At 71.0% G+C, this 50,104-nt stretch carries 45 protein-coding genes (1 of these 45 cut by a window edge); 26 read left to right on the top strand and 19 right to left on the bottom strand.

The genetic code is table 11. From position 1 onward, the window contains the following. Positions 1 to 196: 196 nt before the first annotated feature. Positions 197 to 1,705 carry an FUSC family protein gene (locus ACFWU3_RS20210; protein ID WP_384439125.1) on the bottom strand — a complete coding sequence of 503 codons (1,509 nt, stop codon included), beginning with the start codon at positions 1,703 to 1,705 and terminating at the stop codon, positions 197 to 199. Positions 1,706 to 1,950: 245 nt separating this feature from the next. On the opposite strand from ACFWU3_RS20210, the gene ACFWU3_RS20205 reads away from it, so the two are divergent. The 3 genes from ACFWU3_RS20205 (at position 1,951) to ACFWU3_RS20195 (ending at position 5,063) form a co-directional block, all read left to right on the top strand. After that, positions 1,951 to 2,433 (top strand): Lrp/AsnC family transcriptional regulator, encoded by a 483-nt coding sequence (locus ACFWU3_RS20205; RefSeq protein ID WP_327685415.1) that lies wholly within the window; start codon positions 1,951 to 1,953, stop codon positions 2,431 to 2,433. A 24-nt stretch (positions 2,434 to 2,457) separates the two neighbouring features. Beyond that, a complete protein-coding gene (locus ACFWU3_RS20200; RefSeq protein WP_384439105.1) occupies positions 2,458 to 3,141 on the top strand; it encodes an HAD family hydrolase in 684 nt (227 codons plus the stop codon). A gap of 236 nt (positions 3,142 to 3,377) precedes the next feature. Further along, entirely contained in the window at positions 3,378 to 5,063 is a 1,686-nt protein-coding gene (locus ACFWU3_RS20195) for a ribonuclease J (protein WP_327685413.1), read from the top strand. A gap of 33 nt (positions 5,064 to 5,096) precedes the next feature. Here the strand turns inward: ACFWU3_RS20195 and ACFWU3_RS20190 are convergent, their stop codons facing one another. Next, positions 5,097 to 5,648 carry a DoxX family protein gene (locus ACFWU3_RS20190; RefSeq protein WP_384439102.1) on the bottom strand — a complete coding sequence of 184 codons (552 nt, stop codon included), beginning with the start codon at positions 5,646 to 5,648 and terminating at the stop codon, positions 5,097 to 5,099. 158 nt (positions 5,649 to 5,806) lie between these two features. On the opposite strand from ACFWU3_RS20190, the gene ACFWU3_RS20185 reads away from it, so the two are divergent. The 3 genes from ACFWU3_RS20185 to ACFWU3_RS20175 all read left to right on the top strand — a co-directional run bounded on the left by ACFWU3_RS20185 (position 5,807) and on the right by ACFWU3_RS20175 (position 10,383). Then, positions 5,807 to 7,528 (top strand): alpha-glucosidase, encoded by a 1,722-nt coding sequence (locus ACFWU3_RS20185; RefSeq protein ID WP_384439122.1) that lies wholly within the window; start codon positions 5,807 to 5,809, stop codon positions 7,526 to 7,528. Positions 7,529 to 7,693: 165 nt separating this feature from the next. Continuing rightward, positions 7,694 to 8,692, top strand: a complete 999-nt coding sequence (locus tag ACFWU3_RS20180) for a TIGR03885 family FMN-dependent LLM class oxidoreductase (protein WP_384439099.1) — start codon at positions 7,694 to 7,696, stop codon at positions 8,690 to 8,692. Continuing rightward, positions 8,689 to 10,383: an alpha-amylase family protein gene (locus ACFWU3_RS20175; protein WP_384439096.1), complete on the top strand. Its 1,695-nt coding sequence runs from the start codon at positions 8,689 to 8,691 to the stop codon at positions 10,381 to 10,383. The genes ACFWU3_RS20180 and ACFWU3_RS20175 overlap by 4 nt, the downstream gene beginning before the upstream one ends. Before the next feature lie 27 nt (positions 10,384 to 10,410). Here ACFWU3_RS20175 and ACFWU3_RS20170 read toward each other — a convergent pair whose 3' ends face one another. Next, a complete protein-coding gene (locus ACFWU3_RS20170) occupies positions 10,411 to 10,833 on the bottom strand; it encodes a secondary thiamine-phosphate synthase enzyme YjbQ (RefSeq protein WP_384439093.1) in 423 nt (140 codons plus the stop codon). A gap of 223 nt (positions 10,834 to 11,056) precedes the next feature. On the opposite strand from ACFWU3_RS20170, the gene ACFWU3_RS20165 reads away from it, so the two are divergent. The 4 genes from ACFWU3_RS20165 (at position 11,057) to ACFWU3_RS20150 (ending at position 16,452) form a co-directional block, all read left to right on the top strand. Further along, entirely contained in the window at positions 11,057 to 12,247 is a 1,191-nt protein-coding gene (locus ACFWU3_RS20165) for an NAD(P)/FAD-dependent oxidoreductase (RefSeq protein WP_384439090.1), read from the top strand. Between the two features lie 96 nt (positions 12,248 to 12,343). Further along, positions 12,344 to 13,684, top strand: a complete 1,341-nt coding sequence (locus tag ACFWU3_RS20160; protein ID WP_384439087.1) for a 2-oxoadipate dioxygenase/decarboxylase family protein — start codon at positions 12,344 to 12,346, stop codon at positions 13,682 to 13,684. Next, positions 13,681 to 15,234, top strand: coding sequence for an aldehyde dehydrogenase family protein (locus ACFWU3_RS20155; protein ID WP_384439084.1), 1,554 nt, complete (start codon positions 13,681 to 13,683; stop codon positions 15,232 to 15,234). The genes ACFWU3_RS20160 and ACFWU3_RS20155 overlap by 4 nt, the downstream gene beginning before the upstream one ends. Positions 15,235 to 15,357: 123 nt before the next feature. Then, positions 15,358 to 16,452 (top strand): NAD(P)-binding domain-containing protein, encoded by a 1,095-nt coding sequence (locus tag ACFWU3_RS20150; RefSeq protein ID WP_384439081.1) that lies wholly within the window; start codon positions 15,358 to 15,360, stop codon positions 16,450 to 16,452. Positions 16,453 to 16,511: 59 nt separating this feature from the next. On the opposite strand, the gene mltG is transcribed toward ACFWU3_RS20150, so the two are convergent. From mltG to ACFWU3_RS20135, 3 genes are all read right to left on the bottom strand, one after another. After that, a complete protein-coding gene (gene mltG, locus ACFWU3_RS20145; protein WP_384439078.1) occupies positions 16,512 to 17,357 on the bottom strand; it encodes an endolytic transglycosylase MltG in 846 nt (281 codons plus the stop codon). Positions 17,358 to 17,478: 121 nt separating this feature from the next. Further along, entirely contained in the window at positions 17,479 to 18,072 is a 594-nt protein-coding gene (locus ACFWU3_RS20140) for a hypothetical protein (protein ID WP_384439075.1), read from the bottom strand. 39 nt (positions 18,073 to 18,111) lie between these two features. Then, positions 18,112 to 19,926, bottom strand: a complete 1,815-nt coding sequence (locus ACFWU3_RS20135) for an ABC transporter ATP-binding protein (protein ID WP_384439072.1) — start codon at positions 19,924 to 19,926, stop codon at positions 18,112 to 18,114. Between the two features lie 209 nt (positions 19,927 to 20,135). On the opposite strand from ACFWU3_RS20135, the gene ACFWU3_RS20130 reads away from it, so the two are divergent. Together ACFWU3_RS20130 and ACFWU3_RS20125 are read left to right on the top strand one after the other, a co-directional pair. Then, positions 20,136 to 20,582 carry a MarR family winged helix-turn-helix transcriptional regulator gene (locus ACFWU3_RS20130; protein WP_384439069.1) on the top strand — a complete coding sequence of 149 codons (447 nt, stop codon included), beginning with the start codon at positions 20,136 to 20,138 and terminating at the stop codon, positions 20,580 to 20,582. Between the two features lie 144 nt (positions 20,583 to 20,726). Next, positions 20,727 to 22,166 carry a Gfo/Idh/MocA family protein gene (locus ACFWU3_RS20125; RefSeq protein WP_384439066.1) on the top strand — a complete coding sequence of 480 codons (1,440 nt, stop codon included), beginning with the start codon at positions 20,727 to 20,729 and terminating at the stop codon, positions 22,164 to 22,166. A gap of 86 nt (positions 22,167 to 22,252) precedes the next feature. Here the strand turns inward: ACFWU3_RS20125 and ACFWU3_RS20120 are convergent, their stop codons facing one another. Then, positions 22,253 to 23,947 (bottom strand): peptide-N4-asparagine amidase, encoded by a 1,695-nt coding sequence (locus ACFWU3_RS20120; RefSeq protein WP_384439063.1) that lies wholly within the window; start codon positions 23,945 to 23,947, stop codon positions 22,253 to 22,255. Positions 23,948 to 24,105: 158 nt separating this feature from the next. On the opposite strand from ACFWU3_RS20120, the gene ACFWU3_RS20115 reads away from it, so the two are divergent. Together ACFWU3_RS20115 and ACFWU3_RS20110 are read left to right on the top strand one after the other, a co-directional pair. Then, a complete protein-coding gene (locus tag ACFWU3_RS20115) occupies positions 24,106 to 25,917 on the top strand; it encodes an ABC transporter transmembrane domain-containing protein (RefSeq protein WP_384439060.1) in 1,812 nt (603 codons plus the stop codon). Next, a complete protein-coding gene (locus tag ACFWU3_RS20110) occupies positions 25,914 to 27,695 on the top strand; it encodes an ABC transporter ATP-binding protein (RefSeq protein ID WP_384439057.1) in 1,782 nt (593 codons plus the stop codon). The genes ACFWU3_RS20115 and ACFWU3_RS20110 overlap by 4 nt, the downstream gene beginning before the upstream one ends. A 41-nt stretch (positions 27,696 to 27,736) precedes the next feature. Here the strand turns inward: ACFWU3_RS20110 and ACFWU3_RS20105 are convergent, their stop codons facing one another. Beyond that, the gene (locus ACFWU3_RS20105; protein ID WP_384439119.1) at positions 27,737 to 28,528 is read right to left on the bottom strand and encodes a metal-dependent hydrolase; all 792 of its coding nucleotides are present in this window, start codon (positions 28,526 to 28,528) and stop codon (positions 27,737 to 27,739) included. A gap of 82 nt (positions 28,529 to 28,610) precedes the next feature. Here ACFWU3_RS20105 and ACFWU3_RS20100 point away from each other — a divergent pair, with 82 nt between their 5' ends. From ACFWU3_RS20100 to ACFWU3_RS20090, 3 genes are read left to right on the top strand one after another with little or no spacing between them, the layout of a single operon-like run. After that, positions 28,611 to 31,184, top strand: a complete 2,574-nt coding sequence (locus ACFWU3_RS20100; protein WP_384439054.1) for a DEAD/DEAH box helicase — start codon at positions 28,611 to 28,613, stop codon at positions 31,182 to 31,184. Between the two features lie 55 nt (positions 31,185 to 31,239). After that, positions 31,240 to 32,118, top strand: a complete 879-nt coding sequence (locus tag ACFWU3_RS20095) for an acyl-CoA thioesterase II (RefSeq protein WP_313947691.1) — start codon at positions 31,240 to 31,242, stop codon at positions 32,116 to 32,118. A gap of 52 nt (positions 32,119 to 32,170) precedes the next feature. After that, positions 32,171 to 32,656: a glutathione peroxidase gene (locus ACFWU3_RS20090; RefSeq protein ID WP_313947690.1), complete on the top strand. Its 486-nt coding sequence runs from the start codon at positions 32,171 to 32,173 to the stop codon at positions 32,654 to 32,656. A 44-nt stretch (positions 32,657 to 32,700) separates the two neighbouring features. Here ACFWU3_RS20090 and ACFWU3_RS20085 read toward each other — a convergent pair whose 3' ends face one another. Beyond that, the gene (locus ACFWU3_RS20085; protein WP_384439051.1) at positions 32,701 to 33,927 is read right to left on the bottom strand and encodes an acyl-CoA dehydrogenase family protein; all 1,227 of its coding nucleotides are present in this window, start codon (positions 33,925 to 33,927) and stop codon (positions 32,701 to 32,703) included. Positions 33,928 to 34,093: 166 nt separating this feature from the next. Here ACFWU3_RS20085 and ACFWU3_RS20080 point away from each other — a divergent pair, with 166 nt between their 5' ends. Continuing rightward, the gene (locus ACFWU3_RS20080) at positions 34,094 to 34,744 is read left to right on the top strand and encodes a TetR family transcriptional regulator (protein WP_384439048.1); all 651 of its coding nucleotides are present in this window, start codon (positions 34,094 to 34,096) and stop codon (positions 34,742 to 34,744) included. Between the two features lie 118 nt (positions 34,745 to 34,862). Here the strand turns inward: ACFWU3_RS20080 and def are convergent, their stop codons facing one another. Then, the gene (gene def, locus ACFWU3_RS20075; protein WP_384439045.1) at positions 34,863 to 35,402 is read right to left on the bottom strand and encodes a peptide deformylase; all 540 of its coding nucleotides are present in this window, start codon (positions 35,400 to 35,402) and stop codon (positions 34,863 to 34,865) included. Positions 35,403 to 35,516: 114 nt separating this feature from the next. Here def and ACFWU3_RS20070 point away from each other — a divergent pair, with 114 nt between their 5' ends. From ACFWU3_RS20070 to ACFWU3_RS20050, 5 genes are all read left to right on the top strand, one after another. Beyond that, positions 35,517 to 36,755, top strand: a complete 1,239-nt coding sequence (locus tag ACFWU3_RS20070) for a MurT ligase domain-containing protein (RefSeq protein ID WP_313947686.1) — start codon at positions 35,517 to 35,519, stop codon at positions 36,753 to 36,755. A gap of 26 nt (positions 36,756 to 36,781) precedes the next feature. Next, positions 36,782 to 37,510 carry a glutamine amidotransferase gene (locus ACFWU3_RS20065; RefSeq protein WP_313947685.1) on the top strand — a complete coding sequence of 243 codons (729 nt, stop codon included), beginning with the start codon at positions 36,782 to 36,784 and terminating at the stop codon, positions 37,508 to 37,510. Between the two features lie 212 nt (positions 37,511 to 37,722). Then, positions 37,723 to 38,748, top strand: a complete 1,026-nt coding sequence (locus ACFWU3_RS20060; RefSeq protein ID WP_384439041.1) for a 6-phosphofructokinase — start codon at positions 37,723 to 37,725, stop codon at positions 38,746 to 38,748. A gap of 104 nt (positions 38,749 to 38,852) precedes the next feature. Next, the gene (locus tag ACFWU3_RS20055) at positions 38,853 to 39,803 is read left to right on the top strand and encodes a cytochrome c oxidase assembly protein (protein ID WP_384439038.1); all 951 of its coding nucleotides are present in this window, start codon (positions 38,853 to 38,855) and stop codon (positions 39,801 to 39,803) included. 88 nt (positions 39,804 to 39,891) lie between these two features. Further along, positions 39,892 to 40,053, top strand: coding sequence for a hypothetical protein (locus ACFWU3_RS20050; protein WP_327685392.1), 162 nt, complete (start codon positions 39,892 to 39,894; stop codon positions 40,051 to 40,053). 161 nt (positions 40,054 to 40,214) lie between these two features. Here the strand turns inward: ACFWU3_RS20050 and ACFWU3_RS20045 are convergent, their stop codons facing one another. Then, positions 40,215 to 40,607 carry an SSI family serine proteinase inhibitor gene (locus ACFWU3_RS20045; protein ID WP_313947681.1) on the bottom strand — a complete coding sequence of 131 codons (393 nt, stop codon included), beginning with the start codon at positions 40,605 to 40,607 and terminating at the stop codon, positions 40,215 to 40,217. 165 nt (positions 40,608 to 40,772) lie between these two features. After that, complete coding sequence (locus ACFWU3_RS20040) at positions 40,773 to 41,309, bottom strand: ATP-binding protein (protein WP_384439034.1); 537 nt, start codon at positions 41,307 to 41,309, stop codon at positions 40,773 to 40,775. A 272-nt stretch (positions 41,310 to 41,581) separates the two neighbouring features. Here ACFWU3_RS20040 and ACFWU3_RS20035 point away from each other — a divergent pair, with 272 nt between their 5' ends. The 3 genes from ACFWU3_RS20035 (at position 41,582) to ACFWU3_RS20025 (ending at position 43,896) form a co-directional block, all read left to right on the top strand. Further along, positions 41,582 to 42,289 carry a lysophospholipid acyltransferase family protein gene (locus tag ACFWU3_RS20035; RefSeq protein ID WP_384439031.1) on the top strand — a complete coding sequence of 236 codons (708 nt, stop codon included), beginning with the start codon at positions 41,582 to 41,584 and terminating at the stop codon, positions 42,287 to 42,289. A 63-nt stretch (positions 42,290 to 42,352) separates the two neighbouring features. Beyond that, on the top strand, positions 42,353 to 43,411 hold the full coding sequence (locus ACFWU3_RS20030) for an NAD-dependent epimerase/dehydratase family protein (RefSeq protein ID WP_384439028.1): 1,059 nt from the start codon (positions 42,353 to 42,355) through the stop codon (positions 43,409 to 43,411). 14 nt (positions 43,412 to 43,425) lie between these two features. After that, entirely contained in the window at positions 43,426 to 43,896 is a 471-nt protein-coding gene (locus tag ACFWU3_RS20025; RefSeq protein ID WP_384439116.1) for a YbaK/EbsC family protein, read from the top strand. Between the two features lie 92 nt (positions 43,897 to 43,988). Here ACFWU3_RS20025 and ACFWU3_RS20020 read toward each other — a convergent pair whose 3' ends face one another. The 7 genes from ACFWU3_RS20020 to ACFWU3_RS19990 all read right to left on the bottom strand — a co-directional run. Further along, positions 43,989 to 45,521: an alpha/beta hydrolase gene (locus tag ACFWU3_RS20020; RefSeq protein WP_313949103.1), complete on the bottom strand. Its 1,533-nt coding sequence runs from the start codon at positions 45,519 to 45,521 to the stop codon at positions 43,989 to 43,991. 199 nt (positions 45,522 to 45,720) lie between these two features. Next, positions 45,721 to 46,473, bottom strand: coding sequence for an urease accessory protein UreD (locus ACFWU3_RS20015; protein ID WP_384439025.1), 753 nt, complete (start codon positions 46,471 to 46,473; stop codon positions 45,721 to 45,723). Then, the gene (gene ureG, locus ACFWU3_RS20010) at positions 46,470 to 47,147 is read right to left on the bottom strand and encodes an urease accessory protein UreG (RefSeq protein ID WP_384439021.1); all 678 of its coding nucleotides are present in this window, start codon (positions 47,145 to 47,147) and stop codon (positions 46,470 to 46,472) included. The genes ACFWU3_RS20015 and ureG overlap by 4 nt, the downstream gene beginning before the upstream one ends. A 19-nt stretch (positions 47,148 to 47,166) precedes the next feature. Beyond that, the gene (locus ACFWU3_RS20005; RefSeq protein ID WP_384439018.1) at positions 47,167 to 47,829 is read right to left on the bottom strand and encodes an urease accessory protein UreF; all 663 of its coding nucleotides are present in this window, start codon (positions 47,827 to 47,829) and stop codon (positions 47,167 to 47,169) included. 104 nt (positions 47,830 to 47,933) lie between these two features. Then, entirely contained in the window at positions 47,934 to 49,655 is a 1,722-nt protein-coding gene (locus ACFWU3_RS20000) for an urease subunit alpha (RefSeq protein ID WP_384439015.1), read from the bottom strand. Then, positions 49,648 to 49,959 (bottom strand): urease subunit beta, encoded by a 312-nt coding sequence (locus tag ACFWU3_RS19995; RefSeq protein WP_313947674.1) that lies wholly within the window; start codon positions 49,957 to 49,959, stop codon positions 49,648 to 49,650. The genes ACFWU3_RS20000 and ACFWU3_RS19995 overlap by 8 nt, the downstream gene beginning before the upstream one ends. A gap of 13 nt (positions 49,960 to 49,972) precedes the next feature. After that, a protein-coding gene (locus ACFWU3_RS19990) for an urease subunit gamma (RefSeq protein ID WP_352204907.1) crosses the window boundary here: on the bottom strand, positions 49,973 to 50,104 show its end. Its footprint extends 171 nt past the window's final position; only the last 132 of its 303 coding nucleotides appear in the window; the start codon falls outside the window, past its right edge; its stop codon occupies positions 49,973 to 49,975.

Here is a 50,104-nt window from a genome sequence, read left to right as displayed (position 1 = left end):
GCCCGGTGCCGGTGCCCCCTCCGGGACGAGGGCTCTCCGCAGCGATCTGAGCAGTGACTTCCGCATGGCGCGTACCCCCGGGGTCCTGGAAGGACGTACGTGGATGCCGCACTGGTTACCCAGTGAACACGCTGATCCACCCTCTGTGTCCAGGGAGAAAATGCCTCATTCACGTGCTCCCTGTCCATGCCCCTGGTCAGGCGGGCACGAGCGGGGCGCGCGGGGATGTGTGCAGGGGCGCGGCGAGGTCTCCGAGCGCCTGCTCCAGTGCATGGAGGTGCGTGAGCGCCGCGTCGGACGCGGGGTGAGCGTGGAGCGCGAGTGCCCCGGCAGCGGCGTCGACCCGGCCCGCCGGAGGAGCCACGAGCGCGTGGACGGCGCTCTCGACGCGACGGCAGGCGGTGGCCAGGCGGGCGTCGTGCGAGGCCGTGCGGCCGGCCGGTTCCGCGGCGACGGCGGCGAGCCCGCGCACCTCGCGTGCGCAGTCATCGAGCAGCAGGATGACCTGCCGGGCGCGTGCCTTGCGGGCCCGGAGCGGGCTCAGCGGGTGGACGAGCGGGGCCAGGGATAGCCGTACCCGGCCGAGCAGCAGCTCCAGCTCGGCCGCGAGGGGCGCGGGATCGGCCGTGCTGTCGCCGGCCAGCCGGCGGGCGGCCGCGGTGGTGCAGCCGTGGACGCAGGTCAGCGCGCGGCGGATCCAGGCGTCGGTCGCGGCGTGGGTGGTGACGGGCAGGATCAGGGCGACACCGAGGGCCGCGCCGAGCGCTCCGACCGCCGTCTCCTGGAAGCGGAGCAGAAGCAGGCCCGGGTGGAGGACGCCGAGGAGCCCGTAGAGCAGGCCCGCCATGACGGTGACGAAGAACATCATCCAGCTGTAGGAGGGCGCGGCGGTGTAGAAGATCCCGAAGACGCAGACGGCGACGAGCGCGGCGGTCGGCAGCGGGGCACCGGCGATGGGGATCGCGATCAGCAGTCCTGCGGCGATGCCGGTGACCGTTCCGACGACGCGGCGGAAGCCGCGGACGAGGGTCTCGCCGCGGGAGGCGGTGTTGACGAAGATCCACCAGGCGGTTCCCACGGCCCAGTAGAAGCGGTCGGGCGAGACGACCTCGCCCACGGCGAGTGCCACGGCGCAGGCGAAGGTCGCCTGGAAGGCCTGGCGGGTGGTGGGACGGGCGAGTCCGGTGCCGGGGAGCGGCGTCGGGGCGGCGGGCGGCGGGGTGCGCCGTTCGATGCACCACAGGCCGAAGCGGACCGCCGAGGAGGCGGCGAGGGCCAGTCCCACCGCCGCGTACAGCTCCGGCAGCTGGGCCGGGAGCGCGTGCAGGAACTGGGTGACGAAGAACATCATGAACGCGAAGATGCCGAGCGCGTGTCCGCGCAGCCCCCAGCGCCGGGCGTAGACCCCGCAGAAGACCACGGCGAGCCAGGCGGCGGCCCGCAGCAGCGGCGCACCGTGCAGGGTGGTCGCGAGGGCGAGTACGGGGAAGCCCGCGGCGGGCAGCAGCGCGGTGGTGACCGCCTGGCGGCGCACGGTCGCGTCGCCGACGGTGAACAGTGCGAGGAGGGCGGCGAGACCGCCGGTGATGGAGGCGACGAGGGAGAGCCCGGCGGCTTCGGCGGCGGCGACCGCGAGGCCGATGCCGAGCACGGCGCGCAGGGAGACACGCAGCCGCAGGCGCCCCGGGTCGGGGGCGCTGAACATCCTCTTCACGCCGGTCACGCTCCTCACGGCTGTCGTCCCGCCCCCTCGCTGTTCGGCACACCCTGCAGACACGGCAAAGGCGCCGCGGGTCCGGAACGGCGGCGTCGCCGGTCCGGCGCTGCGCAGCGCCCTCTCTCACCAGAGGAAAGCATTCCGGATGCCGGTGGCTCAACTCGATCGGTCCGGGGTGGGCCATTGGTACAGTCGACGGTGGATCATCCGGACCAGCAGGAGGCCAACGGACCATGGCCGTGGACGCGCTCGACACCCGCATCCTGCGACTCCTGATGGAGCAGCCGCGCACCAGCGCGCGGGAGTACGCCCGCCTGCTGGGCATCGCGCGGGGCACCCTGCAGGCCCGGATCGACCGCCTCGAACGGGACGGCGTGATCACCGGCACGGGGCCGTACCTCTCCCCCGCCGCCCTCGGTCATCCGGTGCTGGCCTTCGTCCACATCGAGGTCACCCAGGGGCATCTGGACGAGGTCGGCGACGCGCTGGCGGCCATCCCCGAGATCATCGAGGCCTTCTCCATCACCGGCGGCGGGGATCTGCTGACCCGGGTCGCCGCCCGCGACAACGGCCATCTGGAGGACGTCATCCAGCGCCTGATCCAGCTGCCCGGTGTGGTGCGCACCCGCACCGAGATGGCGCTGCGCGAACGCGTGGCTCATCGGCTGCTGCCGCTGGTCGAGTCGGTCGGGCGGGCAGCCGGCAGCGGCCGCTGAACCCCGCCTTGGCATGCTGGGGGCATGAGCCAGCCGCGCACCCCTTCGGTCATCTTCGACCTCGACGGAACACTCGTGGACAGCGAGCCGAACTACTACGAGGCGGGGCGCAGACTGCTCGCCGAGTACGGCGTGACCGACTTCGGCTGGGAGCGCCACACCGACTTCATCGGCATCGGGACGCGCGAGACCCTGGAGGCGCTGCGCGAGGAGTACACGATCTCCGCACCCGTCGAGGAGCTGCTGGCCGGCAAGAACCGGCACTACCTCGCGCTCGCCGCCGCGTCGACGGACGTGTATCCGCAGATGCGGGGGCTCGTGGAGCTGCTGCACGGCGAGGGGGTGCCGATGGCCGTGGCGTCCGGCTCGTCCCGGGCCGCCATCGAGGCGGTGCTCGCCGCCACCGGCCTGGACGCCTTCCTCAGCACCCTCGTCTCGGCCGAGGAGGTCGGGCGCGGCAAGCCGGAACCCGATGTCTTCCTGGAGGCGGCCCGCCGGCTCGGCGCCGAGCCCGCCGACTGCGTCGTGCTGGAGGACGCCCCGCCGGGCGCGGCGGCCGCCCACGCCGCGGGGATGCGGTGCATCGCGATCCCGTACGTGGCGGCGACGGCCGACGATCCTGCGTTCCGCGCGGCGGGACTGCTGTACGCGGGCGGCCAGAGCGAGTTCACCGCGCGGGCGGCGTACGACTGGATCACCGCTCCGTAGCGCCGCGCCACCTCTCCATGACTCCGCGGGTACCGGTCCGCGCCACCGGGCGGCGGCACCGCGTCGCGCCAAGGTCCGCGGCTCCGGGCGGTGCCGGTCCGCGCCACCGCTCCGGCTCGCGGTCCTGCCGAGGCATGTGGTTTCCCCCGGACGGTCCGGAGGACCTGGGCGGACCGGCGCCACGGGAGGGGTATGCCAAAGGATCACCCCAGGGGCCTCTCCGGTAACGTCGAGGCATGAGCCACCCGCACCCAGAGCTGAAAGCCGCCCCGCCGCTGCCCAAGGGAGGGCTGAGGGTCGTCGCCCTGGGCGGCCTGGGCGAGATCGGCCGCAACATGACGGTCTTCGAGCACAACGGCAAACTGCTCGTCGTCGACTGCGGTGTGCTGTTCCCCGAAGAGCACCAGCCGGGTGTGGACGTGATCCTCCCCGACTTCACCTCGATCCGGGACCGCCTGGACGACATCGTGGCGATCGTGCTGACCCACGGCCACGAGGACCACATCGGCGCGGTGCCGTATCTGCTGCGCGAGCGGCGCGACATTCCCGTCGTCGGCTCGAAGCTCACGCTCGCGTTCCTGGAGGCCAAGCTCAAGGAGCACGGCATCAAGCCGCGTTCGGTGCGGGTCAAGGAGGGCGACCGCCGCGGGTTCGGTCCCTTCGACTGCGAGTTCGTCGCGGTCAACCACTCCATCCCGGACAGCCTCGCGATCGCGATCCGCACCGGCGCGGGGATGGTGCTGCACACCGGCGACTTCAAGATGGACCAGTTCCCGCTGGACCAGCGGATCACCGACCTGCGTGCCTTCGCCCGCCTCGGCGAGGAGGGTGTGGACCTGTTCCTCACCGACTCCACCAACGCCGAGGTGCCCGGCTTCACCACCTCGGAACGGGATCTGAACCCCGCCATCGAGCAGGTGATGCGCACGGCGCCGCGGCGCGTCATCGTCTCCAGCTTCGCCAGCCATGTGCACCGCATCCAGCAGGTGCTGGACGCCGCCCACCAGTACGGCCGCAAGGTCGCCTTCGTGGGCCGGTCGATGGTCCGCAACATGGGCATCGCCCGTGATCTCGGCTATCTGAAGGTGCCTCAGGGCCTGATCGTGGGTCTGAAGGAACTGGAGAAGCTGCCGGACCACCAGATCACGCTGGTGTGCACCGGGTCCCAGGGCGAGCCGATGGCCGCGCTCTCGCGGATGGCCAACCGCGACCACATGATCCGTATCGGTGAGGGCGACACCGTTCTCCTCGCCAGCTCCCTGATCCCGGGCAACGAGAACGCGATCTACCGCGTGATCAACGGCCTGACCCGGTGGGGCGCCAACGTCGTCCACAAGGGCAACGCCAAGGTCCATGTCTCCGGACACGCGAGCGCCGGCGAACTCGTCTACTGCTACAACATCGTGAAGCCCCGTCACGTCATGCCGGTCCACGGCGAATGGCGTCATCTGCGCGCCAACGGTGACCTGGCCATCCGTACCGGCGTCGAGCCGGACCGCGTGATCATCGCCGAGGACGGCGTCGTCGTGGACCTCGTCGACGGACGCGCCTCCATCACCGGCAAGGTCCCCGCGGGCAACGTCTATGTGGACGGCATGGCCGTCGGCGGCGCCACCGAGGCCTCCCTCAAGGACCGCGTGACCCTCGCCGAGGAAGGCGTGGTCACCGTCGTCGCCATCGTGGACGCCGACACCGGGGCGCTGGCGGAGGCACCGGACTTCCTGGCCCGTGGATTCGTCCATGACGATTCGACCTTCGAGACGGTCGTCCCGGTGATCGAGAAGGTCCTGGCGAAGGCCGCGCTCGAAGGCGTCGGCGACGCCCTCCAGCTGGAGCAGCTCATCAGCCGCGCGGTGGCGTCCTGGGCGTTCCGGACCCACCGCCGCAAGCCGCTCGTCATCCCGGTGATCATCGACGCCTGACGGCCGCGGGGCGGTGCGCGGCGCCGGTGCGGCTCAGCCCACCGGCAGACGGTCGCGCACCGTGCCCGCCGCCGACCGTACGTCGTGCGCCGCGCCGGAGACCGCCGCACCCAGATCGCGTCCGGCGCGACGGGTGCGGCGCCGGCCGGCGGAGGCGGCGGTGCGCGAGCGGTAGGCAAGCGACGGCTTCCCGTGCGTGTCCGCCGCCGCGATCAGCAGACCGCCGAAGAGGGACACGTTCTTGGTGAACTGGGTGCGCAGACGCGCCCGTTCCTCGGGGTCCTCGGACTTCCACCAGGCGTGCCCGGCGAGCGTGGTCGGGACGAGCGAGACGGCCAGGGCGAGGGCGGAGGCACGCGGGAAGCGGCCGGCCGCGAGCAGCACGCCCGCTCCCAGCTGAACCGCGCCGTTGATCCTGACCAGTCGCTCGGTGTCCTCCGGCAGCCGTGGCACCCGCTCGGCGACGGGCAGCGCCACGGGCGCGGCGGCCGGAGCGACGGAGCGCGGGTCGAGCAGTGTACGGAATCCTCCCGAGACGAAGACGGAGGCGAGCAGGGGGCGTGCGGCTGTCCTGAGAATGGCCATGATGAGCGCCTGCCCCCGGCACGGGCCGGCACGCCCGCGCATCGGCCGTCCGGCCTACGGCCCCTTCCGCGACGACCGCCAGTAGGACCGCCGTCGCGGGGGAAGGAGCGGGGGAAGGAGACCCGCGATCGGATACGTACCGGACCAGGGAGGAAGCCATCGCAGCCGACGGCGTACCGCAGGAGGGCGACGCGTGGTGGAAGTCCGCGGTCGTCTACCAGATCTATCCGCGCAGCTTCGCGGACTCCGACGGGGACGGCATCGGCGACCTCGCCGGCATCGCACAGCGCCTGGACCATCTCGCGGATCTGGGCGTCGACGTCATCTGGCTGTCGCCCGTCTATCCCTCGCCGCAGGACGACAACGGCTACGACATCAGCGACTACCAGGACATCGACCCGGTCTTCGGCGACCTGGCGGCGTTCGACCGGCTGCTGGCTGCCGTGCACGAGCGCGGCATGAAGCTGGTGATGGACCTGGTGGTCAACCACACCTCCGACGAGCACCCCTGGTTCCGGGAGTCCCGCGATCCTCGGAGCCCCCGGCGCGACTGGTACTGGTGGCGGCCTCCGCGTGACGGCGGCGAGCCGAACAACTGGGGTTCCTTCTTCTCCGGGCCCGCCTGGACGCACGACTCCGCGAGCGACGCGTACTACCTCCATCTCTTCTCGCCCAAGCAGCCGGACCTCAACTGGGAGCACCCGCGGCTGCGGCAGGCCGTGTACGCGATGATGCGCTGGTGGCTCGACCGCGGTGTCGACGGCTTCCGGATGGACGTCGTCAACTTCATCTCCAAGGACCCCGCGCTGCCGGACGGCGCCGTGACCGGTGAGGGCCCCCTCGGCGACGGCTCGCCCCACTTCGTCTGCGGTCCCCGTGTCCACGACCACCTCCAGGAGATGCACCGCGAGGTCTTCGCCCGGTACCCGGGGCGGCTGCTGACCGTGGGCGAGATGCCGGGCGTGACCGTGGAGCAGGCCCGGCTGTTCACCGATCCGGCGCGGGCCGAGGTCGACATGGTGTTCCAGTTCGAGCATGTCGGACTTGACCACGGCCGCCACAAGTTCGATCTGAAGCCCCTGCGTCTGACCGATCTCAAGGCCTCGCTCGGCCGCTGGCAGACGGAGCTCGCGGACACCGGCTGGAACAGCCTGTACTGGAACAACCACGACCAGCCCCGCGCGGTCTCCCGCTTCGGCGACGACAGCCCCCGGCATCGGGTGCGCTCCGCGACCGCGCTGGCCACCGTGCTGCATCTGCACCGGGGGACGCCCTACATCTACCAGGGCGAGGAACTGGGCATGGCCAACGCGCCGTTCCGCTCGATCGAGGACTTCCGGGACATCGAGACGCTCAACCACTACGCGCAGTCGCTCCGGGCCGGGGAGAAGCCGGAGGACGTCCTGCAGGGCCTGCGGGCGATGGGCCGGGACAACGCCCGTACCCCCATGCAGTGGGACGCGTCGCAGCACGCCGGTTTCACCACCGGCACCCCGTGGCTGCCGGTCAATCCCGATCACACCGAGGTCAACGCGGCAGCCGCCCGCGCGAACCCCGACTCCGTCTACCACCACTACCGCCGGCTGATCGGCCTGCGACACGATGAACCCGCCGTCGTGCACGGCGACTTCACGATGCTGCTGCCGGACGACGAACGGGTCTACGCCTTCACGCGGCAGTACGGCGACACCGTGCTGCTCGTGGTCGCCAACCTCAGCTCCGGGAGCGCTGCCGTGCCGCTGCCGGACGGCTGGCAGGACGCCGAACTCGTGCTCGGCAATGTCCCGTGCGGCGAGGCGGCCGACTCGGTGGATCCCGCACCGTCGGGCCACGCGGTGCTCGGCCCCTGGGAGGCCCGGATCCACCGCCGCACCATCTGAGGTCGGAGGGTGAAGGCCGCCTCGACGAGCAGCGCGGCTCCGGCCGCCGCTGCCGCCGTCACGGCGAGGACCAGGAGGGCGCGCACGAGCCGAGGCCCCCGGTCCGCCGCCGTCAGGTGGGAGCGGTGTCCCGATGATCCCGGCATCGTCGGGTAGGCGTCCTTCATGACCGTCTACGGATTTCATGCCTCTCACGAGCAGATCCCGCCCGCCGATCTCTTGAGCGCGGTGGTCCACGCGGAGCAGGCGGGTTTCACGGCCGCCATGTGCTCGGACCACTTCTCGCCCTGGAGCGCCCGGCAGGGTGAATCCGGATTCGCCTGGTCGTGGCTCGGCGCCGCGCTGCAGGCGACCGACCGCATACCGTTCGGCGTCGTCAACGCGCCGGGCCAGCGCTACCACCCGGCGATCGTCGCGCAGGCGGTGGGCAGTCTCGCCGCCATGTACCCGGGGCGCTTCTGGGCCGCGCTCGGCAGCGGTGAGGCGTCCAACGAGCACATCACCGGTGACCGGTGGCCCCGCAAGGACGTCCGCAACGCGCGGCTGCGCGAGTGTGTCGACGTCATCCGCGCCCTGCTGCGCGGCGAGGAGGTCAGCCACGAGGGCCTGGTGACGGTGGACCGGGCCAAGCTGTGGACCCGTCCCCCCACCCCTCCGCCGCTGATCGGCGCCGCGTGCAGCGAGGCGACGGCGCGCTGGTGCGCGGGCTGGGCCGACGGCCTGATCACCGTGAACGCCCCGCACGAACAGCTGAGGCGGATCATCGACGCCTACCGCTCCGCCGGCGGGACCGGCCCGCTGCACCTCCAGGTCCATCTCAGCTGGGACCCCGACCCCGACACGGCCCTCTCCGTCGCCCACGACCAGTGGCGTACCAACGTCCACGGTCCGCCCGCCAGTTGGGACCTGGAGTCGGCGGAGCTGTTCGACAGTGTCAGCGAGCACGTCACCCCCGAGCAGGTCGCGGACTGCGTCGACGTCTCCTCCGACCTGGGCCGGCACGCGGCGTGGCTCCAGGAGTACGCCGACCTCGGCTTCGACGCGGTGATGCTGCACCACGTCGGGCAGCAACAGGCCGCCTTCATCGAGGCGTTCGGCGCCAAGGTGCTGCCGCAGCTCGATGTGACCCGTCCGCGGGCATACACCGCGGAGCGTGCCCGATGAGGCTGACCCGGACCTCCGACCTGTGGTGGAAGAACGCGGTGGTGTACTGCCTGGACGTCGAGACGTACCAGGACAGCAACGGGGACGGCACCGGCGACTTCGCGGGCCTCACCCAGCGGATCGACCATCTGGTGCGTCTCGGTGTCACCTGTGTGTGGCTGATGCCCTTCTATCCGACATGCGAACGCGACGACGGCTACGACATCACCGACTTCTACGGGGTCGACCCCCGCCTCGGCACGCTCGGCGACTTCACCGAGTTCGTCCGCACCGCCCGTGACCGCGGCATCCGGGTCATCGCCGACCTGGTGGTCAACCACACGTCCGAGCACCATCCCTGGTTCGAGGACGCCCGCTCGGGCCGTGACGCGGCGCACCGCGACTGGTACGTGTGGCGCGACGCGCCCCCCGAGGACGGACCGTCCGGCGTGGTCTTCCCGGACGCGGAGAAGAGCCTGTGGGAGTACGACCGGACGTCCGGCCAGTACTACCTGCACCGGTTCTACAAGCAGCAGCCCGACCTCAACATCACCAACCCGGCCGTGCGGGACGAGATAGCCCGCATCATGGGGTTCTGGACCCAGCTCGGTCTCTCCGGCTTCCGGGTCGACGCGGTGCCGTTCCTGCTGGAGACCGACGGCCAGGACGACGCCGGCCGGCTGCCCGACCCGCATGAGTACCTCGCGGATCTGCGCGCCTTCCTCGGCCGCCGCTGCGGCGACGCGGTGCTGCTGGGCGAGGTCAATCTCCCCTACGACGAGACGGCGTTGTTCTTCGGCGAACCGAGCTCCGGCCGCGGCGACGAGCTGACGATGTGCTTCGACTTCATCGGCATGCAGCGGATGTACCTCTCGATGGCCCGCGGCGACGCGTCCCCGCTCGCCGACGCCCTCCGCACGCGGCCCGCCGCTCCCCGCGATGCCCACTGGGCCACCTTCGTCCGCAACCACGACGAGCTCACCCTCGACAAACTCGGCGACGACGAACGCGCCGAGGTCTTCGAGGCGTTCGGCCCCGAGAAGGACATGCAGCTCTACGACCGCGGTCTGCGCCGCAGGCTGCCCCCGATGGTCGGCGGTGACAGGCGGCGGCTGGAACTGGCCTACAGCCTGCTGTTCACCCTGCCCGGTACGCCCGTCCTCTTCTACGGGGAGGAGATCGGGATGGGCGAGAACCTCGCCGCGGAGGGCCGGCAGGCCGTGCGCGGGCCGATGCAGTGGACCGGCGACGACGACGCCGGCTTCTCGACCGCGGACGCCGGAGCGTTCCCGAACCCGCTGTGCGAGGGCGAGTTCGGCCCCGGGCGGGTCAACGTGCACGACCAGTCCCACGACGCCGGATCGCTGCTCGCGCACATGCGTCTGCTGATCGAGCGCTACCGCGGGGCGCCCGAACTGGCCTGGGGGACGTATGAGGTCCTCGACACCCCTGCGCCCGCCGTCCTCGCCCACATCAGCTCACTGCCCGAGGGCGCCGTGCTGGCCCTGCACAATTTCGCGGACCGTACGGTCACCGCGGAGATGAAGGCGCCCGAGCTGAAGCCGGGCACGGTGCTCACCGACGTGCTGACCGGCGCCGCCGTCACCGTCCCGCGCGACGGCCGCCTGCACACGGAGCTGGAGCCGTACGGCTACCGGTGGCTGCGTGTCGACACGACGGCGGACGACCCGGAGCGTACGACGCTGAGCTGACCGGGGCGGCTGTCCGTGCGGTGCGGCTCAGCCGAGGAAGCTGAGCCGCACCGTGCGGCGGGGGTTGTCCTTGTTCGTGTCCACCAGGCAGACCGACTGCCAGGTGCCCAGTTCGAGACGGCCGCCGATCACCGGCAGCGTCGCGTGCGGAGGGACGAACGCGGGCAGGACGTGATCGCGGCCGTGGCCCGGGCTGCCGTGGCGGTGCTGCCAGCGGTCGTCGGCCGGGAGGAGGGTGTGCAGCGTGGCCAGCAGGTCGTCGTCGCTGCCCGCGCCCGTCTCGATCACGGCGATTCCGGCCGTGGCGTGCGGGACGAAGATGTTGAGCAGTCCGTCCCGGCCGTTCGCCGCCTCCTGGAGAAACTGTTCGCAGGCGTGGGTCAGATCGGTCACCGTCTCGTCGGAGCCGGTGGTGAGGTTCAGGACCTTGGTGGTGAAGGGTGCGGGCATGGGGCCATTTTCCCCCTCCGCCGGTCGCCGGCCCGTGAAGGCCCCGGCCGGGAAGGCCGCCGAGCCGGTCGTTCCGCGGGCGATCCGCGGTGGGAAACCGGCCCGGTGGCAGCCCGCGGTGAGACGGGCGATGGACGCGGGGAGCCGGGTGTGTCCACCATGGATGCACCCCTGACACGGCTTTCCGGCGCGGCGGCGTCACGAGCGGACGGGACGGTGCTCCATGATCCACAGCGCTCCGGGTGCGGACTCCCCGCCCCTGCCCGCGGCCGCGGACGTCGTGATCGTGGGCGGCGGTGTCATCGGAGCGAGCATCGCCTTTCATCTGGCCGAGGCCGGTGTCCGGAACGTCCTGGTGGTGGAGCGCGACGAGCCGGCGTCGGGGTCGTCGGGGAAGCCGATCGGCGGGATCCGCGCCCAGTTCTCGGACCCGCTGAACATCGGGCTGGGGCAGCGCAGCCTGGAGGCATGGCGACACTTCGCCACCCGTCCCGGCGCCGACATCGGGCTGCGGACCATCGGGTATCTCTTCCTCCTGGGCACGGAGAAGGAGGTGGCGACGTTCGAGCGCGCTGTCGCGGTGCAGAACGATCTGGGGGTCCGCAGCCGGATCATCACGCCACGCGAGGCGCACGAGCTGTGCCCGTACATCGATCCGTCCTCGATCGTCGCCGCCGCCCACTCCCCGGACGACGGCTGTGCGCTCCCCGGTGCCGCGGTCGGCGGGTACCTCCGTGCGGCCCGCAGGCTCGGTGCCAGGGTCCGTACGCACTGCGCGGTCACCGGCATCGCCACCGACGACGGCCGGGTGCGGGCGGTGCACACCTCGTCGGGGACCGTGCGCACCGGCACCGTCGTCTGTGCCGCGGGCGCCTGGTCCGGGGCCGTCGGTGCGATGGCCGGGGTGCCGCTGCCGGTGGTCCCGCTGCGCCGCCAGATCGCGCTGACGGGCCCGCTCAGGCCCGGGCCGCCGAGGATCCCGTTCACCCTCGACTTCGCGTCGTCGCTGTACTTCCACGACGACGGCGCGGGCGGACTGGTGCTCGGGCTGTCCGACCCGCGTCAGAAGCCGGGCTTCGGACGGGAGTTCAGCGTCGAGTGGCTGGAGCCGTTCCGGGAGGCGGCCCTGCGGCGGGCGCCGGCGCTCGCCTCGCTGGGGGTCCGCGGTGGCTGGGCGGGGCTGTACGAGGTGACGCCCGACCGCAACGCCCTGATCGGCCGGTCCCGCGAGGTGGACGGGTTCCTGTATGCCACCGGCTTCTCCGGGCACGGCTTTCTCCAGGCTCCCGCGGTCGGCGAGATCATGCGGGATCTGTATCTGGAGGCGATGCCGTTCATCGATGTCGGCCCGTTGTCCGCGAACCGCTTCGAAGGGAGCGCAGCCGCTGCCCGGCCCGAGGCCCACATCATCTGACGCGCCCCACGAGAGCACTCGGCCGGACAGCCCGGGTAGCCGTGAATCCGAGACACCGTTGTTCCGAGAAGGCGTACTTCGGAGAAGGAGGACCGCATGATCCCGACCTGGCGGCTGCGGGCGGCGTTCGCCCGACGGCTCTCCGACATGTACGGGGCCGAAGTGCCCGCGTACACCACGCTCCTGGAGGTGTCGGCACAGGTCAACGACGAGGTGATCGGCAAGGACGGCGACGCGGGACGCCTCGGCGGGATCGAGCGGGTGACGGCCGAGCGGCACGGCGCGATCCGCGTCGGCACCCCGCGTGAGATGCGCCAGGCCGCCCAGATCTTCGCCGCTCTCGGTATGCGTCCCGTCGGCTTCTACGATCTGCGCGAGGCGGCGGCCAGCTCGGTGCCGGTCGTCTCCACCGCCTTTCGTCCCGTCGAGGCTAAGGAGTTGGAGCGCAATCCCTTCCGCGTCTTCACCTCCATGCTCACCACGGCCGACCGGCGGTTCTTCGACGCGGACCTCGAAGGCCGGCTGGAGTCGTTCCTCGACCGGCGTGCGCTCTTCCCCCCTGAGCTACTGCATCTGGCGGCACAGGCCGAGCGGGAGGAAGAGCTCGACGAGGCAGCGGCGGAGCGTTTCCTCACGCTGGCGGTGGCCGCCTTCGAACTGTCCCCGGAACCCGTGGACCGGTCCTGGTACGCGGAACTGGAGCGGATCTCGGCCGTCGCCGCCGACATCGGGGGCGTCGCGAGCACGCACATCAACCACCTCACACCGCGCGTCCTCGACATCGACGAGCTCTACCGGCGCATGGGCGAGCGGGGCATCACGATGATCGACCGGATCCAGGGGCCGCCGCGGTGGGACGGTCCCGACGTCCTGCTGCGCCAGACGTCGTTCCGTGCGCTCTCGGAGGCACGGCGCTTCCGGGAGCCGGACGGCAGCGTCGGCGAGGGCGACCTGCGGGTGCGATTCGGCGAGGTCGAGGCCCGCGGCATCGCCCTCACGCGGAAGGGCCGGGCGCTCTACGACGAACTGATCGGCGGGCCGGCCGAGGACTGGCCGCTGCGCTTCCCCCGTACGGAACGTCAGTTGGCCGCCCGGGAGATGGGGTTCTTCCGCTACGAACCGGCAGCCGGCCGGGCACTTGACGGGCAGCGGCCGCCGCAGGACCTGCCCGGTCTGCTCCACGGCGGCTGGCTCACCGCCCTCCCCATCGTCTACGAGGACTTCCTGCCCGCGTCGGCCGCCGGGATCTTCCAGTCGAACCTCACTGAGGAGGGCATCTGGGACCGCACCGCCGTCGGCACGCACTACGACCAGCGGTGGCTCTCTCAGGTGCTGGAGCGCCCGGTCCACGACCCCTTCGATCTCTACGCCGCTCAGCAGGACCGTTCCCTACAGCAGGCCCGCGAGGCCATCGGACTCCCCAAGGACGCGCTGTGACAGGACACGCTGTGACCAGCAACGACATTCCCCTGCCCGCCCTCGACTCGCTGCGTTCGCTCGCCCGGGAGAGCCTGCGGCGCTGCGGCGCCGAGCTGCCCGCCGACGGCGGCGACGTCGTCGCGCGATCGCCGTTGACCGGCGGCACGCTCTTCACCCTCCCCGCCGTCGGGCCCGAAGAGGTGGACGCGGCGATCGGCGCGGCCGCGGACGCCTTTCTCGAATGGCGCACCGTGCCCGCGCCCCGGCGCGGCGCGCTGGTCAAGCGACTGGGCGAACTGCTCGGCAAGCACAAGGAGCACCTCGCCGACCTGGTCACCGTCGAAGCGGGAAAGATCCGCTCCGAGGCGCTGGGCGAGGTGCAGGAGATGATCGACATCTGCGAGTTCGCCGTGGGTCTGTCCCGGCAGCTCTACGGGCGGACCATGGCCTCCGAGCGCCCCGGCCACCGGCTCTCGGAGAGCTGGCATCCGCTGGGCGTCGTCGGGGTGATCTCCGCCTTCAACTTCCCGGTCGCCGTCTGGTCCTGGAACACCGCCGTCGCCCTGGTCTGCGGTGACCCGGTGGTGTGGAAGCCGTCCGAACTCACCCCGCTCACCGCCCTGGCCTGTGACGCCCTCCTGGCGCGGGCCGCGGCAGACACGGGAGCACCTGCCGGCCTGCACCGGCTCCTGCTCGGCGGCCGCGACATCGGCGAGCGGCTCGTCGACGACGAGCGGGTGGCACTGGTGAGCGCGACCGGTTCGGTGCGGATGGGCAAGGAGGTGGCACCGCGCGTGGCCGCCCGTTTCGGCCGCTGCCTGCTGGAGCTCGGCGGCAACAACGGGGCCGTCGTCACCCCGTCCGCCGACCTCGACCTCTCGGTCCGCGGCATCGTCTTCTCCGCGGCCGGCACAGCGGGGCAGCGCTGCACCTCGCTGCGCCGCCTCATCGTCCACGAGGACATCGCGGACCGGCTGGTCGAGAAGATCGTCCACGCGTACGGACAACTGCCGGTCGGTGATCCGTTCGCGGACGGCACGCTGGTGGGCCCGCTGATCTCCTCCGCCGCGCACGACGCCATGAGGCAGGCGCTCGCCGATGCGGAGGCGGACGGCGGCAAGGTCCTCACCGGTGGCGAGCGGCTGACGGCGCGGTCGGCACCGGACGCGGTCTATGTGCGGCCCGCGGTCGTCCGGATGCCCGCGCAGACCGAGGTCGTACGACGGGAGACCTTCGCCCCGATCCTCTATGTGCTGACCTACCGGACGATGGAGGAGGCGGTCGCGCTGCACAACGGCGTGCCGCAGGGTCTGTCGTCGAGCATCTTCACGCGGGACCAGCGGGAGGCGGAGCGCTTCCTGGGCGCCGACGGGTCCGACTGCGGTATCGCCAACGTCAACATCGGTACGTCGGGTGCCGAGATCGGCGGGGCGTTCGGCGGCGAGAAGGAGACGGGCGGCGGGCGTGAGTCCGGCTCGGACGCCTGGCGGGCGTACATGCGCCGGGCGACCAACACGGTGAACTACTCCGACAGCCTGCCGCTGGCGCAGGGGGTCAATTTCCTCTAGGCCCTCCCGGGAGCTCCGGGCGGCCTCACCGCGCCCGTACGCGCCCGGGAGCTCCGGGCGGCATCACCGCGCCCGTACGGCCCGGGCGGGAAGATCCGCGGGCCGTCCGCAGTTGGTAGAAGCGTGAACAACTTCGGGGCGCGTGACACGACGCGGAACAAGGACGTGGTCGTCATCGGCGCCGGGCAGGCGGGACTGTCCGGCGCCTACCATCTGCGCCGGGTCGGGCTGGTCCCCGACCGCGACTTCGTCGTCCTCGACCACTCCCCGCAACCGGGTGGCGCCTGGCAGTTCCGCTGGCCGACGCTGACCTACGGCAAGGTCCACGGCATGCACTCCCTGCCCGGTATGGAGCTGACCGGCGCGGATGACGACCGGCCCTCGTCGGAGGTGATCGGGGCCTACTTCGCCGCCTACGAGGAGCGCTTCGACCTGCGCGTGCACCGGCCCGTCGACGTCATGGCGGTGCGCGAAGGAGAAGACGGCCGACTGCACGTCGAGACCTCGGAGGGGACCTGGTCGGCGCGCGCGCTGATCAGTGCGACCGGCACCTGGGACCGGCCCTTCTTGCCGCGGTACCCGGGCCAGGAGACCTTCCGCGGCCGGCAGTTGCACACCGCCGGATACCGGGGGCCCGAGGAGTTCGCCGGGCAGCGGGTGGTCGTCGTGGGCGGCGGGGCCTCGGGGACCCAGCATCTGATGGAGATGGCCCCGTACGCGGCGGCCACCACCTGGGTCACCCGGCGGCCGCCGGTCTTCCGTGAGGGGCCCTTCGACGAGAACGTCGGCCGGGCGGTCGTGGCCAAGGTGGACGAGCGCGTACGCCTCGGGCTGCCGCCGCAGAGCGTCGTCTCGGTGACCGGGCTGCCGCTCAACGACGCGATCAGGCGCGCTCGCGAGGACGGGGTGCTCGACCGGCTGCCGATGTTCGACCGGATCACACCGGACGGTGTCGCCTGGGACGACGGACGCGTGGTGGAGGCGGACGTGATCCTCTGGGCGACCGGGTTCCGCGCGGTGATCGACCACCTCGCGCCTCTGAAGCTGCGCGAGCCGGGCGGTGGCATCCGGATGGACGGCACGCGGGCCGTCCGGGACCCGCGTGTCCATCTCGTGGGGTACGGGCCGTCGGCGTCGACGATCGGCGCCAACCGGGCGGGGCGGGCGGCCGTGCACGAGATCATGCGGCTGCTGGAGCGGGAGCCGGCACTGGTCTGAGGACGTGCCCCGCCAGCCGGACGACGGCACGCCTCGGCTTGCGGGCCGCCCCTCACCCGTCAGCCGGAGCGATCCTTCGCACGGTTGGCGTTGAACTCCCGCACATTGCGCTGGTGTTCCTCGTAGTTCGCCGTGAAGCGGGTGTCGCCGGGGGCCACGGTCACGAAGTAGAGCCACTCGCCCGGCGCCGGTTCGACAGCGGCGCGCAGAGCGTGCTCCCCCGCGTTGCCGATGGGCGTCGGGGGCAGCCCCTCACGCCGATAGGTGTTGTACGGGTTGTCGATCCTGGTGTCGTCGGCCGTGGTGTCCAGCGTGCTGCGGTTCAGCGCGTAGTTCAGCGTCGAATCCATCTGGAGGGGCATCTGCCGTGCGAGCCGGTTGTGCACGACGCGCGCGACCTTGGCCATGTCCTCGGGTGTGTCGGCCTCGGCCTGCACCATGCTGGCGATGTTGACGGTCTGATAGTCCGTCAACCCATTGCGCTGCGCACCGGCCGGTACGCCGGCGGCGCCGAACCGCTTGTTCGCCGTGTCGACCATGTAGGCGAGCAGGCTCGCCGGCGTCGTGTCGGAGTCGATCGGATACGTCGCGGGGAAGAGGTAGCCCTCGGGGTTGCCCCGGGCTTCGGGGGGCAGGTCGAGCGGAGCGGTGGCGACGGCCTTGCGGGTGGTGCCGGGCGCCTTCCCGAGTGCCTCGTCGACCGCCGCGTAGATCTGCGCGGTGCGTCGGCCCTCGGGGACGAGCAGGGTGTTCTGCTCGTCCTCGGGCTCGCCGGACAGCATCAGCGCGACCACCACCGCGGCCGCCGCCACGGCGAGGGAGGCGGTCACGGTCAGGACCCACCGGCCGCGGCGGGACAGCCGGGGCACGCGCTTGGACGGCGGCGGCGAAGGCTCGTCGTTCATACGCGCACGCTAACCCGGACCGCCCACCGACCCTGCGCACCGCCGCGGTCCGCACACCGGATCGACACCTGTCGTTTCCCGTCGCCGCGTATCGGCGGGCGGGGGCGCGACAGCCGCCGCCTCAGCGGGTGAAGGGCGGCAGAGCCGCGAACTCCGGTGCCACCTGGACCGCTTCGGCGAGCGCGTCGAGCACCCGTCGCACCCGCGTCAGCGGGTGGTCCGGGAACTGCTGGTCCCACCGGGCGTGGTCGGCGGCGTGGAAGGGCAGTCCGCCCTGCACCTCCGGGGCGTAGGGGTGCGGCCTGAAGTAGTTGTCGTGGCCGACCTGGGCCATCACCATGGCCTCGCGCATCCCGGTCATCCCGCGCTCGGGCGCCTGGACCTTCACCACGGTGCTGCACGTGGCCCGCGGCACGGTGTAGCTGCCGATGAAGGCCTGCCCGCTGGGCTGTCCGGGCAGCGGCAGTTTCAGTATCTGCTTGAGTGCCGGCAGCCCGCCGAGCGACTTCACGGAGGCTTCTATCAGCCCTCCACCCGCCTCGGCGGTGAGCCGGGTCAACGCCGCACGCAGAGCGGGCCCGTCGTCGAGCGACGCGGGGAGGTCCGGGGTCAGTCCGAAGAAGTGCACCGACAGCAGGTCGCCGTCGTCGTTCGCCCAGACGTCCTGGTCGACGGGCCGGTAGCCGGGCAGTTCCACGCCGAGGAGAGCTCTCATGGGCGGCGATCATGCCGTACCCCCCGAGCTCCTCGGCACTCAGGGGGCGATGACGGGGACGGTCAACTGCGTGTCCCTGCGCACCAATGCGGCATAGCGGCCGTCCAGAGCGAGCAGCTTGTCGTGGCTGCCGCGCTCGGCCACGCGTCCGGCTTCCAGGACGACGATCTCGTCCGCGTCCCGGACGGTGGAGAGGCGATGCGCGATGGTGATGGTCGTGCGGCCCGCGGACAGCGCGTCGATGGCCTCCTGCACCGCGTACTCGGTCCGGGTGTCCAGGGCGCTGGTCGCCTCGTCGAGGATGAGCACGGGCGGGTCGCGCAGGATCGTGCGCGCGATGGCGAGGCGCTGCTTCTCACCTCCGGAGAACCGGTATCCCCGTTCGCCGACCAGGGTGTCGTACCCATCGGGCAGGGAGGCGATGTGATCGTGGATCTGCGCGGCCCGGGCGGCCGCCTCGATCTCCGCGTCCGTGGCGTCCGGCTTGGCGAAGCGCAGGTTCTCGGCCACGGAGGCATGGAAGAGATAGGTCTCCTGGGAGACCACACCGACGGCGCGCGCGAGGGTGTCGAAGTCCAGGTCGCGGACGTCGACTCCGTCGATCGTGACCCGGCCTCCGGTGACGTCGTACAGCCGGGGCACCAGATAGCTCAGGGTGGACTTGCCGGAGCCGGTGGGTCCGACGACGGCGAGCCGCCCCCCGGCCGGGACGGTCACGTCGACACCGTCGATGGTGAGCTCGGCCTGGGTGGCGTCGTAGGCGAAGTCGATGTCCTCGAAGCGCACTTCTCCCCGGATCGTGTCGAGCCGCACCGGCTTCTCCGGTTCGGTGATCTCCACGGGCAGGTCGAGGTACTCGAAGATGCGCTGGAAGAGCGCGAGGGACGCCTGCATCTGCACACCGGTGGAGAGCAGGCTCACGGCCGGACGGAACAGGCCCTGCTGGAGGGAGACGAAGGCGACGAGGGTGCCGATGGAGATCGTGGGCCCGCCGCTCTGGAGGGCGAACCCGGCGGCCCAGTAGATGAGGGCCGGCATCGCGGCCATGACGATGCCGATGGTCGACATGCGCCAGCGTCCGGCCATGCTGGAGCGCACTTCGAGGTCGACGAGCCGCTCGGACTCCTCGGCGAAGGACTTGGTGAGAGAGTCGGCCCGGCCCATGGTGCGGCCGAGCAGGATGCCACTGACCGAGAGCGACTCGGTGACGGTCGCGGCCATCACCGCCATCTGTTTCTGGCGCTGGGTGGTGATGCGCTTGCGTTCGTTGCCCACGCGGCGGCTGATCCAGACGAACAGCGGCAGCAGGAGCAGCGAGACGACGGTGAGCCGCCAGTCCAGCGCGAGCATCGCCACGACGGTGGCGACGACGGCGGTGAGGTTGGAGACCAGGGAGGTGGCGGTCGAGGTCACGGTCGCCTGCATGCCGCCGATGTCATTGGCGATCCGTGACTGGACCTCGCCGGTGCGCGTCCTGGTGAAGAAGGCGAGCGGCATCCGCTGGAGCTGGGCGTAGACCGCGGTGCGCAGGTCGTGCATCACGCGCTGGCCGACGGTGGTGGAGATCAGTGTCTGCAGGACGCCGAAGACGCTGGTCATCACCGCGGTGAGGATCATGCCGAGGGCGAGCAGGCTCAGCAGGCCGGTGCGGCCCTGCGGAATGGCGGTGTCGAGAATCTCGCGCAGCATGAAGGGCGAGGCGACGGAGACGGCCGACGCGGCGCCGACGAGCAGTCCGACGATCGCGAGACGGCCGCGGTAGGGACGGAAGAGCCGGAGGATCCGGCGGACCTCGGCCCTCGGTTGTTCCGGTTCTTTGGCGTGGGCGTTCCACGGGGTGGCTTCGGGGTGCATGGGCTCCTTCGAGGGTTCCGCCGGAGTGTCCGGGCTCGACGACTGCCGACGAGGGTCGACAGTCGACGACTCCTCATTCGTACGTACCGCAGGTGCGGCCGCACGTACCGCACGTACGGGATGAGTCCGGACGTACAGGATGAGATTTTGAGAGCCTAGCTCACTGTTACCTGTATTCACAATGAGCCTGGTCCTGATATTGTTCCCGTATGAGCACACCCGACCCCGACGGCCTGCTGGCCGAGCAGTTGCTGCGGCTGACCCGGAGACTGCATCGCAGCCAGAAGCGGCAGCTGGAGTCGGCCGACATCGCGATCACCCCCGCCCAGTCCCGTCTGCTGCGCACCCTCGCCCACTACGACGACCCGCCACGCATGGCCGACATCGCGTCCCGCCTCGAAGTGGTCCCGCGGGCCGTGACGAGCCTGGTGGACGGGCTGGAGGCGAGCGGCTGCGTCCGCCGCGCCCCCGACCCCAGCAACCGCCGGGTGATCCGGATCGAGCTCACCGACACCGGCCGCGCCACGCTCCGGGCCCTGCGGGCGGCGCGGCGCGCGGCGGCGGAGGACATCCTGGCTCCGCTCACCGCCGAGCAGCGCGAGGTGTTCGGCGGGCTGCTCTCCACCCTGGTCGACGGCCCCGGAGTCCGCTGCTGACACCTCCGTCCGGCCGCGCGACGAAGAGTCCATGCGTTCACACCCAAGAGTCCAAACGCGGCTCTTGCTCATCACCAGCCTCAACACCCATGGTCCTAGCCGAGGTTCATGACCCGGCCGCGCACCAGCTTTCGTGGAGGCTCGATGAACGACGCAGCGATACCGGACCAGCGCAGTGACGACGGCGACGACGACGGCTCGATGAGCCGTCGTTCCGTTCTACGGACCACGGCGGGCGTGGCGGGAGCGGGGCTCGGCCTCAGCGCCCTGGGGACGGGCACCGCGGCCGCGGCCCAGACCGCGAGATCCGCCGCCGCACCGCAGGCCCCGTCCCCCGCACGGCAGGGCCGCACCATGGCCGGGGTGCCCTTCGAGCGCCGCGGGACGGTGCGCGTCGGCATCATCGGCCTCGGCAACCGCGGTGGCAGCATGATCGATCTCTTCCTCGCCGTCCCCGGCGTCCGGGTGATGGCCGTCTGCGACCCGGTGAAGGCCAAGACCGAGAGCGCCGCCGCCAAGGTCGTGGCCGCCGGGCAGCCCGCGCCGGCCGTCTACACCAAGGGCGACGACGACTACGAGAATCTCTGCAAGCGCGGCGACATCGACTTCGTCTATGTCGCGACGCCGTGGGACCTCCACTTCGAGATGGCGAAGACCGCGCTGCTCAACGGCAAGCACGTCGGCGTGGAGTGTCCGATCGCCATGAGGCTGGACGAACTGTGGGCGCTGGTGGATCTCTCCGAGCGCACCCGCCGGCACTGCATGCAGCTGGAGAACTGCTGCTACGGCCGCAACGAGATGCGCGTGCTGCGGATGGCGCACGCGGGCAAGTTCGGTGAACTCCTGCACGGGGCAGGGGCGTACAACCACGATCTGCGCGGTCTGATGTTCGATCCCGACTACTACGAGGGCCCGTGGCGCAGGCTGTGGCACACCAGGCTGCGCGGGGATCTGTATCCCAACCACGGCTTCGGCCCCGTCGCCAACTACCTGGACGTCAACCGCGGCGACCGCGTGGTGAGCATCTCCAGTTTCGGCACCCCGGCGCTGGGCCTGGCGGAGTACCGCAAGGCGCACATGCCGCCGGGCGATCCGAGCTGGAAGGAGACGTACATCGAGAGCGACCGGACGATCAGCATGCTCCGCACCGCGAAGGGGCGGGTCATCCGGCTGGAGCACGATGTGTCGACTCCGCACCCCTACAGCCGGATCAACAGTCTGGGCGGCACGAAGGGCGTCTTCGAGGACTACCCCGCGCGCATCTACATCGAGCCCGACCACTCCGACGACTCCTGGGGCGACTTCGAGGCGTACACGGAGTGGGACCACTGGCTCTGGAAGGAGCACTCCGACCCGCCGGGCGGGCATGGCGGCATGGACTACATCATGATCTTCCGGGTGATGCAGTGCATGCAGCTGGGGCTGGTTCCGGACTTCGACGTCTACGACGCGGCGACCTGGACTGCTCCCGTCCCGCTCAGCCACGCGTCGGTGAAGGCGAAGGGTGCGCCGATGGAGATGCCCGACTTCACCCGCGGCGAGTGGCGCAAGGAGCGCTCCGGCGTGGACTCGGACAAGCCGTAGGCGGCCCGCGCGGGGCCCGGTCGGCACAGACCGGGCCCGGCGCTCCGATCGGCACCCTCAGCGCCGGGCCCGGCAGTTGGGGGTGCTCAGCAGCGCCGGCGGTCCTCTGTGAGCGCACCCTGAACCGTCGTCAGGCTCCGGTCGTAGCAGCCCTCCGAGCCGTGGAACCGGTACCGCTCCGCGGTGCGGCCCACCGCGTGCCGCTGATCGCGCGGCACATTGACCGTGTAGGTGGCGTCGCCGGTGTACCGGTCGTCCAGCCGCGACCACACGAGCCGCCGGCCGTCGCGCACCTCGGCCGTATCGGCCCTGTCTCCCAGCGTGAGCACGGTTCGCAGCCGGTCGCCGGCGCCGAGCGTGGTGGTGCCGTCCATCGTGAAGACGCGGTGGGTGGCGGTGGCCCGGCCACCGGACGTGACCGTCTCGTCGTCCGTCCAGGTCCCCTTGAGCGCGTCGAGCTTCTCGTCCTCGGTCCAGCGGTGGACGGACACGTTCCCGACCGCGCGGCTGACGGTGGTCGTGACCCGCCCGTGCGAGGTGTCGAGATACCCGCTCACGGTGAGGCCGTGGCCGCCCTTCGTGTCGAGGCGGTGCTCCGGACCGGGCGTGTGCCGCACCGAGTCGGCCGGGGTGCTCTCGTGATGGCGGGTCAGTCCGCCGGTGACCACCGTGCTGCCCTCGTCCTGCCACACGAGCACGTTGGTGGGGGTGCTCCATCCGGGCCGGCCCTGCGGGACCCCGGCGACGGACACCTCGACACGGTGCTCCCGGCCGTCGTTGAGCAGGCCGGCGAAGGGGGTGAGGTCGTACTGGACCGGCTTGATGTCGAGCGCCCGCGGCCCCGGGATCACATACCAGAGAAAGGGGTTGGACCAGCCACCGGTCCACACCGTCGGGAAGGGCGCGGCGATGCCCGCGAGCCGGCCGTCGACCCTGATCTGCACCTCGCGGTAGGGGCCGTCGCCGGCCTTGCAGGAGTACGGGGCGGTGTCCGGGACGGTCAGGTACCAGTACTCCTCGCAGCCGCCGCCGGAACCCGTGGCATACACCTCGGCGACGATGCGCTCGGAGTTGCGGGGCGTGGTGAGCGACGTGCCGTTCAGGGCGAGCACCCGGTCGGGGACGGCGGCGGAGCGGGCCGCGCCGTGGGCGGCGTAGAAGGTGAGCGTGACCTTGACGTCGATGATCCCGGTGTACATCTCGTCGACGACGTTGCCGATCAGCATCTCGACCGGCTGCGCGCCGCGCAGGAGTTCGCTGTAGCGCGTGACGTCCTTCTCCACCGACCAGGCGATTCCGTCGGGCGAGGGCTGCGGTGTCGAGGTGCGCAGGATCTCCACTCCCCCGACGGCCAGATGGCCCAGACGGTCGTACTGGCGGCCCTTCACGTTCCCGTCGAGCCGCAGCACCACCGTGCTCCAGCGGTCACCGCAGCCCTTCGGAGGCGTGTAACTCCCCCGGTACGGCGTGAAGTCGCGGAACTGCGCCTGTGCCACCGTCACTTCGCAGGACCGGGTGTCCGGGCGGGTCACGGGCGGCGCGGCGGTGACGGGGTCGTGCCAGTCGCTGCCGAACTCGGCCGGCGGTTCGGATGCCCGTGGTTCGGCAGCCGCTGAGCCGGATTCCGGCGGTTCGGATGTCCGTGGTTCGGCAGCCGATGATCCGGATTCCGGCGGTTCGGCGGCCGACGGTCCGACGGCTGCCGCGACGGGCCCCGCGCCGAGCAGTGGTCCGGTCACCAGAACCAGCCCGGCGAGCATGGACATGATCTGTCGTCTCATGCCCCAGGAGTGAACCGGCGACCGCCCCGGCACGCCAGGCCCACGGACCGGGGATTGGCGCGTTCTGCCTTGTCACGCGCGAAAACCGATTGCGGAAGGGGCCTTCGAAAGGCGAACCTTGCACGGTTTGCGCCACCCGTTTCGAGCTCTGGGACGTCATGCAGATTCGCGATCTTCCGTACACCGACCCCGGCTCGCCGGATGCCAGGTCGGGGCCGCGGTTCCTGCTCTGGCTCGGTCGCAATCAGCTGGACGGCCAGCTCAAGGCGCTGGCCTGGGGACTGCTGCACTTCTGCGGTGTGGCGGGCCTGCCACTGGGCGTCGGCCGGGCCGTGCAGGCGGTCGTGGACCGCTCCGGCAGCGGGCTCGCGCTCTCCGGCGCGGTGATCGTCCTGTGCGGTGTGGCGATCACCGTGGGCGACACCATGCTGCACCGCGCGGCCGTCACCAACTGGATCACCGCCGCCGCCCGGGTCCAGCAGCTGCTGGCCCGCAAGGCCGCGGAACTCGGCTCGGCGCTGACCCGCCGGGTCGCGGCCGGCGAAGTGGTCGCGGTCTCCACCGGCGATGTCGAGAAGATCGGCTGGTTCGTCGAAGCCGTCTCCCGTTTCGCCGCGGCCGCCCTCACCGTGGTCCTGGTCTGCGTCGGTCTGCTGCTCTACGAGCCGGAGCTCGGCGTGATCGTCGCCATCGGTGTGCCGGTGCTGGCGCTGGCGGTGCTGCCGCTGCTCCCCCGTGCCACCCGGCGCGCCGACATCCAGCGGGAGAAGGCCGGCAGGGCCACCGAGCTGGCCTCGGACACCGTCGCAGGACTGCGCGTCCTGCGCGGCATCGGCGGCGAGGAGCTGTTCCTCGGCCGCTACCGCGATGCCTCCCAGGAGGTCCGCAGGGCGGCGGTCCGCAGCGCCCGGATGTGGGCGCTGATCTCGGCGATCCAGGTCCTGCTGCCTGGTCTGCTGCTGATCGCGGTGGTCTGGTACGGGGCGGGGCTCGTCCGGGACGGCCGGATCGGCGTAGGTGAGCTGGTCACCGCGTTCAGCGCGGTGACGCTCCTGATGTACCCGCTGCGGCACTTCGAGGAGATCGCGATGGCGTACTCCTTCTCGCGGCCCTCCGCGAAGCGTGCCGCCCGGGTGCTGGCACTGCGCCGTACGACGGAGCCGTCCGGCGTGGAGTACGGCAGCCCGAGCGGCGACCTGTACGACCCGGCGACCGGCGTCCTCGCACCGGCCGGCCGGTTCACGGCCGTCGTGTGCGGGGACCCGGACGCGGCCGGCGTGCTGGCGGAACGGCTCGGCGGGCACGCGGCCGGCGGCACGGACGGCGCGCCGTCCGTGCTGCTGGGCGGTGTGCCGCTGGACGAACTGGTGCTGGACGCCTCACGTACCGCCGTCCTGGTCCAGGACAAGGACCCGGTGCTGCTCTCCGGCACGCTGCGGGAGCTGCTCGACGTACCGGCCTCCGGTCAGGTGGCCGCCGAGGACGCGCTCGCGGCCGCGCAGTGCGCCGACGTCCTGGACGCGCTCGCGCAGGCGTCCGTGGAGGACGACGGCGATCCGATGGAGACGCGCATCACCGAACGCGGCCGGTCGCTCTCGGGCGGGCAGCGCCAGCGGCTCGCCCTGGCCCGGTCGCTGGTCACCGACCCCGAGGTGCTCGTCCTGGACGAGCCGACGTCCGCCGTGGACTCGCACACGGAGGCGCGGATCGCCGAGGGCATCCGCACGCTGCGCACCGGCCGCACCACGGTGGTGTTCGCCTCGTCGCCGCTGCTGCTGGACCGCGCCGACCGGGTGGTGTTCGTGCACGACGGCAAGGTCGCTGCGGTCGGCACCCACCGCGAACTGCTGCACGGCGTCGAGTACCGGGGGGTCGTGACCCGTGAGACCGAGGAGGAGCAACTCGGTGGCCCACAGGCCGCCGACGAGCTCGTGGACGTGGAACTGGAAGAGATGGAGGAGTCGGCGTGATCGGCGTGGCACCACCGGCATACGATCCGGCGGCCCCGGAGTCGACGGCGACCCTGCCCGTCGGCACCCCGGCGACGGTGCGGACCTACGTCCGCGAACTGCTGCGGCGACATCGCGGGGCCTTCGTCCTGCTGGTCTCCGTCAACGCCGTCGCGGTCATCGCCTCGATGGTCGGCCCCTACCTGCTCGGCGGGCTGGTCGAGGACCTCGCCGACGGAGCACGCGATCTGCACCTGGAGCGCACGGCGGCCCTGTTCGCGGTCGCTCTGGTCGTGCAGACCGTGTTCACCCGGCTGATGCGGCTGCGCGGCGCCATGCTCGGCGAGGAGATGCTGGCCGACCTGCGTGAGGACTTCCTCGTCCGGTCGGTGGGTCTGCCGCCGGGCGTGCTGGAGCGGGCCGGCACCGGTGATCTGCTGTCGCGCATCACCACCGACATCGACCGGCTGGCCAACGCGATGCGCGAGGCCGTGCCGCAGCTGGCGATCGGCGTGGTCTGGGCGGGACTGCTCATCGGCGCGCTCACCGTGACCGCGCCGCCGCTGGCGCTGGCCGTGCTGGTCGCCCTCCCGGTCCTGGTGATCGGCTGCCGCTGGTACTTCCGGCGGGCGCCGTCCGCGTACCGCTCGGAGGCCGCCGGATACGCGGCGGTCGCCGCGGTGCTCGCGGAGACCGTGGACGCCGGCCGGACGGTGGAGGCGCACCGGCTCGGGGACCGCCGGGTGTCCCTGTCCGAGCAGCGGATCAAGGAGTGGACCGCCTGGGAGCGCTACACGCTCTATCTGCGGTCGGTGCTCTTCCCGGTCATCAACGTGACCCATGTGACGATCCTCGGCGCGGTGCTGCTGATCGGCGGCGTCTTCGTCCTCCAGGGCTGGATCTCCGTGGGCCAGCTGACGACGGGTGCCCTGCTGGCGCAGATGATGGTCGATCCGGTCAATCTGATCCTGCGCTGGTACGACGAGCTCCAGGTCGCCCAGGTGTCGATCGCCCGGCTCGTCGGCGTGCGGGACATCGAGCCGGACGCCGGCGACGCACGGGTGAGGCCCGAGGGACGGGACGTCCGCGCCGACGAGGTGCACTTCGGCTACCGCGAGGGCGTGGACGTCCTCCACGAGGTGTCCCTGTCGGTCGCGCCCGGCACTCGGCTGGCGCTGGTCGGCCCGTCCGGCGCGGGCAAGTCGACGCTGGGGCGGCTGCTGGCGGGCATCTACGCCCCGCGGGCGGGCCGGGTCTCGCTGGGCGACGCCGAGCTGTCCCGGATGCCGGCCGAGCGGGTCCGCGAGCATGTGGCCCTGGTCAACCAGGAGCACCATGTCTTCGTCGGCTCGCTGCGGGACAACCTCCTGCTGGCGCGTACGGGAGCGGCGGACGCGGAGCTGTGGGCCGCGCTCGGCGCGGTGGACGCGGACGGCTGGGCGCAGGCGCTGGACGAGGGCCTGGACACGGAGGTGGGCTCGGGCGGTCTCGCGCTCACCCCGGCACAGGCCCAGCAGATCGCGCTGGCCCGGCTGGTTCTGGCCGACCCGCACACGCTGGTGCTGGACGAGGCGACCTCGCTCCTGGACCCGCGTGCGGCCCGTCATCTGGAGCGCTCGCTCGCGCGCGTCCTGGACGGCCGTACGGTCGTGGCGATCGCGCACCGGCTGCACACCGCTCACGACGCGGATGTGATCGCGGTGGTCGAGGAGGGCCGGATCAGCGAGCTGGGCAGCCACGACGAACTGGTCGCGGCGGACGGGGCGTACGCGGCCCTGTGGCGCTCCTGGCACGGCTGAGCGTGCCGCGGTGGGGGTGGGTGGGCGCTGCCGGGCAGCTCTCAGATGTAGTTGAGCGCCGCGGCGCCGCCCACTCCCCCGAGCAGCATGAAGACCGGCATCAGCACCTTGAGCTCCACCCAGCTGCCCGCGCGGAACCGCATCGGCTTCGGCGGGCCGATCGGGTACCAGCGCTTGTTGCCCACGGGGATCGGCCACAGGATCGGGCAGCCCGAGATGGTCAGGGCGTCACCGATGTCGTGCACCAGGGCGCCGAGCACGACGGGCAGCCCCAGCCACAGGTACTCCTGGCCGGGTGAGGTGAACAGCCAGTCGGCTCCGTTGCCCGGCTGGTCCAGGACGCCCGCCAGGATCCAGGCGCTGGTCGCGCCCAGCAGCCACACCAGGACGTCGCTGGAGACCCGTGCCGCCCGCCAGAGCAGCCCTTCCACCGCCAGCACGAGGTGGATGAAGAGAATCGCCAGCACCGCCCAGCGGCCGCCGACGATCGCCAGCGCGGAGGTGCCGGCGCCGATCGTCACGGCCCAGAGCCAGGTGTGCGTCAGGGTGCGGTGGCCGCCGGTCCTGCGCTTGTCCCCCGGCTTCCTGGTCGCCTTGTAGACCGCGTACGACAGCTTGTCGACGATTCCGCAGAGCGTGCGCGATATCGGGCCGAAGGCACGGGAGATCGTCGCCGCCTTGTGGTCCAGGTCCGGTGCCAGTGCGGCGCCGGCGCAGATCAGCGCCCCGACGACGAGCACCGGCCACGGCATCGGGTGCCCCGCTGCGGCCGTCGCCGCGCCCACTCCCAGCCAGGCGGCTGCCCCGGACAGCGAATGCGCCGGTCCCATCATGTGCGTTCCCGCCCCCGTCGATCCCGTGCTGAAGCTCATGGTGCTTGCGGTGAAGCCCAGTTGACGAGTCAGCGTATCGCTCATGATCTTCCCTCCACCGTCCGGTTCCCGCATCGGGACCGAAGGCAGGCAAGATGGGGGCGTGACCCTTATCGATCAGCTGCCGCCGGATGCCGACCCCGATGCCCTCTTCGAGGCCTTCACCTCATGGGCCGAGGGCCAGGGCATCACGCTCTATCCGGCTCAGGAGGAAGCGCTGATCGAGGTGGTTTCCGGGGCGAACGTGATCCTTTCGACCCCGACCGGCTCGGGCAAGAGCCTGGTCGCGGCGGGCGCGCATTTCACGGCGCTGGCGAAGGACCAGGTCACCTTCTACACCGCGCCGATCAAGGCGCTGGTCTCGGAGAAGTTCTTCGACCTGTGCAAGCTCTTCGGCACGGAGAACGTCGGCATGCTGACCGGCGACGCCTCCGTCAACGCCGACGCCCCCGTCATCTGCTGCACCGCCGAGGTGCTCGCCTCCATCGCCCTGCGCGACGGCAAGCACGCCGACATCGGCCAGGTGGTGATGGACGAGTTCCACTTCTACGCCGAGCCGGACCGCGGCTGGGCGTGGCAGATCCCGCTGCTGGAGCTGCCGCAGGCCCAGTTCGTCCTCATGTCGGCGACGCTCGGCGATGTGTCGATGTTCGAGAAGGACCTGACCCGGCGCACGGGGCGGCCGACCGCGGTCGTCCGGTCGGCGACCCGGCCCGTCCCGCTCTCCTACGAGTATGTGACGACGCCGATCACCGAGACGCTGACCGAGCTGCTGGAGACCCGGCAGGCTCCGGTCTACATCGTGCACTTCACGCAGGCCCAGGCGGTCGAGCGCGCGCAGTCGCTGATGAGCATCAACATGTGCACGCGCGAGGAGAAGGACAAGATCGCCGAGCTCATCGGCAACTTCCGCTTCACCACCAAGTTCGGCCAGAACCTCTCCCGTTTCGTGCGCCACGGCATCGGAGTGCACCACGCCGGCATGCTGCCCAAGTACCGCCGGCTGGTCGAGAAGCTGGCGCAGGCGGGCCTGCTGAAGGTCATCTGCGGTACGGACACCCTCGGAGTGGGCGTCAACGTCCCCATCCGCACCGTCCTGTTCACCGCGCTCACCAAGTACGACGGCAACCGGGTGCGCACCCTGCGCGCCCGTGAGTTCCACCAGATCGCGGGCCGCGCCGGACGGGCGGGCTTCGACACCGCGGGCTTCGTGGTGGCCCAGGCTCCCGAGCACGTCATCGAGAACGAGAAGGCGCTGGCGAAGGCGGGCGACGACCCGAAGAAGCGCCGCAAGGTGGTCAGGAAGAAGGCGCCGGAGGGCTTCGTCGCCTGGTCGGACACCACGTTCGAGAAGCTGATCGGCTCCGAGCCCGAGCCGCTGACCTCGCGCTTCCGGGTCACCAACATCATGCTGCTCTCGGTGATCGCCCGGCCGGGGAACGCCTTCGAGGCGATGCGTCATCTGCTGGAGGACAACCACGAGCCGCGCAAGGCGCAGCTGCGGCACATCCGCCGGGCCATCGCCATCTACCGCTCTCTGCTGGACGGCGGAGTGGTGGAACAGCTGGACAAGCCCGACGCGGAGGGCCGCACCATCCGGCTCACCGTCGACCTCCAGCAGGACTTCGCGCTGAACCAGCCCCTGTCGACGTTCGCCCTGGCCGCGTTCGACCTGCTCGACCCCGAATCGCCGTCCTACGCCCTGGACATGGTCTCCGTGGTCGAGTCGACGCTCGACGACCCCCGCCAGATCCTCGCCGCGATGCAGAACAAGGCGCGCGGGGAGGCCGTGGGGCAGATGAAGGCCGACGGCGTGGAGTACGAGGAGCGCATGGAGCGGCTCCAGGACATCTCGTACCCGAAGCCGCTCGAAGAGCTGCTGTGGCACGCGTACAACGTCTACAAGAAGTCGCACCCGTGGGTCGGCGACCATCCCGTGTCACCGAAGTCCGTGATCCGGGACATGTACGAACGGGCGCTGACGTTCACGGAGTTCACCTCCTGGTACGAACTCGCGCGCACCGAGGGCATCGTCCTGCGCTATCTCGCGAGCGCGTACAAGGCGCTGGAGCACACCATCCCGGACGACCTCAAGTCCGAGGACCTGGAGGATCTGATCGCCTGGCTCGGCGAGATGGTCCGTCAGGTCGACTCCAGCCTGCTGGACGAGTGGGAGCAGCTGGCCAATCCGGAGGTGGAGACCGCGGAGGAGGCCCAGGAGAGGGCCGACCAGGTCAAGCCGGTCACGGCCAACGCGCGCGCCTTCCGGGTGCTCGTGCGCAACGCGATGTTCCGCCGGGTGGAGCTGGCCGCGCTGGACAGGGTCAACGATCTCGGCGAGCTGGACGCGGAGTCCGGCTGGGACGCGGACGCCTGGGGCGAGGCGATGGACGCGTACTGGGACGAGTACGAGGAGCTGGGCACCGGCCCGGACGCCCGCGGCCCCAAGCTGCTGATCATCGAGGAGGACGCGCCGCACGGTCTGTGGCGCGTCCGGCAGATCTTCGCCGACCCGAACGGCGACCATGACTGGGGCATCAGCGCGGAGGTCGACCTCGCGGCCTCCGACGAACAGGCGCAGGCCGTGGTGCGTGTGACCGCCGTCGGTCAGCTGTGAGGACGCGCCTCGTGACAGGAATGCGGCTCATGACAGGAACACAGGAGAACACCCGATGACGAACCCGGCGGAACGCCTGGTGGATCTGCTCGACCTGGAGCAGATCGAGGTCAACATCTTCCGCGGTCCGAGCCCCAACGAATCCCTGCAGAGGGTCTTCGGCGGGCAGGTCGCCGGCCAGGCGCTGGTCGCGGCCGGCCGCACCACCGACGGGGAGCGCCCGGTGCACTCCCTGCACGCGTACTTCCTGCGGCCGGGCCGTCCCGGTGTGCCGATCGTCTACCAGGTCGAACGGGTCAGGGACGGCAGGTCGTTCACGACCCGCCGGGTCACCGCGATCCAGCAGGGCCGGACGATCTTCAATCTGACCGCGTCCTTCCACCGGCCGGAGGAGGGCAGCATCGAGCACCAGTTGCCGCCCCGCCTGGACTTCCCGGACCCCGAGACGCTGCCGACGGTCACCACGGAGATCCGCGAGCACCTCGGGACCCTTCCCGAGGCGCTGGAGCGGATGGCCCGCCGTCAGCCGTTCGACATCCGCTATGTCGACCGGCTGCGCTGGACGCCGGAGGAGATCAAGGAGAAGGAGTCGGATCCGCGCAGCGCGGTGTGGATGCGCGCGGTGGGTCCACTCGGCGACGACCCGCTGGTGCACACCTGCGCGCTGACGTACGCCAGCGACATGACCCTGCTGGACGCGGTCCGCATTCCGGTGGAGCCGCTGTGGGGCCAGCGCGGCTACGACATGGCGTCGCTGGACCACGCGATGTGGTTCCACCGGCCGTTCCGTGCGGACGAGTGGTTCCTGTACGACCAGGAGTCGCCTATCTCGACGGGCGGGCGGGGCCTGGCCCGCGGACGCATCTACGACCGGTCGGGCCAGTTGCTCGTATCGGTCGTGCAGGAAGGCCTGTTCAGGCCGCTGGGCGGCTGAGCCGCTTCGGCAGGCCGTCCGGAGGACGGCCGTAATCAATGGAGGAGAGCAGATGACATCGCTGTACGACATCCCGCTGCACACGCTGACCGGTGAGCCGACGTCCCTCGCCGCCTACCGGGGCCAGGCGGTCCTGGTGGTGAACGTGGCGTCCAAGTGCGGTCTCACCCCGCAGTACGCCGGTCTGGAGCAGTTGCAGAAGCAGTACGGCGAGCAGGGCTTCACCGTCCTCGGGGTGCCCTGCAACCAGTTCGCGGGCCAGGAGCCGGGTGACGCGGAGGAGATCCAGACCTTCTGCTCGGCGACGTACGGCGTGACCTTCCCCATGCTGGAGAAGGTGGAGGTGAACGGCGCGCAGCGGCACCCGCTGTACGTCGAGCTCACCAAGACGGCGGACGCGGACGGCGAGGCCGGCGACGTGCAGTGGAACTTCGAGAAGTTCCTGATCGGCAAGGACGGCGCGGTCGTGGCGCGCATCCGCCCGCGCACCGAGCCGGACTCCCCCGAGGTCGTCTCGGCGATCGAGGCGCTTCTCTGAGCCTTCGGCGGCGGGCCCGTTCGGGCCCGCCCCGCCGGCCGTGATCAGCGGATGGTCATGCCCGAGAGGGTGCGGGCGATCACCAGTCGCTGGATCTCGCTCGTGCCCTCGAAGATCGTGTAAATCGCCGCGTCGCGGTGCATGCGCTCGACCGGGTACTCGCGCGTGTAGCCGTTGCCGCCGAGGATCTGGACCGCCTGCGCGGTCACCTTCTTCGCCACCTCGCTCGCGTACAGCTTGGACATCGAGCCCTCGGCGGAGGTGAAGGGCTTGCCCGTCACGCCCATCCACGAGGCGCGCCACACCAGCAGCCGGGCCGCGTCGATCTGCGTGCGCATGTCGGCGAGCTGGAAGGCGATCCCCTGGTTGTCGATGATCGGGCGGCCGAACTGGCTGCGCGTCCTGGCGTAGTCGAGGGCCACCTCGTACGCGGCACGGGCGGTGCCGACCGCCATCGCACCCACGGCCGGGCGCGAGGCCTCGAAGGTCGCCATGGCCGCGTTCTTGACCCGCTGGCCGCCGGCCTTGACGCTCTCCCGGGCCCGGGCGAGGCGCTCGTCCAGCTTCTCCTTGCCGCCGAGCAGGCAGTACCCCGGCACGCGGACGTCCTCCAGGACGACCTCGGCGGTGTGCGAGGCGCGGATGCCGTGCTTCTTGAACTTCTGACCCTGGGAGAGTCCCCGGGTGTTCGGCGGCACGATGAAGGACGCGTGGCCCTTGGAGCCGATCTCCGGGTCGACGACGGCCACCACGACATGGACGTTGGCGATACCGCCGTTGGTCGCCCAGGTCTTGGTGCCGTTCAGCACCCACTCGTCCTTGGCCTCGTCGTACACCGCACGGGTCCGCATCGCGCCGACGTCCGAGCCGGCGTCCGGCTCGGAGGAGCAGAAGGCCGCCACCTTCACATCGTCGACGTCGCCGTACATCTGGGGGATCCAGGTGCCGATCTGCTCCTCGGTGCCGTTCGCGAGGACGCCGACCGCCGCAAGTCCCGTACCGACAATGGACAGACCGATACCGGCGTCGCCCCAGAAGAGCTCCTCCATGGCCATCGGAATCCCGAGACCGGTGGGGTCGAAGTACTGCTGCGCATAGAAGTCGAGGGAGTAGATTCCGACCTTGGCGGCTTCCTGGATCACCGGCCAGGGGGTCTCCTCACGCTCGTCCCACTCTGCGGCGGCCGGGCGCATCACGTCCTCGGCGAAGCCGTGCAACCAGTCCCTGACCTGCTTCTGGTCGTCGTTGAGATCGAGCGTGAACTCGGCCATGTCCCCTCCAGCACTGCGGTGTCTTCCTGCATGTTACTTGCGGTAACAGCAGTCTGTTACCGGTTAGTAGCCCGTGTCAACCGAATCCCGGGGGATCCCCTGTACGGGCGGGCAGGGTGTTAGTTTGCGCAGGCGTTACGCAATCGCACGGCGGGGAGAAAGCCATATGGAGACCACACACCAGTCGTCCGACCAGGACCGACCGGCCGCCGACCGGCGCCGCCGCGAGTTGCTGGAGGCGGCCGACCGCGTGGTGCTCCGGGACGGTCCGCAGGCCTCCATGAACGCCATCGCGGCGGAGGCGGGGATCACCAAGCCCATCCTCTACCGCCACTTCGGCGACAAGGGCGGTCTCTACCGTGCGCTCGCCAAGCGCCACACGGACGCGCTGCTCGCCTCGCTGCGGGTCGCCGTCGACGCGCCCGCCGACCGGCGCGAGCGGGTCGAGGCCACGCTCGACGCCTACCTCGCCGCGATCGAGGCCCGACCGCAGGTCTACCGCTTCCTGATGCATCCCGCCGAGGACGCCCACCAGCCGGAGGCCGGATTCGACGTCGGCCGCCACTCGGCACCGCTGCTGCGCCGCCTCGGCGAGGAACTGGCCAAGGTGATCCACGACCGCGTGGACCTCGGGCCCGACGGCGAGCAGCTCGCGCGGGTGTGGGGCCATGGGATGGTCGGCATGATGCACGCGGCCGGGGACTGGTGGCTCGGCGAACGCCCGTGCTCACGCGCCCAGTTGGTGACCAGCCTGACGGATCTGCTGTGGGGCCGCCTGTTCGAGGTGCCGGACCGCGAGGACGGGCCCGGCTTCTAGTGCCGCGACCGGCCATGTCCGCCCGACAGGGCAGGGCTTGCCGAGGGCGTCACGAGGGCCTGCCGGGGCGGCGGCGCCGCGCAGTTCGGCTCCCGCCGGCGGAAGACCCGGTCCCGCTCTATGTGCTCCACTTCGCGCGTGCCGCCGCCCGCAGCACCTTCGCGCGTCGCCGGCCCGTGAGCCGGTCCGGGTAGACGATCCCCTCCAGGTGATCGCACTCGTGCAGCAGACAGCGCGCGAAGAACCCGGTCCCCTCGACGCGTACCAACTCCCCGTCCGCGGTCGTCCCCTCCACCACCGCACGGTCGTGGCGCGGCGTCCCCGCCTCGAGGCCCGGCAGTGACAGACAGCCCTCCGGGCCGCGGACCGTGACCCCGTCCGCCTCCACCAGACGCGGATTGACGATGTGTCCGAGATGGCGCACGTCCTCGTCGTCCGGGCAGTCGTAGACGAACACACGCAGCCCGACGCCCACCTGGTTGGCGGCCAGGCCCACTCCCTGCGCCGCGTACATGGTCGCGAACATGTCCTCGACGAGCTGCTTCAGCGCGGGACCGAAGTCGCTGACGGGTTCACAGGGGGTGTGCAGCACAGGATCGCCGAAGAGGCTCATGGTCCTCACGAGTCCGGAACTGCCGGGGATCGGCCGGTTTCGCATGGCCGCAAGCGTACGTTCAGCCGTGACCTCCGCGTCTCGGGCGGTGCCGAGGTAGGGCCGTGCGGCCGGACCTGGATAGGCTGGGCCGGACCGATGCAAGGAGGATCAAGGACGATGTCAGGCAACTCGGAGCCCCTGACGCCGCGCGCCAAGCTCGCCGTGACGGCAGGCAAGGCCGCAGCGGCGGTGTCGCGCGCCGCCGGACGCGGCAGCGGATCGGTGATCGGCGGCCGGGTCGCGCTCAAGCTCGACCCCGATCTGCTGGGGCGGCTCGCGCAGCATCTGGACGTCGTCCTCGTGTCGGCGACGAACGGCAAGACCACCACGACCCGGCTGATCGCCGAGGCCCTGCGGGCCAGCGGTCCGGTCGTCTCCAACGCCCTGGGTGCGAACATGCCCGCCGGCATCACCTCGGCCCTGGCCGGTGGCTCCGACGCCAAGTTCGGTGTGATCGAGGTCGACGAGAAGTACCTCGCCGGCGTCGCGCGCGATGTGACGCCGAAGGCGATCGCGCTACTCAACCTCTCGCGCGACCAGCTCGACCGTGCCGCCGAGACCCGGATGCTGGCCGAGAAGTGGCGTGAGGGCCTCGCCGGCTCGAAGGCCATGGTCATCGCCAACGCGGACGACCCGCTGATCGTGTGGGCCGCTTCCTCGTCCCCCAACGTGGTGTGGGTCGCAGCCGGCCAGGAGTGGAAGGACGACGCCTGGTCCTGCCCGTCCTGCGGCGGTGTGATGCAGCGCCCGGGCGACGACTGGTTCTGCGGCGAGTGCGGTTTCCGCCGCCCCGCCCCGAGCTGGGTGCTCAGCGGCGACCACGTGCTCGACCCGCACGGCTCGGCGTGGCCGATCCACCTCCAGCTCCCCGGCCGTGCCAACAAGGCCAACGCCGCCACCTCCGCCGCGGTCGCCGCCTGCTTCGGCGTGCCGCCGCAGGTCGCGCTGGAGCGCATGTACGCGGTGCAGGCCGTCGCCGGACGCTATGACGTGGTCTCCTTCCAGGGCCGCGATCTGCGTCTGCTGCTCGCCAAGAACCCGGCCGGCTGGCTCGAGACGTTCTCACTGATCGACCCGCCGCCGACCCCGGTCATCCTGTCCGTCAACGCCCGCGGCGCCGACGGCACGGACACCTCCTGGCTCTGGGACGTCGACTACACCCGGCTGGCCGGGCACCCGATCTTCGTCATCGGCGACCGCCGGCTGGACCTGGCCGTGCGGCTGGAGGTCGCGAACCTGGACTTCCGGGTCTGCGAGACGGTCGACGAGGCGGTGCAGCTCGCCCCGCCCGGACGGATCGAGCTGATCGCCAACTACACCGCCTTCCAGGACGTGCGCCGTCGCGTCGGGAACTGACCGGGGACAGCGAAAAGGACATGAGCATGAGCGACAACAGCCTGCGTCTGGTCTGGGTGTACCCGGACCTGCTCAGCACCTACGGCGACCAGGGCAACGCCCTCGTCGTCGAGCGCCGGGCCCGCCAGCGCCGCCTCGACGTGATGCGGATCGACGTCCGCAGCGACCAGCCGATCCCCACCTCCGGTGACATCTACCTGATCGGCGGCGGCGAGGACCGCCCGCAGCGGCTCGCGGCGGAGCGGCTGCGCCGCGACGGCGGGCTCAGCCGGGCCGCCTCCAACGGCGCGATCATCTTCTCGGTCTGCGCCGGGTACCAGATCCTCGGTCACGAGTTCATCAACGACCTCGGTGAGCGCGAGCCGGGCCTCGGCCTGCTCGACGTGGTCTCCACGCGCGGCGAGGGCGAGCGGTGCGTCGGCGACGTACTGGGCGACATCGACCCGCAGTTGGGCCTTCCGCAGCTGACCGGTTTCGAGAACCACCAGGGCATCACGCACCTCGGCCCCTCGGCCCGTCCGTTCGCCCGCACCATCCTCGGCCGGGGCAACGGCACGGGCGACGGCACCGAGGGCGCGTACAACGAGACCGTGTTCGGCACGTACATGCACGGCCCGGTCATGGCGCGGAACCCGCAGATCGCGGACCTGCTGCTCAAGCTGGCCCTCGATGTGAACGCCCTGCCGCCGACGGACGACCGCTGGTACGAGGCGCTGCGCGCCGAGCGCATCGCCACCGCGACCCAGCCCGCCTGACACCGCGCGGCACCGAGGCACACGCCGGCGTCCGGCGCCGTCCCCGGGCGCCGGACCGACAGCAGCCCGACGCCCGGCGCGTCCACGGCGGAGGGCGTCCAGCACTCGGACGCCCGGTTCGGTTCCCGACGCCCCGCGCCGGTAGGGTGGCGGGGATCCGACCGGACGACGTGGTCCGGGAGTCCGCCCACGTTGCAAAGGTAATTCGGGCAATGCGCATTGGTGTGCTCACCTCCGGCGGCGACTGCCCCGGCCTGAACGCCGTCATCCGCTCCGTCGTACACCGCGCGGTCGTCGACCACGGCGACGAGGTCATCGGCTTCCACGACGGGTGGAAGGGACTTCTGGAGTGCGACTACCGCAAGCTCGACCTCGACGCCGTGGGCGGCATCCTGGCCCGCGGCGGAACCATCCTCGGGTCCTCCCGTGTCCAGCCGGCGCACCTGCGTGACGGTGTGGAACGCGCCAAGGGACATGTCGCCGAGCTTGGCCTCGACGCGATCATCCCGATCGGCGGCGAGGGCACGCTGAAGGCGGCCAACCTCCTCTCCGAGGGCGGTCTGCCGATCGTCGGTGTGCCGAAGACCATCGACAACGACATCGCGTCGACCGACGTCACCTTCGGTTTCGACACGGCGGTCGGGGTGGCCACCGAGGCCCTCGACCGGCTGAAGACCACCGCCGAGTCGCACCAGCGGGTACTGGTCGTCGAGGTCATGGGCCGGCACACCGGCTGGATCGCGCTGCACTCGGGCATGGCGGCCGGCGCCCACGCCATCGTCGTCCCCGAGCGGCCGTTCGACATCGAAGAGCTCACCAAGCGGGTCGGTGAACGCTTCGAGGCGGGCAAGCGGTTCGCCATCGTCGTCGCAGCCGAGGGCGCCAAGCCCCGCGAGGGCTCGATGCAGTGGGACGAGGGCGGCAAGGACATCTACGGGCACGAGCGCTTCGCGGGCGTCGCCCGGCAGCTCTCCATCGAGCTGGAGGAGCGCCTCGGCAAGGAGGCCCGCCCGGTCATCCTGGGCCACGTCCAGCGCGGCGGAACCCCGACGGCGTACGACCGTGTGCTCGCGACCCGCTTCGGCTGGCACGCGGTGGAGGCGGCGCACCGCGGTGAGTTCGGCATGATGACCGCGCTGCGCGGCACGGACATCACGATGGTGCCGCTGGCCGAGGCCACCGAGACGCTCAAGACCGTCCCGGACGAGCGGTACGCCGAGGCCGAGACCGTCCTGTGAGGTAGTCGCAGACCGCGAACTGCCCCCGGCCGCAACCGCGGCCGGGGGCAGTTCTAGTCTGGTGCGGACAACAAGCACGAATCGGTACGCACAGGGGTGCACAGATGGATCACAGCGGGCACGGCATGACGATGGATCTGCCGCCGTTCACGCTGGGACGGGGTCTGGAGTTCTCCCCGGACCCGTTCTTCCTGACGGGTTGTGTGCTCGCGCTGGTGCTGTACGGCTGGGGCGTGCTGCGGCTCCGCCGGCGCGGCGACAGCTGGCCGGTCAGCCGCACAGTGCTGTTCACCGTGGGCGTGCTGAGCGTGGCCCTGGTCATGTGCACCAAGCTGAACGACTACGGCATGGTCATGTTCAGCGTGCACATGGTCCAGCACATGGTGATCAGCATGCTGTCGCCCATCGTGCTGCTGCTGGGGGCGCCGGTCACCCTGGCACTGCGCGCGCTGCCGGTCGCCGGCCGGGGCCGCAAGGGTCCCCGCGAGGTGCTGCTCGCGCTGCTGCACAGCCGGTACATGAAGATCGTGACCCATCCGGCGTTCACCATCCCGCTGTTCATCGCGAGCCTCTACGGCCTCTACTTCACGCCGCTGTTCGACTTCCTGATGGGGTCGACCGTGGGGCATGCCGCGATGATGGTGCACTTCCTCGCCGTCGGCCTCGTCTTCTTCTGGCCGATCATGGGCGTGGACCCCGGGCCGCACCGGCCGGGCTATGTGATGCGGATGCTGGAGCTCTTCGCCGGGATGCCGTTCCACGCGTTCTTCGGTATCGCCCTGATGATGGCGACCGAGCCCATGATCGGCGCCTACCGCAACCCGCCCGCCTCGCTCGGCATCGACGCACTCACCGACCAGAACGCCGCGGGCGGCATCGCCTGGGCGTTCAGCGAGATCCCGTCCGTGCTCGTGCTGATCGCCCTGGTCTTCCAGTGGTACCGCTCCGAGCAGCGGCAGGCCAGGCGCCTCGACCGGGCCGCGGACCGGGACGGCGACAAGGAGCTCGAGGCGTACAACGCCTATCTCGCCTCGCTCCGGGCACGCAGCCGGTAGTGAGCACGGCGGACGGGCAGTAGCGCGAAGCCCTCCTCGCGGGTGACCATGGTCCTGGGCGGCCGTGGCCGCACGGAGGAGGGCGCGCATGTCCGGATCCACGAAGGCGATGGGAGTGCTCACCGTCTCGACCCTGGTGGTCGTGACCGCCTATACGGCAGCACTCGGCAGCAACGGCTGGCTCTGGTTCGGCTGGGTCGTGCTCGGCCTGCTGACGATCGGGGTGATCGCCTCGCGCGGCAACAGCTGACGGCACGGGCGCCGCGAGCGCTCGGCGGCGCCGGCAGGCGGCGGGTGCTCGGCCGGTACGCGGACCGGGCGGGCACCCGGCAGCAGTCAGGGCCCCGGACAGTGGCCGGCAGCAGTCAGGGACGTCGGGCAGTGACCGCAGGTACGGCCGCCCGGCGGCGCTCAGAAGCGGAAGACCGCTCCGGTGGCCGCATCGAGCGCGCACGCGTTGGCGTAGGTCTTCTGCCAGCTCATCGAGCGCTGCTGCCAGCTGCCCGTGGCCTCGACCGTCACCGGGTCGAACTTCTTGGTGCACGGGTGCGGGTCGGCGGGCAGTTTGTCGAGGTCGCCGCCGGCCTTCGTGAGCGCCGCGCACGCGTCCGCCGCGGCGGGGTGCGGGCCACCGGGCTCGGGTGCGCACTTCAGCATCACCCCGCGCATCCAGGTGTTCTCGCTGCCGGACACGGTCAGGAACAGCCCTTCGCCGGCGACGGGCTCTTCGTCCGCGGCCTGCGCGGGCACCACGGCGGCAAGGGTCATCAGGGCAGCTGCGGCAAGAGTGACACTGCGGTACATCGAAGGCTCCTGGGGCTCGGGGAACGACGCAGGGTCGGACCGACGGAGGCAAGAGCACTCCTGGACGGGCGCGGTGGCAAGCGGCCGCGCGGCCCCGGTCGCGCGTACGGGCGACAGAAATCGCCCGTACGGCCCCGGGGCCGCCGCCTCGAACCGGCCGGTGTGTCAGCCGACACCCACCGGGACGCGTTCGGTGTCCTCGGCCCGGCGCCGCGCTGCGGGCTCGACGTCCCGACGGACGACGGGGTCCACGGGGAGGGGCTTGAACTCGGGCATCGGGGCCGAGGGGGCGGGGGTGGCCCGCAGCATGCGCTCGGCCTGCGTCACCCGCCTGCTGAACCAGATCACCTTGCCGGTCGGCGTACCGCAGGTGCCCCAGCTGTCACTGAGGACGGCGACGGTCGCGAGACCGCCCCTCGACGGGCAGGAACTGGTCAGCCGTGGCATATGGCTGTCGTTGTCCGCCACGGACGCGATCAGATGCCGCCCGGTCCAGCGCAGTTCCACCGTGCAGGTCTTGTCGCCGGTGACGTGCTGGACGACGTTGCCGACCAGTTCGTCGACCGCGCGACAGACGGGGGTGATGTGCGCTTCGAGCTTCCAGTGCCGAAGATGTGCCGCGAGAATGCGCCGGATCTGAGGGATCCGCTCTGTGGTTGCCTGCACTTCCAAGGTGTATCGGCAGGCGGCCTGAACGTGCATGACCGTGGCTCCTCACCGCAACAGGGCTGTCTCTTCGGATGCGGGCCCCCGAGTGCGAAGAGTGAGCACCTGACGCTTCTGGGTCACTGACCAGAGTGACCTCACGTCGTCACAACCGCAACACATCGCCCGACCGGAGCAGTGGCTCATCCCGTCGGGCACGGTTACGCGGAGCGTGCCGTGCACATAAACTGACCGTCCCCAAGACACCGACTGACCAGGGACGACGCGGCCCTGATCCTGATTCCGGACCGAGTGAGGAGCACCCTGAAGTGTTCTATTACGTGCTCAAATACGTCATTCTGGGGCCGCTTCTGCGGTTGCTGTTCCGGCCCCGGATCGAGGGGCTTGAGCACATCCCCGAGGACGGCGCGGCGATCGTCGCCGGAAACCATCTGTCGTTCTCGGACCACTTCCTCATGCCGGCGATCATCAAGCGGCGCATCACGTTCCTGGCGAAGGCGGAGTACTTCACCGGTCCGGGCCTCAAGGGCCGGCTGACCGCCGCGTTCTTCCGCAGCGCGGGACAGATCCCGGTCGACCGCTCCGGCAAGGAGGCCGGGCAGGCCGCGATCCGTGAGGGGCTGGGGGTGCTCAGCAAGGGCGAGCTGCTCGGGATCTACCCGGAGGGCACCCGTTCGCACGACGGGAGGCTCTACAAGGGCAAGGTCGGCGTCGCCGTGATGGCTCTCCGGGCAGGCGTGCCGGTGGTTCCCTGCGCGATGGTGGGCACCTTCGAGATCCAGCCTCCCGGGCAGAAGCTGCCCAAGATCAAGCAGGTCACCGTGCGGTTCGGCGAGCCGATGGAGTTCTCCCGCTACGAGGGGATGGAGAACGAGAAGGCCGCGATCCGCGCGATCACCGACGAGATCATGTACGCGATCCTCGAACTGTCCGGCCAGGAGTACGTCGACCGGTACGCGGCCGATGTGAAGGCGGAGCTGGAACCGGCGAAGAAGTTCCCGCGCCGGCGGCGCTGAGGGCGAATCTGCGCTCCGCTAAGTTTCTGGGCCCGGCCTCGGCCGGGCCCTTAGCGTTTGGACATGACCAGGGGAAACGCAGTCGTCGTCGGAGCAACGGGACAGGTGGGCCGGGCCGCGGTGCGCGCGCTCGCCTCGGACGGATGGGAGGTGCGGGCGCTCTCCCGCCGCGGCGGCAGGGACGAGAGCTGGCCGGAGGAGGTACAGGCGGTCGTCTGCGACCGGGAGGACGACGCGGCGCTGGCGGCGGCCCTCGGCGACGGCTGTGACGTGCTCGTCGACATGGTGGCCTACGGGTCGGACCACGCACGGCAGTTGACCTCTCTCGCCGGCCGGATCGGCTCGGCGGTCGTCATCTCCAGCGGCGCGGTGTACGAGGACGATCGGGGCCGGAGTTTCGACACCCAGCACGAGCCGGACGGCTTCCCGCGCTATCCCGTGCCGATCCCGGAGACCCAGCGGACCGTGGCGCCGGGCGAGGCCACGTACGGCACCCGAAAGGTGGCGCTGGAACAGGAGTTGCCGACGGCCGGCGGCCGTCTCGCGACGACGCTGCTGCGTGCGGGGGCGATCCACGGTCCGCACTGCCGTACGCCGCGCGAGCTGTACTTCGTGAAGCGTGCGGTGGACGGCCGGCCGGTGCGGATCCTGGCCCACGGCGGCCGCGACCGCTTTCATCCGGTGCATGTCTCCAACCTCGCCGAACTGATCCGGCTGGCTGCCCTCCGGCCGGGGTCGCGAGTGCTGAACGCCGGTGATCCCGTGGCGCCGACGGTCGCCGAGATCGGTGCGGCCGTCGACGCGGTCCTCGGCCGGAGCAGCGAGACCGTACTGGTGGAGGGGGCGAGCCCGCGCGGCGATGTCGGGGTGACACCGTGGAGCGTGGAGCACCCGATCGTCTACGACATGACCGCGGCCGAACGCGAGCTCGGCTACCGGGCGGTGACCACGTACGAGGACTCGCTGCCCGGGACGGTCGAGTGGCTGGCCCGGCAACTGCACGGCCGGGACTGGACCGAGGCCTTCCCGAGGATGGCCGAGCTGTACGCTCCGCAGGTCGACCTCTTCCCCTACGCGGAGGAAGACGCATGGCTGGCCGAGCGCGGACGGGATTCGAAGTGAGCGAAGAGCACGGCATGTACGCCAAGTTGATCGGGCTGCTGGACGAGCGCGGCGCGGTGTACCGGATCATCGAGCACGAGGAGCAGGGCGCGACCGAGGCGGTCAGCGCGCTGCGCGGGAACACTCTGGCGCAGGCCGCCAAGTGCATCGTGGTGATGGTGAAGATCGGCAAGAAGGAGAAGCGGTACGTCCTCGCGGTGGTGCCGGGCGACCGCCGGGTCGACCTTGGTGCGGTGAAGGGCCTGCTGGGCGGCACCTACGCCGGATTCGCGACACCCGAGGTGGCGGAGCGGCTCGCGGGCAGCGTGAGCGGCACGATCCTGCCGTTCTCCTTCGACCCCGAACTCGAACTGGTCGTGGACCCCGCTCTGCTGGTGCACGAGGAGATCTTCTTCAACGCGGCGCGGCTGGACCGTTCGCTGGCGCTGCGCACCGCCGACTACACCGCGGTCGCCGAGCCGCGCACCGCGGACATCGCGGGCTGACGTACGGCCGGGGGCATGAAGGTCGCGCGAGGGCCCGGGACATGAAGGAGGGGCGGCCGGGAACGGCCGCCCCTCCTCCGTGAAACCGGGACTTACGGCTTCGGCGTGGCGTGCGGGGTGCACGTCACATCGCGGCTGTCGACCTTGCCGCTGAGCAGGTAGGAGTCCACCCGCTGGTTGATGCAGGGGTTGACCAGACCGGTCACACCGTGCGAGCCGGCGTCCTTCTCGATGATCAGACGCGAGCCCTTGAGCCGCTTGTGCAGCTCGACGGCGCCCTCGAAGGGAGTGGCGGCGTCACGGGTCGACTGGACGATCAGCACCGGCGGCAGGCCCTTGCCGGACTTCACGTTCAGCGGGGTCTGCTGCTTGGACGACCAGGTGGCGCAGGGAAGGTTCATCCAGGCATTGGCCCAGGTCATGAAGGGGTGATCCCGGTGGAGCCGGGTGTTGTCCCGGTCCCACGTGCGCCAGCTGGTGGGCCACTTGGCGTCCGCGCACTCGACGGCCGTGTAGACGGCGTTGCCGTTCTCCGCGGAGATGTTGCCCGCGGTGTCGGACAGGTCCGGCGCCGCGGCGTCGACGAGTGCCTGGGTGTCACCGGCGATGTACTTGCTCCAGGTCTGGGCGGTGGGCACCCAGGCGGAGTCGTAGTACGGCGCGCCCTGGAAGAAGCTGATCAGCTCCGCCGGTCCGACGACCCCGCCGAGCGGCGCCTTCTTCGCGGTGGCCCGCAGCTTCACCCACTGCTGCTCGACCTTCTCGGGGGTGTTCCCGATGTGGAAGACGGCGTCGTTCTTGGCGACCCATGCCTTCCAGTCGTTCCAGCGCGTCTGGAAGGCGACGTCCTGGTCCAGGTTGGCCTGGTACCAGATCTTCTCCCGGGACGGGTTGACCACGCTGTCGACGATCATCCGGCGCACATGGCCCGGGAAGAGCGTCGCGTAGACCGCGCCGATGTAGGTGCCGTAGGAGACACCCAGGAAGTTGAGCTTCTTCTCACCGAGCGCGGCCCGGATCACGTCCAGGTCGCGAGCGGTGTTCGGCGTGGTCATGTGCGGCAGCATCCAGCCGCTGCGCTCGGCACAACCGTCGGCGTACTCAGCGGCGAGCTTGCGCTGCGCACGCTTGTCCGCCTCGCTGTCCGGCACCGGGTCGGCCTTCGGAGCCTTCACGAACTCCTGCGGGTCGATGCAGGAGATCGGCGCCGAGTGGCCCACACCACGGGGGTCGAAGCCCACGAAGTCGTACGCCTTGGCCGTGTTGGCCCAGAGCGGGTTCTTGCCCGTGACCCGGGTCGGGAAGCGCAGACCGGAGCCACCGGGGCCGCCGGGGTTGTAGATCAGCGCGCCCTGGCGGTCCGCCTTCGAACCGGTGTTGCCGATCCGGTCGACGGCGAGCTTGATCTGCTTGCCGTTCGGTCGTGCGTAGTCGAGCGGGACGGTCACCCAACCGCACTGGATCGGCTTGGCTATCGCCCAGTCCGCGGGGCAGTCCGCCCAGTCGATGCCCTTCTTGGCGGCACGTTCGGCAGCAAGCTGAACGCCACGCGCCTCGGAACCGCCGCGGCCGTCGGCGTTGGCCGCCGGAGCCACGACGGCGCCCATTATGAGGGTGCCCGCCATCAGAGTGCCGGCCGAGCCGAGCACTGCTGTGCGTCTCACGTAGAACTCCCCCTTCTGTCGTCGAAGTTCTCCGGGGGATCCTTTCGTCTGTGAGGCTGCGGGGAACAGGCCGTACTGGTGTTTCTTTACCGAACCAATAACCGGTATGCGCGGTCCCGCTGAGCGGTACGCCGGCGAAGGGGCGGCCGAACAGCCCTCCTCAGGACGGCAGTTCCGAGCGCAGCACCTCGTCGAGGACATGGCGCAACCGACGGGCGTCGGGGGCGACAGCGGTGACGAGGAAGGCCGGACCGGCGAGCGGGACGAGCACGGCCGACTCACCACAGAGGCGGGTTTCGTACGGTTTGTCGGCCCATTCCGGATGTACCACGAGGAGTTGGCCCACGGCCCGGTGTCCGGCGAGAACCGCTCCCCCGTCCCAGCCGGCGGGTGCGCCGGAGCCGTAGGAGAGCTCCTGGTCGAACAGAGGGCGGCCGGACCGGCGGACGGTCAGCCGGGTGGTCAGGGTTCCCGGATCCTCCCCGTGCCGGCCGAGGATCTGCTCCTCGCGGAGGACCAGACGTGCGGTGGCGGCGAGGTCGACGCGTGTGTGCATCCGCAGGTCGCTGCCACGGGCCGAGACGAGCTGTTCGGGGAGCCAGCGCAGCTCGGCGTCCTCGCCGACCGTCAACCGCACGTCGTAGTGGGCCTGTTCACTCCCCCGGCCGGGCAGGGCGATGGTCGCGGCCGCCGAGTCGACGTCGAGCCGGGCTCCGTCACCGACGTCGGCCTCGACGGCGAGCCGGTCGCCTCCGAGAGGTGCGCTCATGGCGCCGACGACCGTGACGCGGGAGTGCGCCCGGGACTGCGACTGAGCAGGCCGCGTACGGCGCAGCGCGAGGGGACCGTCGCCGGTCAGGACCGGCAGTCCGTCCCGGGTCGCGACGATCCGGGCGGTGGCGTGGACGCTCATGCGGTCCAGGCGGCGAGCTGCTCGCGCACCCAGTCGGCGACCGGGCCGACGCCCTCCTCGCTCCTCAACGAGGTGAAGACCACCGGCAGTTCACCACGCTGCTCCTTGGCGTCCGTGGCCATCCGGCCGAGGTCGGAGCCGACGTACGGCGCGAGGTCCGTCTTGTTGACCACGAGCAGATCGGCGGTGGTGACGCCCGGCCCGCCCTTGCGCGGGATGTCGTCACCGCCCGCGACGTCGATGACGAAGATCTGGGCGTCCACGAGACCCTTGGAGAAGGTGGCCGTGAGGTTGTCGCCACCGGACTCGACCAGGATCAGATCGAGAGGACCGACGCTCTCCTCCAGGTCCTCCACGGCTTCCAGATTCGCCGAGATGTCGTCGCGGATCGCGGTGTGCGGGCACGCCCCGGTCTCGACCGCCTGGATGCGCTCCGGCGGCAGCACGGCGTTGCGGAGGAGGAATTCGGCGTCCTCGCGGGTGTAGATGTCGTTGGTGACGACGGCGATGGACAGCCGGTCGCGCAGCGCACGGCACAGGGCGGCGACGGTCGCGGTCTTGCCCGAGCCGACGGGTCCGCCGAGCCCGATGCGCAGGGCACGCCGGGTGCCGTCAGGACGTACGGAGTCGGCGCTGACGGCGGCGGGACCGTTGGGGGCGTGGTCGAGGTGCATGGTGCGGCTCCAGGGTGTGTCAGGACGCGAAGAGGCGTACGGGCCAGGCCGCGTGCTGTTCGGCGGTGATGTCGAGCAGCGGCGCCGAGGCCGCCGGCAGGGCGTCGATGCCCTGGCAGGCGGCCGCGGCCGCCCGCTCGGCCACCTCGTCCATCGCGGGTGCGAGGCGGGCGAGCACGGCGGTGGCGTCGAAGGGGTTCAGGCTCAGGAGGCGTACGACCGCGGTGGCGGGGCCGCTCACGGTCTCGTAGGCGACGCAGTGTGCGGCGTCCTCCGGGCCGAGCCCGGCGGCCCGGGCGGTGAGCCCGATGACGACGGGCTGATGCGCACCGCGCGGGAGAGCGGCGGCGAGCGCGTCGAGTTCCGGACCGGGCCAGGTGGCACGGGCCGCGCGCATCATCTGCCGGCCGAGCCTGCGGGCCGTCGCCCGCAGGGCGGGGGACGGCGTGCGGGCGTCGGCGGCCTCGTCGAGTGCGAGGGGGTCGAGGCCGAGGGCGGCCGCGGCCGCGAGGGCTGCCGAGGTGAGACCGGTCGTACGGAGCCGGCCGTGGCAGAACTCCGCCAGATCCCGGGCATCACGGATACGGCCCGCCTTGACGGCCGCTTCGGCGCCGCCGGAGTGGGCGTGCCCGCCGGCGGGGAACCGTCCGTCGGCGAGGACGAGGAGTGCGGCACGGCTCATGACCGGATCCTCGTCGGAGGTGGTGTGCGTCTCTGTGCCGGTGGTTGCGCCTCTCTCGGTCCGGCGGCGGTCGTCGGCGCGGCCTCGTCTGTCGTCATCGGCGGTCAGAAGAGGAAGTAGCGCTGGGCCATGGGCAGTTCGACGGCGGGCGCGGGCTCGACCGGCTCCCCGTCGATCGTCACCGTGAAGGTGTCGGAGTCGACCTCGACCCGGGGCAGAGCGTCGTTCTCGCGCATGTCCGCCTTGGTGACACCTCGGGTGCTGGTGATGGGTACGAACTCCTTGTGCAGGCCCAGGCGTTCGGGCAGGCCGTCATCGATCGCGGCCGGGGCCACGAAGGTGAGCGAGCCCGTCGAGGCGGCCCGGCCGAGCGCACCGAACATCGGTCGCGGCAGCACCGGCTGCGGGGTCGGGATGGAAGCGTTGGCGTCGCCCATCTGCGCGTAGGCGATCTGGCCACCCTTGATCACCAGTTGGGGTTTGACGCCGAAGAAGGCCGGGTCCCACAACACCAGGTCGGCGAGTTTCCCGGTCTCGACCGAGCCGATCTCCCGGTCCATGCCCTGGGCGACCGCCGGGTTGATCGTGTATTTGGCGACATAGCGACGCACTCGGTGGTTGTCGGCCCGGCCGTCCCCGGGCAGGGGGCCCCGGCGCTTCTTCATCACATGCGCGGTCTGCCAGGTACGCAGGACGACCTCCCCGATCCGGCCCATGGCCTGGGAGTCGGAGGAGATGATCGATACGGCGCCGAGATCGTGCAGGATGTCCTCGGCCGCGATGGTCGAGGGCCTGATCCGCGACTCCGCGAAAGCGAGGTCCTCGGGCACCGACGGGTTGAGGTGGTGACAGACCATCAGCATGTCGAGATGTTCCTCGATGGTGTTGACGGTGTGCGGCCGGGTCGGGTTGGTGGAGCTGGGCAGGACGTAGGGCTCACCGACCACGGTGATGATGTCCGGTGCGTGCCCGCCGCCGGCACCTTCCGTGTGGTACGCGTGAATGGTCCGGCCCGCGATGGCGGCGAGGGTGTCTGCGACGAACCCGGCCTCGTTCAGGGTGTCGGTGTGGATGGCGAGCTGTGCGCCGCTCTCCTCGCAGACCCGCAGACAGGCGTCGATGACCGCGGGCGTGGCGCCCCAGTCCTCGTGGATCTTGAAGCCCAGCGCCCCGCCGCGCAGTTGGGAGTGCATGGCCTCGCCGGACATGGTGTTGCCCTTGCCGAGGAGGCCGATGTTGACGGGGAGACCGTCCAGGGCTTCGAACATCCGGGCGAGGTGCCAGGGGCCGGGCGTGATGGTGGTGGCCTTCGTGCCCTCGGCGGGCCCCGTGCCGCCTCCGACGAGCGTGGTGACCCCGGTCGCGAGGGCCTGGTCGACGAGCGTCGGCGAGATGAAGTGGACGTGGGCGTCGATGGCGCCGGCGGTGATGATCTTCCCGTTGCCCGCGATGACTTCGGTCTCGGGGCCGATCACGATCGCAGGATGGACGCCGTCCATGGTGTCCGGGTTGCCGGCCTTGCCGATGCCGGTGATCCGGCCGTCCCGGATGCCGATGTCGGCCTTGACGATCCCCCAGTGGTCGATGATCACGGCGCCGGTGACAACGGTGTCGGGTGCGCCGTCGGCACGTGTCGTACGGGACTGGCCCATCGACTCCCGGATCACCTTCCCGCCGCCGAACACGGCCTCGTCACCGGCGAGTCCGGGGCCGCCGGAGCGGTCCTCCTCGATCTCGACGAGCAGATCGGTGTCGGCGAGCCGGATGCGGTCACCGGTGGTGGGCCCGAAGAGGTCCGCGTAGAGGGCACGGTGCAGTTCAGGCATCGAGCGCGCCTCCCGTCTCCCCGCGCAGCCCCGTGATGACACGGAGTCCGGTGAAGGGCACCAGTTCCACGTCCACCGGGATGCCGGGCTCGAATCGCACGGCGGTGCCGGCAGCGATGTGCAGCCGCTTGCCGTGGGCCGCGGCGCGGTCGAAGTGCAGGCCGGGGTTGGATTCGGCGAAGTGGTAGTGGGAGCCGACCTGGACGGGCCGGTCGGCGGCGTTCACCACCGCCAGACGTGTGACCTCGCGGCCCTCGTTGAGGGGGACGGGGTCGTCGGCGAACAGGATCTCACCGGGAATCATCGGCTCCTCCCCTTCAGACGATCGGGTCGTGGACGGTGACGAGCTTGGTGCCGTCCGGGAAGGTCGCCTCGACCTGGACGTCGTGGATCATCTCCGGGATGCCCTCCATGACGTCGGCGCGGCCGAGGACCTGACGGCCGGACGC

Source organism: Streptomyces sp. NPDC058685 (assembly GCF_042714725.1).
Classification (GTDB): domain Bacteria; phylum Actinomycetota; class Actinomycetes; order Streptomycetales; family Streptomycetaceae; genus Streptomyces.
Note: the sequence above shows the minus strand (reverse complement) of the source record. Positions and strands in the feature narration are given on the sequence as shown.

Coding starts and splice junctions, on each gene's coding strand:
- ACFWU3_RS20090 (WP_313947690.1), top strand. CDS start 32,171: ATGACATCGCTGTACGACATCCCGCTGCACACGCTGACCGGTGAGCCG.
- ACFWU3_RS20125 (WP_384439066.1), top strand. CDS start 20,727: ATGAACGACGCAGCGATACCGGACCAGCGCAGTGACGACGGCGACGAC.
- ACFWU3_RS20195 (WP_327685413.1), top strand. CDS start 3,378: ATGAGCCACCCGCACCCAGAGCTGAAAGCCGCCCCGCCGCTGCCCAAG.
- ACFWU3_RS20160 (WP_384439087.1), top strand. CDS start 12,344: ATGATCCCGACCTGGCGGCTGCGGGCGGCGTTCGCCCGACGGCTCTCC.
- ACFWU3_RS20070 (WP_313947686.1), top strand. CDS start 35,517: ATGTCAGGCAACTCGGAGCCCCTGACGCCGCGCGCCAAGCTCGCCGTG.
- ACFWU3_RS20055 (WP_384439038.1), top strand. CDS start 38,853: ATGGATCACAGCGGGCACGGCATGACGATGGATCTGCCGCCGTTCACG.
- ACFWU3_RS20200 (WP_384439105.1), top strand. CDS start 2,458: ATGAGCCAGCCGCGCACCCCTTCGGTCATCTTCGACCTCGACGGAACA.
- ACFWU3_RS20080 (WP_384439048.1), top strand. CDS start 34,094: ATGGAGACCACACACCAGTCGTCCGACCAGGACCGACCGGCCGCCGAC.
- ACFWU3_RS20180 (WP_384439099.1), top strand. CDS start 7,694: ATGACCGTCTACGGATTTCATGCCTCTCACGAGCAGATCCCGCCCGCC.
- ACFWU3_RS20015 (WP_384439025.1), bottom strand. CDS start 46,473: ATGAGCGTCCACGCCACCGCCCGGATCGTCGCGACCCGGGACGGACTG.
- ACFWU3_RS20045 (WP_313947681.1), bottom strand. CDS start 40,607: ATGTACCGCAGTGTCACTCTTGCCGCAGCTGCCCTGATGACCCTTGCC.
- ACFWU3_RS20020 (WP_313949103.1), bottom strand. CDS start 45,521: ATGGCGGGCACCCTCATAATGGGCGCCGTCGTGGCTCCGGCGGCCAAC.
- ACFWU3_RS19995 (WP_313947674.1), bottom strand. CDS start 49,959: ATGATTCCCGGTGAGATCCTGTTCGCCGACGACCCCGTCCCCCTCAAC.
- ACFWU3_RS20165 (WP_384439090.1), top strand. CDS start 11,057: ATGATCCACAGCGCTCCGGGTGCGGACTCCCCGCCCCTGCCCGCGGCC.
- ACFWU3_RS20170 (WP_384439093.1), bottom strand. CDS start 10,833: ATGCCCGCACCCTTCACCACCAAGGTCCTGAACCTCACCACCGGCTCC.
- ACFWU3_RS20000 (WP_384439015.1), bottom strand. CDS start 49,655: ATGCCTGAACTGCACCGTGCCCTCTACGCGGACCTCTTCGGGCCCACC.
- ACFWU3_RS20175 (WP_384439096.1), top strand. CDS start 8,689: ATGAGGCTGACCCGGACCTCCGACCTGTGGTGGAAGAACGCGGTGGTG.
- def (WP_384439045.1), bottom strand. CDS start 35,402: ATGCGAAACCGGCCGATCCCCGGCAGTTCCGGACTCGTGAGGACCATG.
- ACFWU3_RS20030 (WP_384439028.1), top strand. CDS start 42,353: ATGACCAGGGGAAACGCAGTCGTCGTCGGAGCAACGGGACAGGTGGGC.
- ACFWU3_RS20100 (WP_384439054.1), top strand. CDS start 28,611: ATGATCTTCCCTCCACCGTCCGGTTCCCGCATCGGGACCGAAGGCAGG.
- ACFWU3_RS20040 (WP_384439034.1), bottom strand. CDS start 41,309: ATGCACGTTCAGGCCGCCTGCCGATACACCTTGGAAGTGCAGGCAACC.
- ACFWU3_RS20060 (WP_384439041.1), top strand. CDS start 37,723: ATGCGCATTGGTGTGCTCACCTCCGGCGGCGACTGCCCCGGCCTGAAC.
- ACFWU3_RS20130 (WP_384439069.1), top strand. CDS start 20,136: ATGAGCACACCCGACCCCGACGGCCTGCTGGCCGAGCAGTTGCTGCGG.
- ACFWU3_RS20210 (WP_384439125.1), bottom strand. CDS start 1,705: ATGTTCAGCGCCCCCGACCCGGGGCGCCTGCGGCTGCGTGTCTCCCTG.
- ACFWU3_RS20105 (WP_384439119.1), bottom strand. CDS start 28,528: ATGATGGGACCGGCGCATTCGCTGTCCGGGGCAGCCGCCTGGCTGGGA.
- ACFWU3_RS20005 (WP_384439018.1), bottom strand. CDS start 47,829: ATGAGCCGTGCCGCACTCCTCGTCCTCGCCGACGGACGGTTCCCCGCC.
- ureG (WP_384439021.1), bottom strand. CDS start 47,147: ATGCACCTCGACCACGCCCCCAACGGTCCCGCCGCCGTCAGCGCCGAC.
- ACFWU3_RS20135 (WP_384439072.1), bottom strand. CDS start 19,926: ATGCACCCCGAAGCCACCCCGTGGAACGCCCACGCCAAAGAACCGGAA.
- ACFWU3_RS20065 (WP_313947685.1), top strand. CDS start 36,782: ATGAGCGACAACAGCCTGCGTCTGGTCTGGGTGTACCCGGACCTGCTC.
- ACFWU3_RS20095 (WP_313947691.1), top strand. CDS start 31,240: ATGACGAACCCGGCGGAACGCCTGGTGGATCTGCTCGACCTGGAGCAG.
- ACFWU3_RS20190 (WP_384439102.1), bottom strand. CDS start 5,648: ATGGCCATTCTCAGGACAGCCGCACGCCCCCTGCTCGCCTCCGTCTTC.
- mltG (WP_384439078.1), bottom strand. CDS start 17,357: ATGAACGACGAGCCTTCGCCGCCGCCGTCCAAGCGCGTGCCCCGGCTG.
- ACFWU3_RS20140 (WP_384439075.1), bottom strand. CDS start 18,072: ATGAGAGCTCTCCTCGGCGTGGAACTGCCCGGCTACCGGCCCGTCGAC.
- ACFWU3_RS20025 (WP_384439116.1), top strand. CDS start 43,426: ATGTACGCCAAGTTGATCGGGCTGCTGGACGAGCGCGGCGCGGTGTAC.
- ACFWU3_RS20115 (WP_384439060.1), top strand. CDS start 24,106: ATGCAGATTCGCGATCTTCCGTACACCGACCCCGGCTCGCCGGATGCC.
- ACFWU3_RS20085 (WP_384439051.1), bottom strand. CDS start 33,927: ATGGCCGAGTTCACGCTCGATCTCAACGACGACCAGAAGCAGGTCAGG.
- ACFWU3_RS20120 (WP_384439063.1), bottom strand. CDS start 23,947: ATGAGACGACAGATCATGTCCATGCTCGCCGGGCTGGTTCTGGTGACC.
- ACFWU3_RS20205 (WP_327685415.1), top strand. CDS start 1,951: ATGGCCGTGGACGCGCTCGACACCCGCATCCTGCGACTCCTGATGGAG.
- ACFWU3_RS20050 (WP_327685392.1), top strand. CDS start 39,892: ATGTCCGGATCCACGAAGGCGATGGGAGTGCTCACCGTCTCGACCCTG.